We start from the raw sequence: 57,671 nt of genomic DNA, 5'->3' as shown, positions 1-57,671 counted from the left end.
AGGGCCCCATGAACCCCGCGTACGCGACCGTCGACCATACCTTCACCGTCCCCCTGGACCACTCCGCCCCCAACGGGCCGGACATCCAGATATTCGCCCGGGAGGTCGTCGACCCGGCCCGTGCGGGCGAGCGGCTGCCCTGGCTGCTCTATCTGCAAGGCGGCCCGGGCGGCAAATCGCCCCGACCGTCGGCCGGTTCACCCGGCTGGCTGGCCCAGGCGCTCAAGACCCACCGGGTGCTGCTGCTCGACCAGCGCGGTACCGGCCGTTCCACACCGGTCACCGCCCGAGTCGCCGCCGGCTTCGGTTCCGCCGCCCAACTCGCCACATATCTCGGCCACTTCCGCGCCGATTCGATCGTCGCCGACGCCGAACTGATCCGCCGTCAACTGTGCCAAGGGGAACCTTGGGAAACCCTCGGTCAGAGCTACGGTGGCTTCATCACCCTCACCTACCTCTCCCAGGCACCCGAAGGCCTCAAAGCCTGCTACGTGACGGGTGGCCTGCCCGGCCTCACCGCCACCGCCGACGACGTCTACGCCCGCACCTACCCGCGGGTGCGGGACCGGGGCCTCGACTTCTACGCCCGCTACCCGGACGACGCCGCCCGCCTCAACACGATCGCCGAACTCCTCGCGACCACAGAGGTCCGGCTGCCCGACGGGGACCGGCTCACCATCCGCCGTCTGCGCACCCTCGGCCTGGCCCTCGGCATGGGCGACGGCTTCGAGCGGCTCCACTGGCTGCTCGATGAATCCCTGGACGCCGACGGCGAGTTGACCGACACGTTCCTCTCTCAGGTGATGAACCTGACCGGCTTCACCGACAATCCCCTGTTCGCCGTGATGCAGGAGACGCTCTACGGGCAGGGCGCCGGCCCGACCGGCTGGGCGGCCTCCCGGGCACTCGCCGGCTTCTCCGAATTCACCGAGGAGGCGGACCCCCTCCTCCTCACCGGAGAGATGTTCTACCCCTGGATGTTCCGCGAGATCAAGGGCCTGCGACCCTTCGCGGACGCCGCTGAACTCCTGGCCGCACGCACCGACTGGCCGCCCCTGTACGACCCCCACCGCCTCGCCGCCAACCAGGTCCCCCTCGCCGCGATCGTCTACCACGACGACATGTATGTCGACGCCGGACTCTCCCTGGATACCGCGCGCGAAGTCGGCGCCACCAGGGTCTGGGTCACCAATGAATGGGAGCACGACGGGGTCAACGCCTCCGGCGGCCGTGTACTGGCCCGCCTGATGGACCTGGCCGCAGCCCGCGCCTAACCCAGCTCATCCGTCCTTTCCCTCCCTCCCTTCCCTCTTTCCGCTGCCTCCGATGGGAGAGCCATGTCCGCCCTGCCGACCCGACTGCGGCCCCTCGCCGCGGCATTCGCCCTCGTTTCCTGCCTCACCGCCCCGGCTACGGCGGGTGCGGAGACCAAGCCCAGTTCGCCTGCCCCAGCCCCAGCCCCAGCCGCTGAGTGCGCTCTCCCCGGCAAGACCGGCTGGACCGACGAAGGCCACCACACCGACGCGGCCCAATTCCAGCCCGCCGGCGGCAACCACCGCGTCCTGACCCTTTTCGTGGACTTCCCCGACGCACAGGCCACGGACTCCACGGACGCGTATGCCACCCAACTCGCCCCGGCCGCCGACTGGATGAACAGAGCCAGCTACGGCCGCTCCCGACTCGCCATCAGCTCGTTGCACCGCTGGATCCGGATGCCCGCGGACTCCACCTCGTACGGCTTCACTCGCGGCCTCACCTTCGAGGCCCACGAGAAGTACCTACGTGACGCGATCACCGCCGCCGACCCCTACGCGGACCTTTCCCGGTACGACATGGTCTACGTCGTCCCCACGAAGGCGGCGGCCGCGATCTCCTTCTCCCCGACCTACCTCTACGACCCGTCCACGCCCGGAGTCACCGCCGACGGCACCCGCATCAAATGGGCGGTCACCTTCGGGCAGGACATGTGGCGCTGGGGATACAAGGTGGCCGACCACGAGACCGGGCACACCTTCGGTCTCCCGGACCTGTACTCCTTCACCGGAGCCACCCACCAGTACGTCGGCGGCTGGGACGTCATGGGCAATATCGCCGGCCCCGCCCCGCAGTACCTGGGCTGGCACTCCTGGAAGCTCGGCTGGACCCGCGACGCCCAGGTCGCCTGCCTGCCGGGGCCCGGACGCCGCACCGCAAAGCTGACCCCGGTGGAGCGCCCCGGCGGGACCAAGATCGCCGTACTGCGCACCGGCGAGAGCACGGCGTACATCGCCGAATCCCGCCGCGCCGAGGGCAACGACAAGGGCGCCTGCTCCACCGGCGTCCTCATCTACAAGGTCGATTCCGCCACCCAGACCGGCGAGGGACCGGTCAGGATCATGAACGCCCACCCGACCGCCACCCCGCCCACCGGCTGCACCCAGCTGGACCTGGCCGCCTACAAGCCCGGCCAGACCTTCACCGATCCGGACACCGGAGCCCGGATCGATGTCCTCGCGGGCGGCGGCGCAGGGGATGTGGTGCGGCTCAGCAAGGGCTGACGGTCAGCCGCGCAGCCGGGCGTCTTCAGGCGCGCGCCGTCCGGCGGCGCTGTTGCTCGCGCCAGTTGGGGTGCACGTGGACCAACCTCTCCAACCACCTGCGGGTGCTGCGCGAGGCGGGCGTGGTCGAGACCGAGCCGTGCGGTAGGTACACCTACTACAAGCTGCGCCCGGACGCCATCGCCTCCCTCGCCGGTCAGTTCGCCGACCTCGCGGATACCGCGCGCCACCGCCGAAGCGAACCTCAAGCGGTCCTGCCCCTGATCCCCGCGCCGTACCGTCGTGACAGCACCAAGGAGGACGGCCCGCCGCGGCGGCGGCTCCTGGCGCGAAGCGGAGGCGGTCGGTGCGCGCGGGGTGGTTTCGGCGAGGCCGCGGGGTGAGTGGGGCGAGCGCGAACTGATCCGCGCGGGCTACCAGGCCATGACGGGAGAAGGCGATGGCCAGGACTTCCGGAGCCTGGAAGCTGCCGCCCGCGCCGCCGGGCTCCACGTCGACAAAGCCCGCCTCGCGCAGCACCTTGAGGTGGTCTGCCTAGCCGGCGTCGCCAAAACATTCTCGACCGGGTTGGTTGCTGGCCGGGTAATAGCAGGCGCGGAGGCTGGCGGGCCGAGGCGCGGCGATCATCGTCGTGGTGGTGATCGCCTCTTGATCTGCCGGCCGGGTTGTTCTCACGGCGGTCTGGGGGTGTGCGCCGGATCCGGTGATCTCGATACGGAAGCCGGGGTGGGTTGGCCAGGTGCGCAGCCATCCGGCGCGGCAGCTCGGGCTCAGGCGGATTTCGAGCCGAGTGCCGTCGGCTGCCGTGTGAGAGGCCAAGGTGGTGGGGTCCTCACACGCGGTCGTGCGCGGGTTTCGGCCTTCGCACGACCGCAGTTGGCAGATGGGCGCGCGGGTGGCCGATACGGGAGTGGTGGTCCGGGATGCGTGGATGATGGCGGCGCTGGTGACCATCGCCGCGCACAGCAGGAGGACACTGGCCGCGCTGGTCTTGGGGCGTGTGGTGATCAGGTCGGAGGTGGCCACCAGCACTCGGCGTGGAAGTCCGCCAGGCTGCGGGGACGGTGGGCCATCGGGTGTGACGGCTTCAGCGGCGACCGCCTTCGGGGAGGTCTGGCCAGGGTGAGGAGGGATCGTGTGCCCGCGTCCGCTCCAGGCTGCATCCGCCAGTTCCCACTGCGCGAGGATCTCGTCGTGGTTCTCTTGGGCGGCCCGGCACAGGGCCTGTACGGCATGACGGGGCGGGAACTGCTTGCCGTTGAGGTACCGGTCCCAGGATGACCTGCTGATGGCCGTGTCCTCCGCCAGCTCGGCCAGACTCAGGTGGCTGCGGTCTTTCAACTGGCGTAGTTCGGCGACCAGATGAGCGCACTCCTCCGGCAACCTCTCGGGCAGCCGGCGCCAGTCATCCGTCCCCCGTGAAGACCCCACTGTCCGTGCTCCTCCTGCGTCGTCATCGGTCGTTGCACGTGGTTCAGCAACGTTCATTGCACGTGGCGCAGCAACGCCCACGTCTGCTCGCCGACGGTCCCGTCGGCAGGCACGTGGTCTTCGTGCTGCAACTGCTTGACCCTTGCTTCCGTGTGTTCGCCGAAGTACCCGTCCACATCGCCGGCAGAGAGCTTGTGGCGCCGCAGCAGGCACTGCACTTCCGCAGCGTCGGGGCCGGTGGAGTTGCGCATGACCAGATGGGATGTCGTGGTGCTGTTGCCGGCGAACAGCAGATCACCGTGCCGGGTGTAGGCGCAGGTGTACTTGCCCACCCCGGCCATGGCGCCTTGCGGGCTCGCAGGGTTGTGCTGCCCCCAGGGATCGACGATCAGCAGGATCGAGACAACCACGGACAGCAGCAGCGCACCCGCAGCGAGGGACAGTGCCGCGACCCGGATCTCCGGCCGGTCAGGGGCCGCCTCCCGGTCAGTCGCGCTGCTCCCGGCCGAAGCTTCCGTAGCGGTGTTCCACGTCCCTTCGGCAGCCGCCCGCAAGGCCAGTAGCGATACGGCATCCGCTCCGGCCAACTTGGCCAGGTTCTCCACAGCCATTTCGGGCGGCAGCACCTTCCCGTTGAGATACCGCTCCCACGACGAGGCGCTGAAAGGCGTCTTAGCTTGGAGTGATTTCAAGCTCAGGCCGGTGTGGTCCTTCAGTCGTCGCAGCTCGGCCACGAGCTGCCGCCCGTGCGGATCCAGCGACCCGGGCAACGCCTTCCACGTCACGAGACCCCCGACAGCGCAAGTGCCACGAGGTCACGGCCCGACCACAGTCCTGCGCTCCCACCAGTCTGCTCTCATCCCGCTGCGGCCGGGGCGCATTCTCCTGCCTGGCCGCAGCCATGCTCTTGATCCGGCCACCGGTACGGCGTCCCATAACGCCCAACGCTGCCGTGGGTTACGTCTCCCCCCAGCACGTATCCGCAGGGCCGGGGCCAGATGCGTCCCGAGACTATTCGGCGGTAGTGATTGGCGCGATCGCAGCGCCGACGAGATGGTCAAACAGTCACGAGACAGGGCGAGTTGGTCGCGTCGAGCGAGTGCCGACGCCCATGTGAACTGACGCCATGGGCCGGGAGCGAATGCTATGGATGCTCCTTGGACCTGAGGTCATGGGCGGAGTTCTTGAGGTTGTGGGCGGTCCGCTCGAAACCGCCGGGCAGTCGCTCGAGTTGGGCCCTGATCTGGCGAAGCTCCTCGGTGAACCGTTCGGCGGCCGGGCCCGACCACACCTGGTTGCCGGCTGCCCTGGCCCCGGTTCCGCTCCGGCCGGCCGAACCCATCGGCAGGCCACTCAGCAGTTGTTCGACCATCCCCTTCCAGCCGGCGAACTCCCGGGCCAGCTGCTCCTTGTCTTCCGCGGCACCGCTCATGCCCGCACGCCCCCTTCTCTGGGCAGTTCACCCGCGCCGCCGCTACTTCTTCGCCTTGTCATTCTCGAGCGCCCCCAGTGACAGTGCGGTATAGCAATTGACCAGGTTGTCATAGTCACCCCCTATATAGCCGAGGTGTGCGGCAGTCAGCTCCTTGCGCACCCTCGCCGCGTATGCGTCCGTCAGAATCGACCTTGAGTCGCCGGGGCGCTGGTCTGAAAGCATCCATTCGGCGAGCTTGTGCTGCGGGTCGCCCAAGCCGTACTTGACACCGAAACCGACGAAAGGATCGCTGATGCCAGGCGTCTTACCCACTCCGATACCGATCACATCACTGACGAAATCCACCTGCTTGTCGTGATCGATTTGCGAGACCTTGCCCGCGCGCAGGAGCAGTCCAACGAAACCCGTCTCCGCCGCCTGCGCTGAGTGAGCGTCCTCCCAGAATTGGCTTTGGACATTATGGCTGTTCAGGTTGCGCAGGCGTGCGACCATGGCCGTCGACAACACTGGGTACTGCTGCATGTTCTCGCGCGCGGCGTCCTCAAGCGCATGGCGTCCCGCTGGATTGCTGACCAGGCCGGCGAGGAAGTCCCGGACGTCCGGAAAGTAGTCCTGGGGGTTTTTGGTCGCCAAGCCTGGGATGATCGGCGCGTTCGGCATGTACTTGTTGTTGATCGGCGTGTGATTCAGTTCCGCCGCATTGAGTCCCTGCATGAAACTCAGCCACGGAATATACGGCTTGAGTCGCTCGGTCAGTGCTGTCGCCAGGTCCGGCGACTGGGACATCAGCTCTCGAATCCGCGGGTCGGCGCCAACCTTGATCAGGTTCGTCCATGCCTGCTGTCGGCTCGGCAGGTCGCCCGCTGAGGAGTCGAGCGCCCGACGCAGGACGGCCGCGAGATCCCGTTGATACTGACGGAGGTGTCCGGAGGAGAGGACGTCCGGGTAGTACAGCTCCTTTGTGTACTTCGGGTCGTGCAGCAGGACCTGGACGACACCCGGCCGGCGCAAGAGCTCGCCGAGCAGGATCTGGCGGGCCGCGACCCCGTCGTCAGTGCCGATGCCCAGGCCAGGCACCGCCCGCAGGTCCAGGATGTGTTGGGCGGCCTCCAGCGCGAACTGATCCGTGTGGCCGTCGCTGAGCCGCAGAAAGATGGCGAGGACGTGGGGGTCGTACTGCAGGACATCCTTACGGACAGCCAGCGGCAGAGTGCCGCCCCGGTCGGCGGCGGCGAACAGGTCGGCCAGCGGCCCGTACTCCTGGCGGAGGTTCTGGAGTCCGTTGCCCATGCCCTGTGCCCGCGCCACGCCGGCCTCAGGGCTGATGCGCGCCGTGAGGATCTTGGCGAAGGTCTCCTTGCCGAGCGCCTTCAGCAGCGCCCCGGCGTAGTAGGGCTCGTACCGGTACGGACCGAGCTTCGCCAACTCTGCCGCCAGCCGTGGCAAGAGACGTGGATCATTCTGGCCCTGCTTCCAGAGTTCCTTGAGCCGCTCGCCTTCCGCTTTGCCGGCCGCCGCGCCCTGTTGCTGCGCCTGCTGGAAGTTCTGGTACGGCATCTCGGCGTTGTGCGGGACGTGATCGAATTCGGAACCGCCGGTCATCGCCTCGATGTACTGGATCCGCCATCGCAGATCACGGGTCCAGAAGTCCAGAGAGGACTGGTATCGCTGAATGGTGGCACTCGCCCCGCTGGCGTCCTGGTCCAGATCGGTGCCGGCCTCGTTCACCCCAGTGGGGATCTTCCGCGCGAGATAGCACACCGGCCCGGCGGCGTCGGTCAACGCATTGAGCAGGGCATGGGCGCCGGCCGGCTCGATGCCGCAGAACTCCGGCACCTGGTTCTCCTCACAGTGATTCGGTCAAGGTGGGCAACGATTCAAGGCGTGGGCAGCTGCCGGTGCGGTGCGACGGGCCGTTCATGAGCCCGCTGCACCGCACCGGTGTTGCCGTATCAGCGAGTGGCCGTCTCGATGTTCTGCGCGCTCTTGGTGACGGCTGTGCTGGCTTCCTCAAGAGCCTGCCGCATCTTCTCGAACGATGCCCTGGCCTCGCTCCAGGCGGACCGGAAACGGTCGGCGGCAGGCCCGGTCCAGATGCGGTCACTGTCGACGGTACGGCTGTTCAGGTCGCTGATGACGCCGTTCAGCTTGCCGGCGTTCGCGGAGAAAATCTTCGCCAATTGCTGCATTTCTTCGATGTTGCCGCCGCGGAGCGGAGTCGACATGATGGGGATATCCCTTCTATTGCATCGCGTTCTGCCCATAGGCGGGCGCTGAAAAGTATTTTTCTGGCTGTGGCTCGGAGTGTCATTGACGGTACGTGCAGGGTCGGTTGACGTACGGTGCACCGGAAAAGGGTGGGTGCGGGCCGGACGGCCAAAAGGAGTTCAGGCCCGCAGCGCCGCCCACGTGTGCACCCCCACCTGGCCATCGACCCTGAGGCCGTGCCTCTGCTGGAACTTCTTCACCGAGGCCAGAGTGTCGGGGCCGAAATTGCCGTCGACCCCGCTCGAACCGATGTCGTAGCCACGGGCCTTGAGAATGCACTGAACCTCGACGACCCGACTTCCGTGGTCGCCGTACTGCGTGAGCGTGGTGCCGGAGTAGGCGTTACAGGCCTTCCACGGCTGCGCGGCGGGTGCTTTCGTCGGTGGCCTGGGGGCGGCGGTGACCGTTCTGGTCCGCTGTTCCGGCGCTGTGGTGGGCACCGTCCTGCCCCCGCCGCGGTTGTCGGCCGGGTTCCCGGGCCGGGAGGTGATGATCACCGTGGGGCGGGCGGCCGGGGGGCGCTGCTTCGGAGGCTCGGCCTTCGTCGGCGCGCCGTGTGTGGGCGGCGAAACAGCAGCCGAAGAAGAATGTTTCACGATCGAGTTGACGGGTCGTCCACCGTGGGGGGACGCCGATCCTGCTCCGTTGAAGATGATCGCCACGGCACCCACCGCGACGACTGCGGCCCCGGCGCCCAGTGCCAGGGGCCAGCGCCGTTTCGAGTTCGCCGGCCGTTCCGTGCGTTCCGGTGCCGGGCGCCGCAGGACGGTCAGCTGGTCCATGGGCGACACGGCCGGCGCCCGGCCGCTCCAGCCGCCCCGGGCGTCGATCACGTCGGCGACCGGCTCCGGCCACCCCACCGCGAACGTGTGCTCCTGTGCGGCGTCGACGACCTCCTGCGGACCGGGCCGCTGCTCCGGGTTCTTGTCCAGGCACCGGCCGATGAGCTCCGCGAGGGACGAGTCGTGTTCGGCCGCCTCGTCGAGCACCTGCGCACTCGGCGGCGAGTAGATCACCCGGTGGATGACGTCACCGGTCGATCCTTCGCCGAAGGGCGCTCTCCCGGTCACGGCCAGCGCGAGGACCGAGCCGAGGGAGAAGACATCGGAGGCCGTGCCGACCTCACCCCCGTCGGCCTGCTCGGGTGACATATAGGCGGGCGTTCCCACATGCTGACCCGTCATGGTCAGTGCGCTGGCCTCGGCGGTGTGTGCGACCCCGAAGTCGATGACTCGCGCTCCGTCCGCGCCCAGCAGCACATTGGACGGTTTCAGATCCCGGTGGACGATCCCGGCGGCGGTGATCGCCGTCAGCGCCTGCCCGATCTCGTGGGCAAGTCGCCACACCACGGGCGCGGGCAGTGGCCCGAACCGGCCCACCGCGTCGGCGAGGCTGAGCCCGGGGACGTACACGGTGGCCATCCACAGGCGTTCCTCGTCGTCGAACCCCGAACCGAGCAGCCCGGCCGTGTACGTCCCGTGAACCCGTCGTACGGCCTCGACCTCGCGCTCGAAGCGGCGGCGGAACCGCTCGTCCTCGGAGTACTCCGGCCGGATCACCTTGACTGCGACCAGCGACCCGGCCTCGTACGCCCCCTCCAGGGAGGCGTCCCGCCCGAGGTAGAGCCGGCCCATCCCCCCGCCGCCCAGCCGGGCGAGCACTCGGTACGAACCGATCTCCCGCGGGTCCGACCCGCGCAACGGCTCCGCGCCGAGCCGCTGGAGGTCGGCCGCGCTCAGCTCGTCGGTACCGGGCCGGCTCGTATCCGCCTCAGCCATTGACAATCCCCCGAGAATTTCCGGTGCGGCCCTCTGGCGCGACCTGCCTGGCAATTGTTTCGACGACGCGATCGGGGGTCATTGACGCCGAGCGCAGACTTGTTGGCCCCCAGCGCACCGCGTCACCGCGCCACCTGCAGGCCCCCCGCGACCCCGTCCGTGACCAGATACCCGCGGCCGGGCATGGCCGCCATACGGTCATGACGGGGGAGAGCGGTGCCCAGGAGGTCGCCGTCGAGATCGTGGTCAGGGGTGAAGAGGATGCCGCAGCGGCTGTCGCGGACGCGCTGGGTCCAGTGGCCGTACGAGCGCCGCAGGGCTTCGGCGCGGCCGGCGGCGATGAGGTGGCTGCCGGGTGCGGGGGTGGAGAGCCAGCCGTCCAGGACTCCGTCCTCGTCCTCCACCGTGTCGGCGTCGTCGACCAGGAGAAGGGTCGGCCCCGGGCGCAGGCGGAGGGCCGCTTCGAGGTCGGCGTACGCGGTGACCAGGCCGGTGAGACCGGCTACGTCACGCAGCGGTGAGCGGCGGGGGGCGAAGGCGACGACTGCGGGCGGAGAGTCGGCCATCATGACCAGGCGGGCGATGGTGCACAGGGCGGTGCTTCGGCCCGAGCGCTGCGGTCCGGCGATCAGGGCATGTTCGTGCTCGTACAACCGCAGGGCGGCACAGCCCAGGGTCTCGGAGTCCAGGCCCACGGGGATCCACCACGGTTCGGTGCCCACCGCCGTCGGTGACGCCAGGTCGGCCGGCCGGACGTCGGCGGGCAGCAGGCCGATGCGGGGAGCGGTGCCGACCGCGCCGGGCCAGCGGGCGGCGGTCGCGGCGACGGCGGCCGGAAGGTCCGCGCCGGGCCAGGCGATCTGGATCACCTGCCGGTTCGCCGCTACCACCGCGCGGCCCGGCACGTACGTGGGAACCGAGCGGCGCGGCACGTCGAAGTACCCGTACTCGGTGGGGTCGGCCATGCGCAGCAGCAGTTTCTGCTGGGTGAGCGCCGCCCAGGCCGAGGGGACGGCGCCGGAGCGGTCGGCGGTGACCGCGAACCGGATGCCGACCGCCGGGCCGTCGGCGTAGACCCGTGCCAGCTCGTCGATGAGGTTCATCCCGGCGACGTCCTTGTCGAAGTCCGAGATCAGCGCGCTGATGTTGTCGAGGAGTACCAGCCAGTCGGGCACGCCCACAGCGCCGCGCGACTTGCGCTCGTCCAGTTCCCGGCGCAGGAGTCTGATGAGGCGGACCTGCCGCTCGCGTTCGGCGGATCCGATGTGGGCGCCGGTGTGCGGGAGCCCCGTCAGCGGAGCGAGGTCACCCGCGCCGAGGTCGAGGGCGAAGAGGTGGCACCGGTCGGGGGGCGTGGAACCGGCGACGGACAGGGCGAGTGAGGCCAGGGCGGTGGACGTTCCCGAGCCGCCGGCTCCGTAGACCAGGAGGTTGCCCGCCGCGGCGTCCCAGCCGACCGGGTACTGCCGCTGGCGGTCCGGGTCGTCGCCGAGGGCGTAGGCAGGCAGGCCGGTGACCTCGGTCTGGAATCCGCGTTCGGCAACCGGCGGGAGGTCCGCCCCACGCACGATCGCGGGCAGCGGATCCGGCCACGGGCGGCGCGGCTCGGCGAAACCGGCCAGGTCAGCCGCCTGCCGGGCCGCCTGGACCAGGCGTTGCAGGTCGGTGGCACCGTCGGGGGCCGCCGCGTCGGCCGGGCCTGGGGCGGGCATGCCCAGGAGGAACGGCAGGGCGCTCACCGCAGCGGTCACCGCCGTTTCCGGGGTGACATCGGTGGACAGAGCGGTCTGCACCGGCAGGACTTCGCGCGCGCTGATCCGGTAGTAGGCGCGTCCCCACTGGCGGTTGCCGATCCCCGCGGCAGCAGGGTTGTCGATCACGTCCTGGGAGTCCCCGGTGCTCTCCAGCCGGAGTGCGAGGCGCAGTTTGACGTTGTTCTTGATGGCGTCGCTGACTGATCCGGCGGGCCGCTGGGTGGCCATGATCAGATGCACGCCGAGGCTGCGCCCGCGCTGCGCAATGCTCACGAGCGAGTCGACGAAGTCCGGCAGGGCCTTCACCAGGGTCGCGAACTCGTCGATCACCACGACCAGCCGGGGCATCGGTTCGAGTTCGGCCCGAGCGGAGTCCCGCTGCCGCTGGTAGTCGCGCAGATGGCTCAGCCCCGTCTCCCGCAACAGGCGTTCACGGTGGTGGAGTTCGGCCTCCAAACAGCGCAGGGCGCGTTCGCTGAGCTGCTCGTCCAGGTCGGTGACCAGGCCGACGGTGTGCGGCAGGGCGGCGCACTCGTCGAGTGCCCCGCCGCCCTTGTAGTCCACCAGGGCGAAGGTCAGATGCTCCGGGTCCGCGTCGACGGACATGCTCGCGATGAGCGTGCGCAGCAACTCGCTCTTGCCGGAACCGGTGGTCCCCGCGATGAGGGCGTGCGGCCCGTCGTCATCGAGGTCGACGGTGAACACATCGCGTTCGGTGACCCCGAGCACGGCCCGGACCCTGAGGGAAGGCGCCCGTTTCCGCCAGTGCTCACCGACCGCGGCTCCGCTGACGCTCTCCAGGTCCAGCAGCGGCAGCAGCGAGATCCGGTCGGGCAACCCCGCGCCCTCGACCCGCATTTCGGGGTCCTCGAACCGGGCCAGCGCACTGGCCGTTCCGCATGCCTCGGACAACGGCATGCCGGTCAGCAGCACGTTCTCGGTGACCTCGCCGGAGACCACATCACGTACCCTCCCGGTGCCCTCCACCGATGCGGTGACCACCGACGTACACAGGGCGGGCAGCCGTGTGGTCAGCACCAGTCCACCGCAGGGTACGGAGTTGCTCGCGAGCAGATCCCGCAGCCGGCAAGGACGGCCCTCCAGCAGCGTGGCACCGTCCACGACCACCAGGAGTACGGGGCCTTCCTTGTCCTCGGTGCCGGCCGAAGCGGCGAGCAACTGCCCAGCCAGCGCGCCCGCCTGCTCCGCGCCGACGGCCACCAGCCTCGTCGTCCCGGAGCGCAGGTCCGCGCCGTGCGGCAGCCACTTCGTCCAGTCCCAGTCGGCGAGCCGGTCGGGATCGGTGAACACCGCCACGGTCACGTCCGCAGGTCCGCTGCCCACCACGGCCTGGCACAGAAGGGACCTGGCGACGGCCAGACACGCCTTCCGGTCACCCTCGAATCCCACCGCCTCGCCCGCCGACAGGCCGACTTCGACCGGCACCTGCGGCAGTACCGTATGGGCGCGCAGAATCTCCGCCGCCTCCGGTGCCGTACCGGAGGACGCGCCGTCCAGCGGCGGGGACCAGGGCAGGTCGGCCGAGCCGACCACGCCGCGGAGGAAGTCCGGCGCGCCGGGACGCCGCTCCCACAGCCCGATTTCCGGCGCCGTCGCCCGGTGTACCACCTCGGCAGGATCGGGATGGGCGGCCCGTCGCGCTCGGATCTCCGCCGCGTGGCGAGCGGCCACCGTCGTCTCGAACTCCGTGAGTTGGGCTGCGTAGTCGCGCCTCCCGCGCCGAAGGGTGAACCTTCCCCGTAGGCGCTCTTCTGCGAAGTTCCCGAGGAACATCAGCGGAGTGAGCGCCGCGATGGCGGCGTAGCGGATGTCTCCGGTGAAGGCAATCACCGCACCGGCCACGACCAGCGGGCCGAGCATGCTGGAGACGCTGAAGGGCGCCCGGTGCGCGCGGGACGGCGGTGCGGGGACCGTGATCGGCGGCCGGTCGCCGGGGCGTCCGCCGCGCGGCGCACGGTTGAAAGGCAGCGTCCCGCCGGGACCCGCCTCGCGGACGGCGTTGACGCGTTGCACGGGGCCGAGACCGCCCAGAGGCAGGACGCGGACCAGGACCTCGCCGCCGAGAGAGACCAGGTCGTCCGGCCCGATCCGGACCGGTTCGTGGATTCTGACGCCACGCACGTCCGTACCGTTGACGGAGTCGAGGTCGGTGACGGTCACCTGGCCGTCCGGGAGAACGACGAAGCAGGCGTGGCGTCGTGACACCCCCGTTGCCACAACTCGCACATCCGCTTCGGCGCCCCGTCCCAGGACCGTTCTGCCTGCCGCCAGCAGCACGGTCCGGCCTGCCTGCAGCCCACCCACGAACCGCAGGACGACGGCCGGCTTGCTCAACCGGTGCGTGACGGGCCTGTCGGCGCGGGCCACCCGCGATCCGTGGACCAGGCCGGACTCGCTCAGTACCGTCTGCGCGGGCAGTACCCGCCCGTCGATACTCAGCTGGCTTCCGGCCATGCCGAGAGCCGCGGCCAGGTCGGCAAGCATCGCGTCCGGCCGGCCGAGCCGCAGTTCCACATCCCGTTCGCTACCGCCGTCGACACAGACGATTCGCACCGCGCGCTGCCTCCACCATGGTCCAGGTACGACGGATCGCCGAGTCTGCCGGAGGCTGCGCCGGGAGGGCATTGGCAGCGCGCGCACAGAGGTTGACTGCCAGCGCAACACCCCCTGGCGGGGCGCCTCGTGCGACGTCTCCGCCGTTCCCTGCCCCAGGGCGCCCCCTGTGCGCCATGTGCCAGCGGGCAGCCGGAGCGCGGGACGTCTCAGGATGTCCCGTGGGACGCCTGATTCCTTCCTGGGACGCCCTCGGCCGGGCAAAGGTGTAGGTGCCGCCGCCCAGTACGGGGTGGCACGCGGCCGGCGGATGTCCGGTGTCAGCGCGCCCGCGACCTGGCTCATCGCCGTGGCACCGCCCGTCGGACAGCCACGCGCCGCAGGCAAACGTCGAACCCCCTCATCGCAGGCAGAGAAGACAGAGACATCTGTCGACCAGAGAAAGGCACCACCGCTCGTGAACGGCATCCAGCCGCAATGTCGGAACCTCCCAGCGTCCGATGGGTTTGACCACCCCCCGGAGTCGGCCCGGGGCCCTGCTCCCCGGCGGACCCATGGTCAGACCGAGGACATACGGCTGTGGGAATTCGGTCAGGTACGGGTGTCCGTACTGACACTGCCCGCACGGCCAAGGACACGCACGCGCCACACACTCCCGTACTCGGACCCGAGGACATGGCATCTCTCGTTGGTGTCCCACGCCGCGACGCCGCCAGGCCCAGACCATGACGGTACCCAGCGGGACACCGGCACGCTGATGCTCTGGGAAGGCTCGCCTCCGCTCGACGCTCCTGCGCTCACTGGCACCAGCACCAGCACGGAACCGACGGAGCGGGCCATCGTTTTGCATCTCCCGCTCGCCATCTTGCCGGTGCCGGAGCCCACACTGCGGCACCTGGCGGCACAACCGATACCGCCCACAACCGGGCCCGGGTTACTTCTGGCACGTTTCATGGAAGGGCTCGCGGATCAGTGCGCGACGCTCGAAACGAAACTGGCCTTGCGACTCGGGTCGGCGGCAGTGGACCTCTCAGCCGTGTTCCTCATGAATCTCGCCGATGCACGGGGTCTCCTGCTCCCTCAACCTCGCAAAGCAGAGCTCCTTGGAGAGATCAAGTCCTTCGTGATGCAAAACCTCGGCGAGCCGCGGCTGTCCCCAGCGCTGATCGCTTCCGCACATCACATCTCGGTGCGGTACCTGCACTGTCTCTTCCAGGCGGACAAGCACACGGTGAGCGGATTTCTCCGCGAACAGCGCCTGGAACGCTGCCGCGCCGAGCTGGCCGACCCCGCCCACGCCGCACGGAGCGTCGGCGCGATCCGAGCGCGCTGGGGCTTCCCGGACGCCGCGGTGTTCGGGCGCGCGTTCAAGAGGACCTACGGGGTCTCGCCGGGCGAGTACCGCAAGCGGCGGCTTGAGGCACCTTGCCCCAGCTGCAGGAGCGCCGAACACCGCTAAGACCGGCTCGGCCGCTGTCGCACCTGCTGGGCCAGCCCAGGAAGCTCAGCCGCTACGGGGTCGGTGAGACCTGTGTGAGAGCTGGTGACACGTCGAAGCCCGCCGCCCCGGCGAGGAACCCCATGAGGAGGCAACTGGCTGCCGTTCTGGGCCCAACTGGCTGCCACCGGGTCTTGCCCAATCCCGCCTCTCCCTCGACGAGCACCAACACCGGCGCGCCCCGCTGCGGCCCACGCGAGCGGCTCCCGTATGGCCGTATCCCACTCGTGCTCGCGCGTCCGGTCCCCCCTTCGCCGGCAGGCCGTTGCGAACACCATCGCCGCATCGTGGAGCGGCACCTCCCCGGTGCCGGCGAGGACCGGGGAGGTGCCTCGTGCATCAGCTCTTGACGAGCTTCCCCATGGCAGAGACCTCATCGACGTCACCGGTGTCGAAGAAGCTCCACGGCACGGTGAAGAAGCCGCCGTCTCCCCAGTTGCCGCCCCAGCTGTTCTCGATCTTCACGCCCTTGTCGTTGTAGCCGACGATGGTCACCTCGTGTCCGCCTTCGACCGGGTCGCTGTTGGAGTTCCCGGGGAGGTAGCTGAAGCTCGACGCGGTCTCGGCGTCCATGTCCATGAAGCTCTGGTGCACGGTGAACCCGATCGGCACCGGCATGCCCTGCGATATCGCGTCCTGTATGGCGGCCTTGGCCTTCGAACCTCTGGTGGGCAGCTGTTGCCACCCCGACAACTCGTAATGTGCCGCGTTCGCACGCTCGTTGTCGTCGGGCTGGGTCGTGTAGTCGAAGTCGCCCTGCCAGTAGTCGTCCTTGGTATCGATGCCCTGCTTCTGTTCCATGGGCAATGCGACGCTGGCCCAGGTGCCCTGGTCGTTGCCCTGAGCGATCTGCGAGTAGATGAACATCGGCGCCATCGGAGAGCCGCTGATGCCCTGCTCCTTCATCAATATGCCGTAGCCGGAGTAACCGGTGGCCCAAGTGACGCAGGAACCAACCCTTCCTTGGTTGCCGGGCGAGAGCGCGTACGTGCTCAGGTCGAAGCTCGACGGTACGTCACCGGACCGCGGGCGCGGTGCCTGCAGCGCCCCGTGCTTCACCGGTGACTTGGGGGCCTTGTGCGCTCTGAGCGCGGCGAGATCGAGGCCCATTCCGTGCTCGTGCTGCTGGGAATGGACGGGCGCGGTGTTGGCCGCGGTCGCGTTGGTGGCGACCACAGTCGCCAAGCAGGACACCGCGAGCGCGGTGCCGACGCTGAGGGTTCGCTTGATACGCACGTTTCGACTCCTTGATGTGAACTGCTGAGAGCAGCAGGGGTGGTGGATCGGGTCGTGAGGGCGCCAAGCCATCGCGAGTGCAGCCCGCCGCTCGAATTGCCGTTGCGCTCGCGATTTCACGAGCGGCGGATCGAGGCATGGCTGCATCGCCGCAAGGCGGCTGACTGTTGTCGGATCTGTGATCCGGTGGGCGCGAAAGCACGACGCCAATGGGTGGTCCGCGCGCGTGTGGGGGAGGTGGCACGGTGGGGGGCTCCTGTGTCAGGAACATGCCAATACGAAGCTCACGGTCATGCCTGGGAACTGGTCGCAGTCATGCCGAGTGAAGGGGGGTGGGAGACGCCAGGATCGCTTAACGGCGCTGTGGGGGATTCGGTTGATGGTCCGGCCGTCGACCCGCGCAGAAGTAAAGCAAGGCTCTGTATTCCCAGTCAATGCTCAGTACCAAGCAATTTATTCATCGCGTCATCCAGGCGTCACTGCTGGATGGCCTTTCAGGCTTACCTGCAAGCACCTGCCGCTCCACGCATTCCCGCAGGTAAGCCCGGTCAAGGACGTCGCGAATCGGGTTGTCTGGTTACTGGTAACTACCCTACGACCGCGTTGAGTTATGGAGCCACGCGGCTTCCCGCGTTGTGGCCCCACCGACACGAGAGCACCAAATGGATTTGTCCAGCCGGATCCAATACCGGCTCACCGAGTTAGTTTGCGGCAGGCTTTAGTGAACTTCCGTGAGGTGTACCAGGTGTACTTCGCATGCTCGCTATCGCAACGTTGCGATGCGATGGCTGGCCCGGGCCTGCCGTCCGTCTTGTACGCGCGCTGACCAGGACGCGGGTGTCGAGCGCTTCGGCCTTCCTGGTCCTGCGGTTTTCTCAGCGCTGCGGGTCGATCGCCACGGAGTAGAGCACCTTTCCGTCGATGTCGCGCAGCCGTACGGTCATGACCTCGGACGAGCCGTCGATGTCGACCTCGCCGAAGAACTGGTAGCCGTACGCCGGATTGTTGTGCACCGTGTCCGGGGCGAGGGACTGGAAGCGCACCTGGGGGCCGAACGTGCCGTCGAGCTTGTTGGGCTGGTTCGCGACGAGGGCGTTGAGCGGTCCGGAGACGAACTCCCAGAACGGCGTGAAGTCCTGGAAAGCCGCCTTGTCCGGGTCGTAGTAGTGGGCGGCGGTGTAGTGCACGTCCGCGGTGAGCCAGACCGTGTTGGGGATGTGCCGCCGGTGGATGAAGGACAGGACCCGGGCGATCTCCCCTTCGCGGCCCAGCGGAGCGCCGCCGTCGCCCTGCGCTACCGCCTCCTGGGCGGCGGCGCCGTCCGGCACCACGAGCGCCAGCGGCATGTCCGCGGCGATCACCTTCCAGGTGGCCCGCGAGGCCGCCAGCTCGCGTTCGAGCCATGCGACCTGCTTCGCGCCCATGATCCCGCTGTCCGTGGCGGGTCCGGTGTTCGCGCTGTTGGCGTCCCGGTAGGTGCGCATGTCGAGTACGAAGACGTCGAGGAGCGGCCCGTGCCGGATGACCCGGTGGACGCGGCCGTCGGCGCTGGGACCCGTCTCGATCGGCAGGTACTCGAAGAGCGCCTGGCGGGCGCGGGCGGCGAGGACGTCCACCCGCCGCTCGGTGTAGCGGGTGTCGGTGAGCACTTCGCCCGGATACCAGTTGTTGAGGACCTCGTGGTCGTCCCACTGGTTGATCTGCGGGACGGCCGCGGCGAAGGCGCGGAGGTTCTCGTCCATGAGGTTGTACTTGTGCTGGCCGCGGAACTCGGCCAGGGTCTCGGCGACCTTGGACTTCTCCGGGGTCACCAGGTTGCGCCAGACGCGGCCGTCCGGGAGGGGCCGGGTCTCGGATATCACGCCGTCGGCATACCAGAAGTCGCCGCTGCACAGGAAGAAGTCCGGGTCGCGCTCCGCCATGGCCCGGAAGATGCGGTAGCCGCCGGCGTCCGGGTTGATTCCCCAGCCCTGGCCCGCCAGATCGGCGGACCAGACGAAGCGCACGTCGTCGCGGACCGCGGGCGCCGTGCGCAGCCGGCCGGTCGCGGGCTCGCCCACGAGCGAGGCGTCGCCCGCATCCGACATCCCCTCGCCTGCCGACGGATACGTCGGAGACCCCGCGCTGCGGGCGGAGTGGGACAACCGGTACGCCGACCGACAACAGTTGTGGAGCGGCCAGCCCAACGGTGCGCTCGTGGCTGAGGCCGGCGGGCTCACACCCGGACGGGTGCTCGACGTCGGCTGTGGTGAGGGCGCGGACGCCGTCTGGCTCGCGTGCGGTGGCTGGGATGCGACCGCACTCGAAGTCTCGGGCGTGGCGCTTAAGCGGGCGGCCGGGCACGCGCGGGACACGGCTGTCGCCGTGCGCTGGGTACACGCCGCACTCACCGAGGCCGCACTTCCGCCGGCCTCCTTCGACCTGGTCTCCGCGCAGTACCCGGCCTTGCTGCGCACCCCAGACGCCGCGGCCGAACGAGCGCTGCTCGCGGCCGTCGCGCCCGGCGGCGTACTGCTGCTCGTCCACCATGCGGGGATGGACACCCAACAGGCGGAAGAAAGCGGCTTCGACCCGGCTGACTACGTCTGGCCCTCGATGGTCGCCGATCTACTCGACGACGACTGGGAGGTAGAGGTGGACGAGCAGCGCCCGCGCGTGACACCCGACGGTGGCGCCGGCGCGCACCATACCGACGACCTGGTGCTGCGCGTGCGCCGGCTGCGCTGAGACCCCTTCGCACGCAGCAGACCCGGCAACTGCACAGACTTGATGACCACGGCACTGACAACGGATTGCCGGGGACGCATTTCTCGGGGAGCCCGAGGGACGCATGTCTGGTCCGTGCAGGACTCTGTGCACATGCTGTCGGAACCGAGAAAAGCGTTAATCATGAGCGTCTTTCACGCGAACGAGGCACCCACGATGGGTCGATTCACCCGATCGCACGCCGGTACTCTCGAACCGCTTCGGGGGAACCGTCGGCTGCCCGCCGGGCCAACCGATACCGGCTCGGCCAGCAAGAGTCTCTTCCTGGAGCGGAGGTGGCCGACTTCACCACACAAGCTCCGATCCCCTCAGTCCCTGCCGGGAGAGGCGTCTGCGGCGCTGAGTTGGGCTGGCGGGTACGCAGCAGGATGATGTCCACCAGCGCGGCCCGGTCCCGGACTGCTGCTGTGATCCCACAGGTCGTCAAGGGCTTGACCGATGCGCTTGTAGTTGATGGCGGCGAGGTGCCGGGTTCCTGGGTCGGCAGTGGCGCTTTGCTGGCTCTTCCAGAGGGCGTCGAGGACGGCGAGGAGGGTGCGGCCGGAAATGTCGGCGGTGATGAGGCCGTCGTCCTTTTCGTCTACGGCGCCGGGGAGTCGGAAGTGCTGGCCGCTACTGGATTGAGCAACGAGGAAGTCCCAGTGGTCACGGTGGCACGTGATCTCGGCGTAGGCGATGCCGGCGGCGAGGGTGAGGAGCTGCTCGAAGTCGGCGTTGTCCGGTTCTGCCTGCTGGGCCGGGTGCGTGCTGGTCGGCTCGGGCTCTGCCGTCGTGGTTGCGGCGGTGGTGCGGGTGGCCGCGACTTCCGCACGCCAGCCTTCGACGGCGGCTCTGAGGCTGGCCAATTCGGCGAGGAGCTGTGTGTTGTCGCGTTCGGCCCTGTCGGGTTGTTGTCGCTGGACGTCATTTCGAAGGGCCTGGAGTTCGGTGTGGATGGCGTCGACGCGGGCGTGGGTTGCGGCTGTGGAGTCGCGGGCGTTCTGTGCTGCGGTGAGGGTGGTTTCGACGGCGACGCGGATTCCGGAGACTGCGTTTTCCAGCTTGCCGGGGAGCTCGTTGAGGATCTGGCGTGGGATGTCGCTGATGGCGGCGACGATGCGTTCGGTCTTGAAGGCCACGTGATTCCCCCTGGGTGTTGGTGCCGCGCTGATGCTCCCCTGCGGTGATCGGGTTGACGCGGCGGGTTTCGGCCGCTGTCGACTCGGGGGTGCGTTGGCGTGCAAGGCGTCGTGTTGGAGGTGGGGCCGCCCTGCCTTTTCTATGCGCGCCCGCACGGGTGTTCGTCTCTACGCGCCCCTGCTGAATGCCGGGTGTCCCGTCCAGCAGGGGATGATGCGATCTCCGTTCAGGTCATGCCTCTTGACCTGTGGCGCGTCGAATAGAATTGGACGGTTTCCAGGGGTAGATGACCTGCATTTGCTCGCTGGATGTTGGGTTGAGCTGCGACGCAGCAAATAGTTCCGGACGTCGACTCAGGTTCTCCCGGACGTGTTACTGCACGGCTGGGCCGGTGCGAACGCCTCAGTCACATGCTCCTGCGCGAGGGCGAACGCCGTCCCCCATCATCCGCGTCGGCGGCCGACGCAGCCGCTCCAGCTCCGACGTCTTCAACGCCGCCACCAGCTCACAGGGCAGCGCCGGGCCACGCCCGCGACCTTCGGGCTTCCGGACGGTAAAAGCTCGGCTCCACAGCCGGGAGCATCTCCGAGCAGTCGCGCGAGCACGTCTACCTGGGCGCCGGGTGTGCAAGCGACAGCTGGATGGGCGTGCCCAACGGCGAGTACCGCTTCAAGGGTCGTGCCATGGGTATTGCTGTCCGCGGGCAGTGTCACCACCGACAAAGAAGGTCACAGTGACGAGCCCTCCTTCTGAGCACACGCTCCCGCGCGTTCTCGGTGGCCGAAGAGAACTCTCGGGAGACCAGCCATGACGTTCCCGGGGCCAGCCACAAGGGGCCATCGATCCAACGCGCCCCGCCGTCCGAGCGTCGCATACGAGCCGTGGCCTGCCGAGAATTCCGGGGCGATCATAGGGGGCGCCTCGATACGCTTCGCAGATGTCGGGAAAGCAGCGCCCTGAGGGGACGTTGGGGCTGGACCCGTGGAGCAAGGGGTCCCGCATATGCGGTCTGTGCGGCGAGTACCGCACGATGACCAGGGCCCATGTGCCGCCCCGAGCCGCCGGGAACACCGGCGACGTGACCTGTGCGACGGTCCGCGTGCACAACAAGCAGCGCACCACCGGCCGTCCGAGGACCGGGGGGATGTGGCTGCGGGGCCTGTGCCAGGACTGCAACAACCTCGCCGGCAAGAACTACGACGCGGCCTACGGCGACTTCGCCGCGCGCCTTGCGGTCTACTTCGGTGCACGCAGGCATCTGTTCCTGCCGGCACCCAAGCCCGCTCCGCCTGTCTCTGTGGCACCGGGACGGGTCGCACGGTCGGTCTTGATCGGAATGTTCGCCACCACGCCACACCTGCGCAAGATGTTCCCCGGCCTGGCACGCGACCTTCAGTACCAGCACCCACACATCTCCATGCCCGACGGTGCAACCTTGCGGATGGCGCTGTACCCCTCACACAGCACGCGGCTTGCGAGCATGTCCTACGGGATGAGAGTCATCTCCCGCCGTCAGCACTACAACGTCTTCTCCGAGATCTACTTCCGTCCGCTGGCCTGGACGCTGAGTCCCAGCGACGACCGTCTCGACGATGCCGGGCTGGGGGACTCGGTCCTTGGTACGTGGCCCGTCGTGGACCAATGGCTGCAGTACGGCGACGATGTCACCGCACTCGACCTGCGCGACCTGTGCTGCCGCGGGATCCCCACGGTCGGCCATCCCCTGCGCGATGGACGGGGCGAGTGGGTGGAGGCCTTCCAGAACGACACCGCGGCTTTCCTCGAAGGAAAGATCCCGGCCTGACGCCGAGACAGGCCACGCACGTACGGTTCCGCTGCCTGTGCGTGCAGGGCGTGGCATCGCTCGAAAGGAACGCAAAGCGTTCCGGCCCACACTGTAGTTCGGCCTGAGAGACCGCATGAAGGATCACCTCCTGCAGGGATGTCCGCACCTAACCCGCGCTCACGGGCGGTGTGTTGGGTGGATCCGCTCCGCCCGAGGCTGGTGGTGCGGCATGGTGAGGCAGACGGCCGCGAGCCCCGATGGACGGAGCACCTGGATCCCCTCGGGCACGAACACGGTGGTAAAGACCGGATCCGGGTACCTCGGAGTCGAGCAGATTGCCGAGCTTGCCAGGCGAGCGCGGGCGCGGGGAAGCCTAGTGTTTCGCCGGCGCCGACCGACGCCCGGAGGCGGCGCACCGCCTGGCAGGCCTACCCGGCCGCATCAAGGGCCGGGAGGTGTCTGGAGGCGGAGCGTGGGGCCTTCGTCTCCTCCCCGGGTGTAGATGCCGATACCCATGACGATCTGCGACGGGTCCGCCTCGACGTCCTTGGCGGCACTGTCCTCCCCTTCGTAAATGGGGTACAGGAGCACCGCCCCCAGGAGCGACGACGCTTCCTCGGCCTGGTCCACCTCAGCGGCGACCACGGCCTCGTGTGACGGGTTAGTGATCCTGCCGAAGGGGTTCTTCTTATTACCGCGGCGCGTTCGGCAGAACAGGGGCAGCGATTCAAATCCGAGGACCGATGCCGTGGTCCCGTCACCGGCGGGCTGTGGCAAGACCAGCAGCCACTGGTCCTCCTTTCGTCCCAGCTGCTGCAGGTAGGGCAGGTGCGGGCGTAGCCGCGGACCAGTGCCCTCCAGCCCGCACAGGACCTGCATCAGGCGTCCGTGTCGGAGCAGACCGGTGCGGGCGCGCACGGCGGTGGACTGGCCGCTGAGCACGCGTGGCTCCGCCAGGATGTCCAACAGCGGTCGCCACAGCTGGACGTTGCGGGCTTTCGCTGCCGCGTCCTCGGGATGGGCGAGCGGCTCGATCCACCGGCCGGGCGAGCGGATCTCGACCAGTTCGGTGTGGAAGAGGGCGTTTCGTCGCTGCTCCGAGTCCATCGCGCCCAGGTACCCAGCCAGCAGCGGGGGCACTTGGGCAGGGGTGAGTTGCGGCCTGCCGTCGACTTCGACGGCGTAGCGCGCCAGATCCTCCTGGAACGAGAGCTGGTCGCGGAAGACTGCTGCGAAGGCGTTGAAGAGGCCCCCATCGGTGTCACCCGGGACCCGGCCGAAGTAGAGCCGCATCAGATCCCGGTAGCCCTCACGGAAGCCGGCCCAGCGTCCTATTCCTGCCAGGCCTACCACGTTGTCGGTGCGCGGACCCTGGTAAATGACGGTCAGACCCTCGACGGTGCCGAGGCGGGACAACCGTGAGCCGCAGACGAGGATCTTCCAGATGTGCCGCCGTGCGAAGTCCAGCTCGTGCTCGCCGCGTTCGCCATGTCCCGATTCATTCTCGATCACGACGGCGTGGCCGTCGGCGTCGATCCGCGACCACGCGGCAACGACGTAGGGCGCGAGCTCGTCGAAGGTGGAAGGGACGGCCAGGCCGTCGGCCCGTTCGCAGGAAACGGGCTCGACGTCCCTCTCGTACAGCTCGCGGAGCCGCCCCAGACCGTCGACCCCGTCGTACGACCCCTCATACCAAAGACGACGCAAGCGTGCTGCCTGGTCCTGCCTGCAGGTGATGCGATCCGAAGAGTGAACAATCATGGTGTGGTGGCGATAGGCGGATGGCGCGCCGCCCCCGCCCCGTGCCGCCCGGTACAGCTTTACCGCACCGGTCAGCACGAACATGTCCATCGCCTGTCGTTCGCCCTGGTCGTCCGGAGCACGAGGTTGCGAACGTGGGCCTTCTCCGAGGAGTTGGCGAAGGTCCGCTGCTCCTCCGGGATGTCCGAGTCGATGTCGTGGAAGTCCTCCACCCCCACGTACCCGGCAGGCCGCGGCAGGGACACGATGAAGTCCCTCGGGAACAGATCCTGCGAGACAGCCGGGTCCATGAGCGCGTCCACGAAGGGCGACGAGGCGTAGGTGACGTGCTGCGCCCTGGGCAGGAGGCCCAGTAGTTGGGACGTCGCGGCCTGGAGGGACGTCAGGCCCGCCTTTCCCGTGCCCGTCGCCTTCCTGCGCCCGTTCACGGTGGACGAATCCCACTCCGTGCCATCATCGATGATCAGCGTGGGGATCTCCGCCAGCGGCGACTGGATGCGCTGCAGGTCCTTGGCCAGCTTGGACAGGATGCTCCTGCTCTTCTTCACGACCATGAGCCGTACGGATGTGGCGTGCAGGTTCGCGGGGTCGTCCAGCGGCAGCTGCGGCACCTGCTTCTCGAACTCGAGCGCGCTCAGACCCTGGCGCAGGCCGGTGTAGTCGTTGTCGCGCGTCGTCAGACGGACGATGTCGAACCCGCCCTTGGCGGAGGGACGCCGGCCGTGGCGCAGGAACCCGTCGTCCTTGAACCAGTCGGGATCGTCCGCATATTCGGAGTTGTCGGGCTCGTCCGTGCCGGGCAGGATGTTCTCCCGGCCCACCAGATCGCGGTCGAGGGTCCGCTGGAGCTGATAGCGCAGCATGTTGGTCGGTGCCGTCAGCACGATGACGAAGCGATAGCCCGCGTCGACCGCCTTGGCCACGGTGCCGGTGATGTGGGTGCTTACGCCGGACCCCACGGGAGTGATCACAAGACCCCTGGACTGGTAGGCCTCCGCCGCACTCGGGTCGGCCAGCTTCTCCACTACCCGGCTTGTCGCCTCGTCCAGATCGGCCACCCTGGAAGCTGGCCAGCCGCGCCGAGCCAGCAGGTCCGCGTACGCGGGCCAGTACCACTCCCGCTCGGGCCGCACCTGCGGCTCGTACCATCGGGAGGACGGCGACTGGATCACCACGGGCCCGTGGCCCTCCCGGGATCCGGTCTCGGCGAGGAGCTTGCCGAGACGCCGCGCCATCTGATCGCGCTCCTGCTCGACCCGGGCCAGCTCCTGTTCGAGCTCGTGCAGTCGCCTGCGCAGAGAGTCCAGCTCGGCCGCGGTGCCGTCCGTGTCGACGATGGCCAGGCTGTCCTCCAGCTCGCGTACACGCGCCGCCGCTGCGCGCCAGCCGCGCTCGAGGAGTTGGATGCGGCTCGCCGGATCCATGCGGCTCTCTTCGTCCTTGCGAAACAGTGCCCACACCCGGGCCGTCTCCTGTCCGGGCAGCGGCTGCCGAGGGGGCTCGCCCGCGTCGTGCAGGAGGTTCTTCACGAAATCTTCCTGCGCTGGCCGCTCGCCACTGAGCATGCGGCTTACGGAGCTGGCAGCACGCATTTCCTTGGCCGCGTACGCTCGCAAAGGCATCTTTAGCCTGGAGAACAACTCGCGTAGCGCAAGGGCGAGTTCGCGGCGCTCCGGGCCTGCATCTGGATGAAGGGGCTCGAGGGCGCTGGCCCCGCTGCGGCGTCTACTGGTCGTCACCGGCCCAGTGTCGGTCAGTAAGCGAGCCCGCCGGATTGTTGCGCGCGAATTGGCAACGCGTTGCGGGCCATTGGCAACTGTTGCGCACTGCGCATCACCTGGCGCGCACTCCAAGCTCGCCACATGGATCAGACGCCTTTCGAAGCTTCCCGGCGCAAGACCTCCCGCCTCCGTCGCGCCTCCGCGGTCGTGACCCTCGGCTTCCTCGGTGGAATCGCGACAGGCCTGGGTCGTACCGCTGGAGCGGAGCTCTTGGGCTGGCTTCAGTCGCTGCTCTGAGGCAGCGACGAGGTGACGGCCGGCTCCGCGGCCGCAGTCATGGGCATCGTCATGCCGACCCGCCCGCCCTGGCCGTCAGGGCGAAGCGGTGCACGAACACCGTCACCGCAACGGTCACTGGCAAAAGTGTGGCTCGGCAGCGGCGAGGCCGAGGACGATGCCGATCGAGAAGAACGACAGCGGCGGCAGCGGGACTTTGCCAACTCCCACGGCGGGAAGCCGAAGATGACCGTCTTCCTCAGTGCGGCAAGCAACGTCGTTGTGGCGGTCGACAACGGCTCAACTGCTGCGGAGGGCTCGCCGAAGCGCGCCGCGGGCATAGAGGAGCAGTGCACGACTCGGCACCCCCGACCTTCCCGAAGTTCGGCCACTCTCGTCGGGCTCACTGGCCGTCAGAGGGCAAGTGAGCATTCGTGAGTGGGCGCAGATGCGGTCGGGCAGGCAGCCGATCGGTCAGAGCCTGTTTGCGAGGTGATCTGGAAGTCTTGAGCGCCGTGGGCATGACCGACTTCAGTTTCAACGACCTCTTGCCGGAGGGGCCAGCTCGGCGGCCGCAGCGGTTTCCCTCTGAGGGCCGTGGTGCGGTCGGCCGATGCTGCTGCTCTTTGATTACATGACGTCGAAGTCGGGTTCCCAGTCGGGATCCGGATCCGGTTCCTCGGCCAGTGACTGGGCTTTAGTGACTGGGCTTTAATGCTGGCGAGGTCCAGTTCCTGCCCGGTCAGTGTCAGTTGGCACACCCGGCATCCGAAGTCACGCGGGAAGAACCAGGTGTCGCCGTAGTCGCCGCTCTTGTCCCGACCGCCGACGAAGGCCGGGCTCCCGCAGGCCGGACACGGGGTGGGGAGGACGATGCCCCACACACCGGGTGGCGCCACTGCCGACAGGCTGGCGATCACGGTCGCCTTCTCGGTGTCGGACAGGCGCTTCGTGGTGTGCGCGAAGTTCGCTCGCGCCCGCCGGATCTTTGCTTCGTAGCGAAGCTTCAGCTCTGAAGTGGCCTGCGCTACAAGGCTTTTGGATGCTTCAGACCGGTCGCCCCAGAACCAGTCCGATTCCTTGGACAGTTCGGGCAGCAGGGACTCGACGTACGTCACGCCGGCAGCCAGCAGCTCTCTGCATTTACTGGTTGCAGGACCCCACCCCATATGAGTGACCCCGTTGCGGGCCTCCCGCAGCTCATCGAGGGCTGTCGGTGTTTTTCCCCTGTTCAGGAGATCCTTGACTCGCTTCACGGCTACCTCGCCGCTAATCGTCTTGAGGCCGGAACGCCCCTTCTCCGCTCTGTCTTCCTGGCCGCCGAGCACCAGAAGGTCGTTCACGGAAGGGCTAGAGCCGCTCAGCAAGGTAAGCGTGATGGAGGCGAGATACGCCTTGGCTATGTGTTCGACAGCGACAGCCATGTGGTGCACCGCGAAGTCTTGATCGACGGGTTCCTCAAGGTAGGCATCAACAGACGTCTGTGCCCACCGTTGAGCAGAAGTCACTAGCTCATCACGGATTTCATCCTGATTCATCAAGTAACCGTAATGCGACGGCACAGCCATGACGACAGTGCACCGCCCAGCAAATGGAAACTGGGATCGAGGCTTTGCTTGGTGCGCCCCCGCGCACCACCGTCACGGCAGCGGGGATGATGCGCTCTTGATGCAGGCTGCGCCTCTTGACCTGCGATGCTTCAAATGGAACTGGACAGTCTGCGGTAACCGGTGAAGTCCGAAACGAGGACTGTCGCTGCAAGCGAACGCCGGTCAGAGAAGGCGCCCAGTCTCCTGGCTGAGGCTGGAACCCCCGGGCGGCCCAGGGCAGTCGGTCATGGCGGAGTTGACCGCTGCGTCGAAGTCCTCGCGGAGTTCGGGCAACGACCGATCGCGTAGGGCGACGGTTTCGGTCCAGCCGCCCTGCGGCATGTCGAGGCGGGAGACGCCCTGGGGGAGGTCGAGCGCGAGCCAGCGCTTCAAGACGTGTTGTTCCGCCTGGACAGCTTGGTAGCCGGACAGCGGTGTAACGAGCACCTGACTCCACCCGTTGTGCTCGTGGACTCGGATCCGTCCGCTGCCGTCGTTGCAGATGCCGATCTTTGCAGCCCCCAAATCGGTGTGCACCAGCAGATACAGAGAGGAGGGCAGGGCCTGCTTGAAGCCGCGCCGAACGCAGTGAATACAGGAAGCCCTGCGACGCTGGATGACTTTGTCGAGCACAGCCTTTACCTGCTTGCCGCAGTCGACGTGCTCCGCCCTCCAGACGGCTTTGACACTCCCAGGGAAGGCAGTCAGCGGTCTCAGCCCTGCCTCCTTCATGATCTCAACGGCGACATCGGGATGCGTGGCGCGCTGGGCGCAGAAGCGACAGGAGAACTTCGTCTTGCGGGCGTTGCACAAAGTCGGGTCGACGATCTTCTTGCATGTAGTGCAGCGGCTGCGCCACTTCTCGTTCGAGCCCGGATAGGGGATGAGGGCCTCGAGGCCGAGGGCGAGGAGTTCACCGCGCGCGTCGGCGTCCGGGATCTGCGCGGATCCTGAGCAGTAGTCGCAGGCTCCGTTGCCGGCGTAGACGACGCTGGAGTACCACACGTCGATCTCGCGTAAGCAGGTAAGACACAGACAGCGCCAAGTCCCTTGCGTGCCGGGGAACGTCTCCAGCGGCTTGACGTTCGCCTCGCGGATCTTGGTCTCCGCAACTTCGGCCGGCACAGCCCGCTTGCGGGCCGCTGCGGCGGAGCTCTTGCGCTGCCCGCAGGTGAAGCAGGGGCCCTGTCCTTTGGTGATGACGCTGGTGTAGCTGGATCTGGTGGGCTGCCGGCACGCCTTGCAGATGGCTGGCCAGGGCTTGTCCGCGCCAGGGTAGGGGCCTTTGAGGATCAGCCCGCGCGCAGACATCGCCGCCGCGCGTGCGATGGGGTCGATCTTTGCCATGTTTCCTCCCTTGAGTCGAACGAAACGACGTCCCACACCGGGTGGGCAGGAGGGCAGCGTAGAGAGCCCCACTGACACCGATGGCGCTGCTCCCGGCGGAGCCGAGACTTCCGTTCCCGTGATGAAGACAGCCGATTGACCTTGTCCACGTCTCTGCGACGCTGCCGGGGAGTGGTCTACTGAGGGAATCGTGGTCCGCTGCGCGGTGGCCGATCCCGAAGGAGACCAAGTCCGGTGCCTGACCTGCCTGCTCCTAGCTCGACGGGTGTCCGTATCGCGGGTGACCGTTACCAGTGGTTGATCGCCTGGCAGGGCTGCGTCACAGCGGTATGGGACGCGGCCCTTCACGTGGCGAATCCGGTCGAGGCGGTCGGCGTCGAGGTGGACGGCGTGGGCAACGTCGACGACGTCGTCTTGTACCGCAAGCAGCCTCCGCACACCTACACGCAGGTCAAGTACGCGGCGGACAGCAGCACGCCGGTCAACGAGGACTATCTACTCAAGCCCAGTGACCAGGGCGGGCCGTCGATCCTGCGGAAACTGGCGTGGTCGTGGGAGCAGTTGGCCCAGGATGGGATCCCGGTCGATCTCGCGCTGCTCAGCAACCGGTCTCCGGACGCGGGAGACCCCTTGGTCTCTCTCCGGGATTCCCGCACCCAGCTTCTCCTGCCGAAGGCTGCCCGGCAGGGCCCGCGCTCGAAGACGGGCCAGGCGCGGGCCCGTTGGGCCGAGGGATCCGGCCTGAGCCAGGAGCGGCTGCTGGAGCTGCTGAAGGTGCTGCGCTTCGACCTGGCGCGGGACGTGCGACACCTGCACGAACACCTGCAGATGATGATGTTCGCCGCGGGGCTGCGGTTCGACGAGGAGTCCATGCACGCGGGAGCGGACTGGGTCGCCCGGCAGGTCGCCAACGGCCGGCGCCGGTTGTCCCTGGCGGACATCCGTGAGGCGATCGGGGCGATGCGGCTCGCTATGGGCTCGTCACGGGCGGTGCTGTCCGTGGCCACCTTGAAGCCCGACCCGATGGCGCAGGACGCCGATTACGCGGTGGACTGGGTGGACCGCTTCGAGAGCGCCTCGGAGTACACCAAGCGGCGCCCGCACGCCCCGGCGACCTGGAAGCAGCTGCAGGCGGACCTGGAAGCGGCACCGTCCCGGATGGGACCGGTCTCTACCGCCGTGGCCCTCACCGGCAGTCTCCGCCTGGCCCCCACATTCCTGGTCGGCACCGCCTTCCGGATGGTGACAGGCGCCGATATCGCTGTGGCCCAGGGTCCCCAGCTGTGGTCGTCCGGTGAGGAGTACGACGGCCCGCTGGAGCCGGCCGTCGACGAGCACCGCCTCGATCTCGGCCCCGACCTCGCGGTGGCCGTCGCGGTCGCCACCGACCCGACACGGGACGTGCTGGAATTCCTGCGCGCGCAGCAACTGCCCGTCTCCCGGCTGCTGGTGCTGCGTCCGCCCGGCGGTCCGAAGGACAATGCGATCCCGGACGCGGCAGCGGCCAACGCGCTGGCCGTCGGCATCAGGGACTGCGTCCGCCGCGCCTGCCGCACGCACCCCGAGATTCATCTGTTCCAGGCCGGCCCCAAGGGGCTGGCCCTGCTGCTGGGCCACCGGTGGAACCGGCTGCGCCCCACCACCGTGTACGAGGACGTCAACGCGGAGCAGGTGTACGAGAAGGCCTTCGTCGTCCACGCGTGAGCAGGATCGGAAGCCGCCGTGGGGCACGGCGGAGCGGCTGGCCCGGCTTTTCCCAGGACGTCGTCAGGGACCTGCCGTTGCAGGGGGCGGCGCGCCCTGGGGCAGACGCAGGTCATGGTGGACCAGCGTGAGGCGGTCGCGGGCCGCCAGCCAGCCCAGCGCGAGGGCGACCGGCAGCGGGCCGTGGAAGACCAGCAGTCCCTCCACCCCGGTCGCGCCGTCCAGATGCTGCGCCCACTGCCGCCGTGCGGCCTGCCAGCGCTCCCAGATGTAGGTGGTCACCGCGGCGTTGAGGCCCGGGTCGTCGGGCAGGTAGGCGCTGCTGGTGTCGATGACGAGGTAGGCGCCGCACGGGCTTTGCCCGCCGGAGGGGCCGGCATCGGGCAGACGGTAGCCGGTGTGGTGTCCCGCCCTGTAGGAGACCTGTCCGGTCGCGGCCACGTGGCGGGCGTCGTCGACCATGGAGGCGGCCGATGCCAGCCGCACGATCACCGCGATCCGGTGACGCTGCTGCCCGGGCGTCTCTGGGATTGCCACGAGCGCGGGTTCCTCCGCGCGGTCGACCGGCAGCAACTGGCAGACCCGGGCGCGCTGCTGCGCGCCGAGCGGGGCGCGCAGCGCGCTGCCGAGCACAACCCCGGGAACCACCGACCGCCCGGCCTGCTGCGACAGATGCATCACGACCAGCGATGTCTGGACGTCGTCGGCCAGGCGCCGCCCGAGAAGAAAGGCGTCCTGCAGGGGTGCGAGGACGTAGAGCGCGACCTCCGGCTCCGCGGCCCCGGCCGCCCGCAGTTCCTCGATCTGCGCGTCGACGAGCCCGGCGATGAAGTCGGCGGTCTCCGGGCGGCCCTGCACCGAGATCTCCCCGGGCCACAGGAGCGCGCGGTCGACGACCAGCGTCGCGCCGTGCGTCCGGCGCGAGGCGTTCTTCAGCGCCAGGACGCGGGACGCCTGCGTCCGGTCCGCCGGATACAGGCTGACCACCACGCCGAGCCCGCGCGGACGCTGCAGCACCCACCCCGTCAGGACCAGAAGCAGGGCCGCAGCGAAGACCCCGGCGAATACCCACGGCCGATGCGTCCACTGCTCCAGCATGTTCGGCACCACTCCGAGCGCGACGGCCGTACAGGCCGCCATCAGCAGCGTGCCGCCGCCCTCCCGCGAGAACACCAGCCGTCTCAACTGCCTCAACCACCGCATGCGCCCCACCCCTTCGCCCCGGCCCCCCGATCGCGACGATCCTGCGCCAGGGACCGGCGGTACGCCACTCCCGACACCGCTGCAGGCCGCGCGCCGGCGCCCCGGCCTGCGTCCGCCATGCCGAACCGGTGCGTCACCTGCATGTACGTGCTGCTCTGCCGCCCGCGGACCGCGTCGAGATGATCAACTGCCCTGGTAGGGAGGGGAATTGTCAGTGGTGCGTCCTACCGTTGTGGTTGAGCAGCCAGAGATGCCGCCAGCCGCCCCTTCTCCTCCAGGGGCCCAAGGCGCAGCGTGCACCCAGGGCTGAACGGCAAGCCCCAGGAGGCACACCGCATGGGCATCGATGATGCATTCGACGACTACCAGAAGACCGTCAACGAGTACCCCGACAAAACCAAGCTGGCCCGCGAGCGCCGTGACCTGTTCAAGGCCGCGCTGCTGAGCGAACCCGACGTGCTGGAGACCTTCGGCTCCGGCTCCCTCAGCCGCAGCACCCAGCTCCGGCCCATCCACGACGTCGACATCGTGATGGTCTACGACGGTGACGCCCACCCCGGGTGGGGCGTGAGCGGCCCGAGCGCCGAAGAGGCGCTCGAACACATCCGCACCCAGGTCAACCGGCTCCTGAGCCAGTCCAACGGCACCCGCGACAACGTGGTGCGGCACACCCTGCTGCGCAACCACGCCGTCAAGTGCTTCCTCGACGACCCCGACGACCCGCAGGCCTTCACCGTCGACGTCATGGCCGCGCTGCGTCAGGCGGACGGCACGCTGCTCATCCCGGAACAGCTCAACACCCGCTGGGTGCCGGCCAACCCCGAGTACCTCATCGCCCAGGTGGCCGAACGCCAGCGCGACTGGCCGCACTTCCGGCCGCTGGTCAGGGTCCTCAAGCAGTGGCGGAACACGGTGCGCATTGAGGGCCGCATCAAGTCCCTCGTCATGGAGGTCCTCGCCGTGCACTGCATGCCGGACTCCGGCAACCGCGCCACGGCTCTGAAGACGTTCTTCACCGCCGCTGCGGACCGGGTCCACGAAGGTGTCTGGGACCCGGCCGGCCTGTGTGGTGAGATCCAGCCGGACCTGGACCGCGAAGCGCTGGCCGCAGCCTTCACCGAGGCCGCCGACCTCGCTGACCAGGCCTGCGCGGCGGCGGCCGCAGGCGACACCGGTGGCGCCCTGCGCCTGTGGCAGAAGATCTTCGGCGACGACTTCCCCGCGCCCGCCGCACCGGGCAAGACCGCCGGGGCGATCACCGCACCGGCGCTCATCACCCCGCGCCCCATCAAGGACGCTCCGCAGGGATGACCACCGACCGCCAGCGCAGCGCCCGCACTCCCATCGCTTGGTGGGAGTGCGAGCCACGTCGACTGCACCGAGACCAAGAAGAGATCACCGCCCGCTTCCCCGGCTTGGCCTGGCAGCAGGACGGGGCCGGCACCTGGGAAGGCCGACTGCCCCGCTGGCCCTTCGCACGGCCCGAACCCACGCACCTGGCGGACTGGACCGGCCACGAGGGGCTCCTGCTGCGCATGGAGTATCAGCAGGCCTATCCCATGGTGGCGCCCCGCATCATCCCGCTGGACCCTCTGCCCGAGCCGCTGGAGTGGACCCAGCACCGCTGGCACGTCAGCGGCGACGCCAGCCTGTGCCTGCTGCGCGAGGACGCGGCCTGGACGGGCCGGGAGTCCGCCGTCGGTCTGCTCCTCAAGGCGGCTGGCTGGCGGATCGAATACGCGCTGATGAAGCACCACGCGATCGACGGGATGACCGCCAATGGCATCGTCAGCGACGACTGCCTCGACCACTTCCTGGCCCGGCCCCCGTCACCTGACGAGGACCAGCACCACACTGCGCGGCCCACCGAGCCGGGGGAGCCCGCATGCTGATTCTCATTCCGCACCGCGCCGCGGAAACCCTCCGCGGCGCGGGCCCCTGGGGCCGGCTGACCCTGCGCATCGACCGCCCCGAAGGCCGGGCCGTCGTGGCCGGCATCTCCCACCGAGAGAACAGCATCATCCCGGTGGACCCGGATCTGCGCTCCCGGCTGCTGGGCAGTTACGACTCCACGCCCACCGGCTACTGGTACCGGGCCTCCGCCGAACTGCACGCGATATGGATTGAACTGCGCAAGCGCCGCAACGCTGCAACAGCGCTCGACATCTTCAAGACCGCAGTGGCCGGCGGCTTCAGGACACCCGGGCCAGGGGGCTACCTGGCCCTCACCCACGCCCCCGGCATGCAGTACGCCTTCCCCGAACACCACCTGCCCGACCTCCTGGCCTGGCACATCACGCCCGCGCAGGCCGCCCCGCTTGCCGTGTCCGTCGAGCCCGTCACCACTGGCATCCACCAGCTCGACGGTCACTGGCCCACCCAACACCTGCAGCAGACACGAGTCATGCTGATCGGCACCGGCAGCATCGGCTCCGCCACCGCGCACGCACTCGCTGGCTACGGCATCGGGCACCTCACCCTCGTCGACCCCGACCGCCTCGACTGGCACAACCTCGTCCGCCACACCAGCGCCCGCCAACACATCGGCCGCTTCAAGGTCGACGCCCTGGCCGAGGAACTCGCCGCGCTGCGCCCCGACACCGCCACCACACCGCTGGCGCTGAACGTCATCACCGACGCCGACCGCGTCCGAGCGCACCTGACCGACGCTGATCTCGCCGTGTGCACGGCCGACGGCGTCGCCGCCCGCCGCGTCACCGGCCACCTGGCCCGCCGCGCGGGCCTGACCGCCGTGCTCGCCTGCGTCCTCAACGACGGGGCACTCGGCGAGATCATGCGACTGCGCCCCCGGCCCGGCCACGGCTGCCTCACCTGCCGCCGCCAGCACCTCATCGAAGCCGGCGGCATCGATCCCGAACCCGCGCTGGACGCCGGCTACGGCACCGGAACCACGCACCGCCCGATGACCGCCGTCGGCCCAGACCTCCACCTGGTCGCCCACCTGGCGGCCAAGACCGCCGTGGCGAGCATCCTCGAACGCGCCGGGCACCCCGACCAGCGCCTGCCCGGCGAGCACGCCCTCATCGCCCTGCGCCGCCAACCCGACTGGGCCCCGCCCTTCGACCTCGCCCGCACCACCGAACTGCGCTGGCTGCCAGCCGATCCGCCCCGAAACGGCTGCCCCACCTGCGAAACACCATGAACCCACAACCCGTCACCACCGTCCGCCTCACCCCAGCGGCCGCTCGCACCGTCGCCACCGAACTGCGCACGGCCGATCACGCCACCGAGACCGGAGGCATTCTGCTCGGGCACCACAGCGCGGATGTCGTCACCATCCACCACGCCGGCACCCCCGGCCCCGCAGCAGTGCGCACTCCGACCTACTTCCTGCGCGACCGGGCACACGCCCAGATGCTCGCCGACCAGGCCTTCGCTGCCGACGGCAGCGTCTGGATCGGCGAATGGCACACGCACCCCACCGGTCGTCCGATCCCGAGCGCCCGGGACACCGCCACCTACCAGCAGCTCCTCGGCGACCCCGAGCTGGGATTCACCAGCGTCGTCGCACTGATCCTCGCCCCGCGCGACGGGCAGTGGACCGGCACCGCCTGGGTAGCCCACGACCGCGGCGTTGCTACCGCAGCACTGGAGCTCCTCAAGCCCCACCCGCGCAATGAGGCAACCGGCCGCCTCCACTGAAGCGCTACGCCGGCGCGCGGGCCTCCGTGAACCTGCCGCCTGCCAGCGCGGCACCGGCAGGCCGTCGGCGCTACGCCCAGTCGTCGTCGCTGTCCTGGCGGCCCACGACCATGTCGTTGAGGCCTTCCTCGGTGATGGCCTCGGTGCCGTCCTCGATGGACTGCTGCGCCGTCTGGCAGAGCAGCTGGTCGAGGGTGTCCATGTAGCCGCCGGTGCGTTCATGGAGCAACCGCTCGAAGGCCAGCAGGGCATCGGGTTCGTGGTTGTACAGCACGAGGTTGCTGTCGTAGGCCTTGAGCACGCTGCGCCAGCCGTCTTCTGCTCCTTCCCGGAAGGGGATCGGTTTGATCTCCATGACGGGCAGGCTGCTGCGGAACTGCTGCGAGGTGCGCTGGTGTTCGCCGCGACGCCGGTTGTGCAGGCCCTCGCGGACGATGCCGGTGGCGCCGCGCCCGCAGTAGATGATCGACAGGCGCAGCCGGGCCTGGAGGGAGTCGAAGTAGTCAAATGCGGTGCCCAGTTCGCTGTCGTGGATGCGGTCGACACCGTCGATCAGGATGAGCGAGGTCCGGCTTTCCTTCATGTGGTGCACGACGGGTTCGGTCATGTCGGTGCTGCGGTAGTTCCGCTTCTCGATGTTGAGGGTGTGGTCCATGCCGAAGTAGTCCGCGAACGGCAGGGACCAGTCCGTGTTGCTCTCGCAGCGGGGCGGGACGTTGATGTGGACGACCGGGGTCCACACGCTGTCCGGGCGCCGCTCGTTCTCCAGGAGTCCCTGATAAGCGCGGCCGATCTGCAGAAGCAGGGTGGTCTTTCCGGCGCATCCGTCGATGATCATGCTCATCCGCTTGCCGGTGGGCCGGAACCGGTTGGTCCGCAGCGTGCGCCGTGCGTCCTTGATCCCTTGCGCCACGTCGGGAGTCATCACGGGGATCATCTCCCCGTGGTAGATCATGCGGGGATCGGTGTCGGTGACCTCTGTGCCCAGCGGAGCGCAGTCCGCCAGCTTCAACGGTCTGCGCTCGCGGCGCACGAAGGCATTGAATCCCGCCCGTTCGGTGAGGAGTTCCGGCTCATAACGCAGGAACTGGCGGGTGGAGTCCGCGGCGGGCGTCCGATGCGCGGTGTCTGGCTGGTCCATCACGTCTCCTGTCGGTCGCGCTGTGGCGGCACGTCGCCGCCCTCACAGGGCCCGGACGGCTGCCGGGCCGTCCCGGCCGGCGTGCCGCGGAAGATGTCGCCGGCCGTCCCGGCCAGGCCGTTGGGCCGCTCGGCGGGGGAGCGGCGCCTGCGGCCCGGTGATGAGGCGGGCTCCTGTCGCGGGCCCGCCTCATCGGCCGTGCAGTCCTCGGCGGTCAGGGGTGCACGCTGGCCGGGAAAGAGGTCCTTGGCCGCGACGTTGAGCAGCGGCGCGGGCGTCACGCTGCCCGGGACAGCGGGTGTGATCCCGGCGTAGGGGTTGACGGCCGCCTCGGTGATCTCCAGCGTCTGTGGGACGAAGGCGGCTGCCGGAGCGGGGGCGGGGGAGGAGTCGGATCCGGAGCCACGGCGCGCGCGGTCCAGCATTTTGTCCACCGCGCGGGCGATGGCCTCCTCGGTGCCCTCCCGGCCGTCCTGCTCGCTGACGAGGAGCGCGGCTTGCTCCCACAGGTATTGGGTCCAGGCGTCGTGGATCAGGTGCTGGTACTTGAAGTCGAACGGCACCCAGGGGTCACGTGCAGGATGCCCTTCCACGGTGTGGTCGTAGAGCCACACCCGTTGCGGGACATAGGGGTTGTAGTAGATCGGCCACCGCTGCCCCTGTCCCTTGATGCCGGTGTGGCGGTGCCTGAAGTCCCTGATGCGGGAGCTGACATAGGTCCGGTTGTCGATCTTGATGCCGTCGCGGGTGACGATCCGCTGCGTGCGTAGCAGCAGTTTGCGGTTCTCCTTGGGTGAGGCCGGCCGGGGCACTCCCTCGGTCGCCACGGCCGCCGCGTACATCTGATTCGGCGTCACCACCATGGCTGGGTAGATGGGGGACCGCAGCCCCTCGTGCGGCGTGGTCTGCCATTTGGTGACGACCCACTCGTGCCACAGATCCTGCAACTTGTTCAAGGACAGCAGGGGTTCGTGCTCGACGTTCTTGCCGCGTCGGTCCAGCCGGTTGCCGGTGTAACCGGCGACGAACTGGGAGAAGCCGCTCTTGATCGAGGCGTTGGTCCGCTCGATGATTTGCTTGTCGACGGCGGTGCGTTCCCGGGCCGGTTCCACCTCGATGCCCAGCGTCTCGCAGGCGTCCTTGAACTGCCCGGCCTTGAAGATCTTGGCGTTGTCGACGACCACGGTCTTCGGGCGGATCACCGGCCGGGCCGCAGCACCGGCCATCCGCGGGTCCTGCGCGAGCATCTCGGTGAAGGGCAGGTCGGAGTTCTCCGCCAGCGCCAGCGGAGCCCAGCCGGGACGTGCCGGCAACGGCGCCATCATCTGGGCCAGCAGCAAGGAGGCGTCCAGCGACTTGGTCCCGCGCCCGCCCCGGCGCCGGCTCCTCGGCCCCTTCTTGCGCCCCGAATGTTTCGGCACGATCATCCCGGCGGGCAGGCAGCGGGTGAGGTTGTCGACTCCGTAGGTCAACTCCACCTGCACCGGCCGTCCGTCGTCGCCGCGGGCGATCACGTCCAGCCCGGTGGAGTCGATCTGCACGCGCTCGCCCAGCAGCGACACCACGGGCGGGTGGAAGGGCCCGTCGGCAGGCTCCTCGTCCGGCCCGTCCCGCCGGGCTGCCCTCTCTTCCGACGCCACGGAGATCCCCAGCCGCTGCAGCAGCTCGTAGAAGGTCGACCGGGCCGGCCACAGCTCGTCGAACTCGTCCGGGTGGGCGCGGCGCAGGGCGATCCGCACGCGCCTGCGCAGCCGGGAGAGCGTTCCCGCCGACTCGCCATCCGGTGTCCGCTCCTGCAAAACCAGCTTCACGAGCCGCTCATCGCAGCGACCGTGGGGCGAGCTGGTGCGCAGCCAGCGTTGGTCGACCAGGCCGAGGATGCCCTCCTTCTCGTAGGCCAGGCACTTGCGCTGCACGGTGGCGACCGAGCCCGTCAGCCCGGCCGCCGCCAGCTCGCTGGCCTTGAGCGCGTAGCGGGCGCTGCGGGTGGTCGTCGCCGGGTCGTAGCCGGGCCGCGGGGTGAACCGGCCGTCCCGCACGCGCAGGGGGCGTCCGGTCAGCACCTCCAGAACGTGCCTCTGCCAGTGCCGAACCGTCTCCCGCTGGGGCTCGTCCAGACGGTCCAGCACCGACAGGTCCGGCAGCGTCTCCGGCTCCCTGGGGATTCCGTCCGCATCCAGCACGGCGAAGTCGCCTGCGGCGACCAGTACCCGCGCGTCCAGGCCGTGCTCGTCCAGGGCCACCAGGTGCACCGTGGAGCCCTGCACGGCGCCGATCAGATAGCGCCCGGCCTCCCACCGCACCGTCATCCCCGGCCGCAGCACGTCTGCCGGCCCGTCCGGTTCCTCCGCGTCCGACGCCGTCGGGGCACTCATGTGCTCTCCCGGGCCGCCCACACAAGGCTGGTGGGGATCAAAGGAAGGTCCCAGTTGGTGGCCAACTCGCCCGTCCACAGCAGATACCAGCACAGGGACCGGGGGAGTGCGAGACAGTCGGCACCCTCGCACAGGGGGCGCGGCCGGGCGAAGGCCTGCAGCAGCAAGGCCCTGGCCTCCTCGTCCGCATTCTCGTCGTGGCGGAAGTGCGAGACCAGATACAGGTTGCGGCGCAGCTGCCCGTCCGGAACCCGGGCCGTTCGGACCTGCCAGCCGGCCTCCTGCCCCGCTGCTCGCGCCACGGCCGCCTCCTGCTCATTGGGCTCCCGCCCGCCCCAGGCATACAGGTACAGGCGCCGTTGCCCGCCCACGGTGCGGGCCATAAAGGCCGGATCCACCACCCCGGTGTGTTCCCCGTCGCTCCACTCCAACTGCAGTGACGACGCGGACAGATAAGCGATGTCGGGATCCCGGTCGAGGACCAGGGCCGCGTCCCGGTGCTCCAGCGACCGGCACACAAAGCTCTTCTTCGTGGTCGACGACCAGTACTGCCGCACCTTCGACCTGCGCCCCTTGTACGGGCGCTGCTCGTGCAGCACCGGCCACTCCTCGACCGACGCCCCGTGCAGGGCACGCGGCGACACCAAGCGCTCCCGCCCCAGATCGTCGCGGTGACGGACCTGAACCTCCATCACATGCCTCCCGGTGCCCCGGAACGCGGCGGGCCCGCGGCCGTTTCAGCGTCACGGCAGCGGCGCCGCCGCGGAGCAGCACCACCGCCGTTCACCCGAAAGGGTGCAGCGGGCCTTGCGCCGGATACGACAAGCGCCTCGCCGCGCCGGACGGCCCGCCGCGCGGTCGCTACAGAAACAGCCGGTCCATCTCGTTCGGCATCCGCACCCACGGCAGGCAAGTGAGGTCCTGCAGCGAGGCCAGAGCGGCAGCCCCCTGCCCGCCGACTTCCGTCACCCTCGGGCCCCCTGTGCCGGAGCCCCCGGCCTGCCGGGCGTGCCGGAGTGGACGATGGCCGCTGATCCAGTGCTTCAGCGGCTCGCGGAACGCGAAGCCGCGCTGGCGCACCACACGTCGCAGCCAGTCCCGGCTGTCCGCCGCGCTGAGCCTGCCTGCGCGGCGGCGCTCTTCGCGCCAGGCTGTCGTGGCTCGTTCCATCTGATCAGTGTTCGGGGTGTTGAGCTGGGATGATCAGTTGGCTGGTTGGGGCTGGCGGTGTGGTCTGTGGTGGCGAGGGGCTTGACGTTGCTTGCGGGCTGGGGGTGGGCGGGGTCTGTGAGCTGTGGGTTTCCTGCTTCGGGGTGGCCGTAGGTCCGTTGGTCAGTTCTATTGGTTGGCCGGTCAGTTTCGTTGGGCGGCTGTTGTAGCTGATCAGGGGTGTGGATTCGTGGATGCCGAGGGTGCTCAGGAGGTGTTGTTGGTGGGGGTGGAGCTGGTTCCAGGCGCGCTGCTGGGTGCGGATCCATTTAGTGGTCGTGCCGGGGAAGGCGTGGTCGGCGGTGTGGTGGGCGTGGGCTTGGTGATAGCTGTGGTTCCAGGAGACCCGCCAGGGTGGGTTCCACCACGGGTCGAGTGCGGTGAGCTGTGTGTCGTGGGGCCAGGGCAGGCCGGTGCGGCGCAGGTGGGCGACGGCGCGTTTGCGCTGCTCGTACAGCCACCAGCCCAGGGGGAATCCGTCGTGTTCGGTGGTGTAGTGGGCGGTGCCGAGTCCGCCGTGAGTGTGTGCGTAGGAGCGGGCGTAGGGCAGGCCGCCGTCGATGGATGACGAGACGGTTGTGGGGCGCGACCGGCTGGCGCCGGTTCTGCGGCGCGTGCGTGTTTCCTGCTGGGGGCGGGCGGCGTGTGCGTCCTGGGGTGTTATGCCAAGGCCGGTCAGGAGTCCCTGTTGGCCCGGATAGAGGTCGTCATAGTTGATGCACTGGGTGAGCAGCCATCTGGTGGCGGCTGGAGGAAGTCTGGGGAAACCTGCGGCCGCGTTCAGAGCGTGGCCGTGGATCTCGTTTCTGACGGCATGGTAGGTGAATTGCCATGGTAGGCCCCAGGATGGGTTCCACCATGAGTCAAGGACGTCGAGGGCCTCGGCGCGACGGTGGGGGAGTCGGCCGTTGGCGGCCCGTTTGCGTTGGTGGGCGAGCCATGTCCCCAGCCGGTAGCCGTGGTGGTTCGCGCTTCTGGGCACGGCGAGGTGTCCGTGTCGGGCAGCGTAGGAGCGGGCGTGGCCCAGGCCGGTGTCGAATGAGGATTGCTGGGTGACGCGACGGGGCCGTGCGGTGGGGGCATTGGTGGCGGTGATGCCGAGTTGCGTGAGCCTGTGTTGCTGCCCCGGGTGGAGGTTCTGATAGGCGACGCACTGGGTGTACAGCCACTGCCCAGTCCAGTCGGGGGTGCCGGGGAATCCTTGGTCGGGGAGGAGCCTGAGACCGTCTTCGACGAGTTTGCGGGCGGCGCGGTGGTTGATCTGCCAGTCCCCGTTCCACGGGGGGTTCCACCACGGGTCGACGGCTGCCAAGAGCGAGTCGGCTGGGTAGGGCGCGGCGAACTTGCCGGTGTAGAGGTTGGCTTGGTGCCGCTGGCGGGCCAGCCAGCCTCCGACGGGGAAGCCCTCGTGCCGGTCGGAGGGTGATGCGTTGAGGTCGCCGTGCAGTGCCGCGTAGGAGCGGGCGTAGTGGAGCCCGGTCTCCAGGGACGGCCTGTGGGTGGCGGGGTTGGGGCGGGCGGTTGCGGCAGTCTGCTCAGTCAGTCCGACGGCCGCGAGCTGTCGGCGCTGTTCCACTGCCAAGCCGGGGTAGGACACACATTGGGTGTATAGCCATTGACCGAGCTCGTCATCGAAGGCTGCAAAGGCGCTTCCGGGGTCGAGGGGGTGGCCGGAGCGGACAAGATTGCGCACCGTGTAGCAGGCTCGCTGCCAGTCGGAGGGCCAGGGTGGCGCCCACCACGGATCCATTGTGTCCAACTGCTGCGTGAGGGCGGGATCGAGAATGCCGCGTCGGGCGCGTACGCGGTGGTTGGTCAGCCATTGGCCGATGGGGAAGTCGGCGTACGTATCAGTAGCGCTCGCACAAAGGTGCCCGTGCTGCTTCCAGTAGGCGCGTGCGTTGGTCAGGCCCCGGTCGCGGGCCTCGGCGAGGTTGCGACGCCGCGGCAGTGCGTGGCGGGCGGCCTCGGCACTGATGCCGATCTGTGCCAGTAGTCTGCGCTGCTGGGGGTGGAGGCTGCTGTAGACCTGGCACTGCCGGTACAGCCAGGTGCCGAGATTCTCGCTGGTGCCCGGGAAGCCCTGCTCGGGTCTGATGTCGGTGCCTGAGTCCAGCAGCCGTCGTGCGCGCAGATAGATGCGCTGCCACAGTGTGCTCCACGCAGGATTCCACCACGGGTCAAGAGCGGCCAAGGCCTGGCTGCGCTCGGGGGAGAGCTGGGGGCCTGCTGCGCGCTGGTTGGACAGCCACAGGCCGAGTTGGAACCCGTCCTTTTCGTACCGGTAAGGAATGCAGAGGTGGCCGTGTTCGGTGGCGTAGGCACGGGCGTGGCGCAGGCCGCGCGCGAACCCCTTGGCGGTCTCAGCCACGTCTGGGGCTGGCGCCCCCGCCGACTCCGTTTTTCCGGGCGCTTCGTCGACGGGCCGGGTTTCGGCCAGGAGCCGGGTGATCGGTGCGGGCCGGTGGGGCGGGGAGACGTGCCACATGCTGCGTGTCTTCGGCTTGTGCCCGGCTCTGGTGCGTACGCAGGCGCGTACCCAGGCGTTCAGCGGGCCTGTCGTGAGGGCGCTGAGGCGACCGGCGATCCATGGCCGCTCAAGACGCCGAGCCAGTTCGTCCACGAGGCCGGGGACATCGGCGAGCGCGTGCGGCTGATGCCGCCCCGCGTCATCGAGTAGCCGCTGCTGCAGGCTCGGGTCGGCGAGGGCCGCGGCCAGCGTGACGGCTTCGGGATAGGTCACCGCATCCCGCGCTGCGGCACGCCAAGCGAGGTCGTTGCCGGGTGCCATCAGCCGCAGCCGATCGGGCCAGAGGATCTCTTCCGGCCAGGGCTCGTCCCACCACGAAGCCATGATTGCCTGCGCCACGGTGAACGCTTCGCCAGCGTGCGCAGAGCGCCGCAGCAGCCGTACATGACGGCGCTGGGCCGCCCTGATCTGCGGCACATACCGCAGGTCCAGCTGCCCGGGGACGGCCGCTGCCCCGTCGACGACGGGTGCTTCCAGCATCCAGCACTGGTGCTTGACGCATACCCGGCCGTGCGGCAGCAGGTAGCGGCGTGCTTCTTCCTGGCCTCGTGTGGCGGTCGCGGTGCAGGCCCGGCATCCGGGGCCGGTCGGCGGGAAAGTGGCTGCGGTGCGGACCCATGCGGCCGGCCCGCTGCCGAGCCTGCTCGAAGGAACGTCCCTGCCCCAGGCCGGCAGGGCACGGTGCAGGTGTTCTTCGGGCATGCGGCAGAAAGCGGCGACCACCGCCCGGGCCTCGGCGTTGAAGACCACTTCTCCGTCGGGCCGCACCGTGAACAGATTGGGCCGCCGTCCCACGTCCACGAGCGCGCCGATGAGCTCTTTGGCCGTGAGCCTGTACCGGGAGGCGACTCTGCTCATGAACGACAGCGTCGTCTCGCCGTTCAGCGGAGCGACACGCACCGCGCCCAAAGGCGGTCTGTGCAGGGGTAGTTCGTTCTGCTCGCGCTGTGGTGGCTGCGAATGATCCCTGACGACAGGTTCCATCAAAGGGCTGGTGGTCTTCACCGCTGGTCCGCCTCGTCAGGATCCAGTGCCGTTGTTGCGGGGGCGCGGGAGGCGTTTTCGGGGCGGGCGGGCTTGCTGCTCCGCGCGGATGTCGAGCTGGATGCCGGCCAGGAGCCGTTTGGTGATCTTTTCGCTGCCGTCGAGGAGGGCGGTGAGGGCGGCTTCACGGATGAGGTGGGAGAGGCTTCCCATGACTCCGCCGGTGCGCTGGTGGAGGTAGTCGGCGTGCCGGGCCAGAGTGCCTTGGGTGTGGTGGCGCAGGTGCAGGGCGTTCTCCATGTCGGTGACCAGGTCCAGCCAGGTCGCGCGCTGTTCGGCGCTGCCGCAGGACAGCGCGGTGTTGCGGACCAGGGTGAAGCGGCCTGCCAACTGTGCGCCGCGCGGCCCGTTCAGCAGGGGGGATGCCTCGACGTCGACGCCTGCGTAGACGAACGTCGCCGGGATCCTCTCGCCGAGGTGCTTCATCTGGTCGGAGGTCTCCGCGCCGGCCCGGGTGCGGGTGTCGAGCAGGTGGACGTCGTCGACGAGGACCAGTGCGGTGCCCAGCTGGCACAGCAGGTGGCAGACGGCGTCGGTGATCTGCGCCTGGTTCATCCGGGCCGCGATGGGGATGCCGAGGAACCGGGCGAACTCCGATACCAGCATCTTGGGAGTGGAGGCGGGCGGCACCGCCAGGAACACCACGGGCAGGCGGTCGGTGCGGCCGGGGTGGCGGCGCTGCTCGGCGAGTTCGAAGGTACGGCCCATTTCGAGCAGGGTGGTGGTCTTGCCGGTGGTGGGCGGCCCGGACACGATCAGCCCGCGGCGCGCGGTGCCCTGTTGGCGGCGGTTAAGGAGCATAAGCCGCCGCACCGACAGCGAGATGCGCTCCATCGCCGGGGTGGTCAGGACGACGAACCGGGAGTGGTAGTCCAGGCGTTCCTCAAGCGACCAGTCCTCGTCCCCGGTGGGCGGGGGCTTCAGCGGGGGAGTGCCGACGAACTGCTGCCAGCCCTCCCGCGTGGTCGGCGGTGCATAGGCCGCCATCTGCTGCTCCTCGTCCGGGACGGGACCGGCTTCGGGGACTGCTACCACTGGGTTGCCTCCTGGCGGGCATCGTAGATCCGCGACGGGCGGGGGACTGCGGCCCGCCCGGATGGCTGTCCGTCCCCGTCGGGGCCGTCGCCGGCATCGTCTGATGTGCCGAGCGGGTCTTCGTTCTCGTCCCAGCCGTCCTCGAACTCTTCGTCGTCGGGCTCATCCAGGCTTGCTGGGGTGAAGGCGCCGACCAGGCCGTAGGAGAGGGTCGGGGCGGTGAGGGGGTCGGGCGGCTCCTGCTGGTTTGGGGCGGGCCCGGCGAGGGAGGCTGCGGTGCTGGCGCGTGCCGCGACGGTCCGCTCGCGGCGGGTGCCTTCCCCGTTGCCGGCCCGCCGCAGGAGGCGGTCCAGGGCCTGGGCGAGCTGTTGCTCGTGCTCGTCGCGGTCGCCGCGGCGCTCGACGGTCGCGCGGATGTGCCGCCAGGTGAAGTCGGTGAAGGGCAGGCTTACCCGCTCCTTGTGGATCCAGGGCACCTCTTCCCAGCCGGCAGGCAGCCGCACCCAGATCTGCTGGGGGTCATAAGGGTTGTGGTGCACCTCCCACATCCCGTGCGGGGCCGTCGACCTGCGCCCGCGGTGCGGGTTGAGGACCTCGTGGTCGTAGGTGCGGTAGTCGAAGCGGATGCCGTAGTCGTTGATGCCCAGCCGCTTGACCGGCATGAGCTCGACGTAGTCTTCTTCGCTGAGCAGCACCGGGACATAGCCGGTCACGCCGACCAGCGCGGCCCACATCTCGTTCGGCGACACCGCGAGCTTGGGGGCCAGCGGATGGCGCAGGGATGCGTGCGGGCGGTGCTGCCAGTCCGCGATCAGCCACTCGTCCAGCAGGTCCTGGATCTGGGGAAGCGTCCAGCACGCCTCGTCCTCGACGTGAGAGCCGCGCTGAGTGACGTCGGATCCGGTGTAGCCGGCCACGTACTGGGAGAACCGGTCGCCGATGGTGAGGAACATCCTCTCGACATGTCCCTTGGCCGGGCCGTTGGCCGGCGGCGCCGGCTGCACCGACACGCCCAGGCTGTCGCACGCCGCGACGAACGAGGCGGAGACGAACACCCGGCCCTGGTCGACGACCACCGTCTCTGGGCTGATTACTGGACGGGCTGCCGCCCCCTCCAGCCGCGCGTCCAGGGACAGCAGCCGCTCGTAGGGGATGATTGACCGGGACATCGCCAGCGCCTCTTCCCATCCCGGGCGCATCCGCATGGGCGTCACCATCTGCGCCAGCAGAATCGCCGCGTCCACCGACCCTGTGCCCATCGGCCGCAGAACGGTCGCGCAGATACTGCGCGTCGCCACGTCCAGCGCGATCGTCAGCTCGGCCTTACCCACCACCCCGTCGGCCAGGACCACCATCACGTCCAAAGGGGTGCTGTCCAGCATCACCAGCTCACCGGGCCGCAATGCCACCGTCGGGGTGAACGGCGGAGCCGGCCGTGAGGAATGACGGCGCCGCTGCGCCGCGGTTCCCAGCAGCCCCTGACGGTCTGCGAGGGCGTGCACCAGCCGGTTGAACGTCGAGGCAGGCGGCACCTTCACCGCCCCCGCGCCATGCGTATCCTCCAGAATCCAGCCGACCGCACGCCGCAGCCGGCTCAGCGTCCCGGTCGACCGCTCCCGCTGCGCATCAAGTGCCTGCTCGATCGCGGCGACCACTCGCTCGTCCGCGCGCCCCACCGGCGAGCGCCGCCGGGCGGCCCGGCCGTCCACCAGCCCCCACAGGCCCTGCTCCCGGTAGCGGGCCCGCATCCGCCGCACCGTCACCGCACTGGCCGGCTGCCCGGCCGCCGTCAGCTCGGCGGCCTTGGCCTCCTCCCGCTCCGCCATGGTGCGCCGGGCCGGATCGAACTCGGCCCTCGGCACCCGGTCCTGACCCGGAACGGGGCACCCGGTCTCCACCTCACGCACATGCCGCTCCCAGGCATACGCCCGCATCCGCACCTGCTCCGGCAGTTCCTCCAGGAGCCCGAACGGCGGTACTTGGCGCTGCGGGGCGTCCACCACTTCGAAGTCGGGGTCGGCGAACAGGAAGTTCGCTAGGACCGTGGCCACGGAGTTCTCCGTGTCGATCAGCTTTGCGCACGGCCCTTCCAGCATGACGACCGTCCAGGTCCGCTTCGCGAAGCGGACCTGCGTTCCGGGCTCCAGCACAGTGCCGCTCACACCTGCCCCCGCCGCTGGGCAACCGCCGTCACGGTCACCCGCTCGTGCAGGGGCACGTCGAGCGGAGCCGACAACTTGCCGTGCCACAGCGCGTGGAAGACCACCGGGAAGACCTGAACCGGGTCGCCGAGTTCACGTACCCCCTCGATCAGCGGGCGCGGCCGCCGGAAGACCTCGGCTGCGCCTACGGCAAGTTCGCCGTTCCTGTAGCGGGGGTGCCGGTACCCGGCCAGCCAGCGCAGATTGGCTGCCAGAACCGGATCCGGGGGCCGCAGGACCTGGTAGTGCCATCCGACCGCCGCGGCCGCGGCCTCCATCACCGCCGCCCGACAGGCCAGGCGCGGCGAGATGTTGCCGTGCCCGGCGCAGTCCGCCAGCAGACCCCTGCCGTCCGCGAGCCGAGCCATCAGGTGCGGTGCATGCCGCACCCAGGTTCGGTCACGCTCACGCCAGGTGAGTTCCACCGGGCGGCACGCAATGGCCACGACCGAAGGATCCCAGTCCAGCAGCATCACCTGGGTCCGCATGACACCGGACGCGTAGTGCACCAGCCGGCCATTGGCCGCCGACCACCACCACCCCGGCGCCATCCGCTTGCCGTGCCGCACCGGGAACCGTCGCACCGGACCGCACTCCTCCAAGCAGACACCACGTGCGGCGTCCGGCCACAACGTCCGCTGCTCGTCTCCTGCGTGGTCGACGAATCGAGCCTCCAGCCCGTCACCGATCCCGACCGGCAACTCCCTGTTCGTCTCTGCATCTTCCGGCATCTCTTCAGACAGCCCGGCGGGGCGAACGGAAGTGCGAACCGACTCGCGGACCGCCGCGAGCGGCGGCTGGTCGCATTCTCCGCTTGCCGGACCAGATGCCCGGGGACTGGCCTTCACCGCCGCCTCCTGCGCCGCTGCAGCGGACAAGAGCGCGGTGGGGGTAAGGCGGGGCGTCGGGCGCCGACGGGTGGTGCGTGTCGATCATGTGCTCCAGTCAAGCGTGCCCGCGCGTGCGAACCACCGGAATCGGCCAACTTCCGCCGCACAGAAACCAGTTCGCCCGGACTGCCGATGACCCTGCCCTGCCCTACACCGCTCACCCCCGCCGCCGGCCGCGCCCGCCCCGGTCACCAGGCGGTGTATGCGGCGGCGGCGCGGCCGTGCCGGTCGCGGAACAGGCGCCGGACCATGGGCGCGGTGCCGGTGCCCGCCCCGGCACCGCCGGTACCGGGGCGGCCGCGTGCGGCTGCCGCCTGCTCGGCCAGGGCCCGCAACTGGACCCGGGCCGAGGCGGGGCGGTGATCGGCGCGCAGCCACCATGGGTCCAGCCCGAACCCGCGGGGATCCTGCCGGCCGCGCCGAATGCGGGTGAACACGCCCATGCACTCCAGCAGCGGCCCGGCATGCAGCGGCCCGCCCAGCACCAACCCCACCTGCGGGGCCTGGCCGCTGCCGGCCAGCCAGGGCCGGCCGAGACCTGCTGCGAGTTCGCCGAAGAACGCCCCGTCCGGCCGGAACGGGCGCACCGGCCCGCCTGCCCCGTGGTCGTCCCAGATCCGTTCCTGGATCGCGGGGTCGAGCAGCACGCGAGCGAGCGTCACCGTCTCGGGGAAGACGACCGCGTCGCGGGCCACCACCCGCCACCACCAGAACCCCGGCCCGGTGTTCCCACCGGCGACCGTATGGAGCCGGCCCGGCCAGATCCGCTCCCGCTCCCATTCCAGGGCCTGCTCCCACCACGCGCAGACCACCGCGTGAGCCAGGGCGAAGACCCGTCCCGGATCGGCTCCGGCCGCAGCCGCGGTCCGGGCGACCTTGGGCCAGGCCAGCTGCGCCGCAGCAATGTCCGGGGCCGCCCTCAGGTCGAGGTTGTGGTGGCGGTGGCCGTCCCCGGCGGTGAGCATCCACCGCTGGTGCCGGGTACAGACCCGCTGCCACGGCGCGACGTACCGCACCACCACGGTGCCCTGCCCGGTACGTGCCGCGGTACACAGCGCGCACCCGTACCCCACTGGTCCGTGCTCCGCGGCCGAGGCGACCTTCCACCGGCCTGCCGGACTTTTCGAGACACCGCCGGCCCCGGCGGCCGCTCCGGGCCGAGCTGCTGAGCCCGGTGGAGCTGGATACGGCTCGTCGGCGAACGCGGGCAGCGCGCGGGCCAGGTCCTGTTTGCAGACCCCACCCAGCCGGGCCAGTAGCCGTCGCCCGGCTGGGTTCAGAAGTACTTCGGCGTCGTCGCGCGGGCCGGATTCGTCCCGTGGCCGGGAGCCGGTCCAGGTCCACCACGGCAGCAGTGCCGCGGGGTTCATGCCGTAGTGCCCGGCGAGCCGTGACATGTACGACCACGTCGTCTCCGCGCTCACCGGAGCGACTCGGAACGCCGTCGGTAGAAGTGTTCGTACGTCCGTGATGGACACTGGCTAGACCGGCGGTAGGGCCAGGGCGCAGGCGACCTCAGCGGACAACTGCTGCGCGCTGACGAGGGCGGCGTTGAAGGTCTCGGTCCAGCCACCGGCGGGCATCTGCGCGGGATTCAGGAACGGGGTGTGACCCTGGGCGCGCAGGCGTTTCAGGACGGTCTGCTCGATGAGCCGGGCGGCGGTGCCGGTCTCGAAGGGCCATTTATGGACCTCGGTCCAGGCTGATCCCGCGAGCCGGGCGATACGGTCCTCGCGGGTGTGCTGTCCGGTGATGCCGATTTTCACCGCTCCGAGGATTACGTGTGCCATGAGGTACAGCCATGCCGGTGCGGCCGGGTCCAGGCCGTACTTGGCGCAGTGCGCACAGCATGCCCCGCGCATGCGGACGTTGTTCAGGTTGGGGGAGACGACGTTCCCGCAGCCCTCGCACAGCGACATCCAGGGCGAACCGACGTTCCGGAACGGCTCCAGCGGGGTGAAGCCGGCCGCCTTCATGTCGGCCACGGCCTGCTTGGGGTCGCCGGGGCCGTGCCGGTTGCACAGCCCGCAGGCTCCGCCCCGGCCGATGACGTTGGAGTACCGAGGGGCGACCAGGTGGCCCGCTGTGCACTGCGACAGCCACGGCCTGCCGGTACCGGGGTAGGGGACCAAGGGCGTGAAGCCGTGGGCGAGCATCGCGGCCGCGGCCGCCACGGGATCGATCGGTGCGTTGGGCGCGCAGTACTTGCAGGCACCCTGGCCGCTCATTACGTTGTTCCGGTTGGGATAGATGACCTTCCCGCATCCAGGGTTGAGGCACCGGCACTTCCACGGTTTGCGTGCGCCGCCGGGGTACGGCTCCAGGGGCTCGGCATTGCCCAGTCGCCTCATGTCCGCTAATGCCACATCGTTCGCTACGGCGGGCACGGCCGCCTCCTCGTCGTCGTCGCAGAACCGGGGGAGCGACACTCTGCCATGGGCCACTGACACTGAGCCACCAAGCGCCGCTGAGGGGAGAAGCGGCCGCGTCGCCCGGGCTCGTGCACCTACTCAGCGCGCCGCTCGCACACCATGGGCGGTGGGCGGGCGCGGTGTCGCGGGGGTCGTGTCACTGCTCGGTGCCTCGGACGCGTGTGGTCGTGGGCTTACAGGGAGCTGGGGTCGCGTTGCGCCCCGCCGGGAAACCCCAACCCCAAGTGCGCACGAGCCGCCTGGCGCGGCCAGCCTGCTGCACCGCGACATGGAGCAGGCTGCCCACCGGACGTCTTCTGTATGGACCTGGCCAGATCCGCCGTCGACGAGCCCCGCCTGGCGCGCACCGTACTTGCCCCCGCCGACTACCGATGACCGCCGAAAGCACCTGGCGGGAAGGGTGCCAGCCCAACGGACGAGGTTGCGTCATGCTGCACCGATGAACCCTGAACTGCATTGGTACAGCACGACGTTGAACGTCTGGACGCTCGCGGGAACTCTCGTGGCCACCCTGGCTCTTGCGAAGGCAGCTGCCCAGGGCTGGCGGACGACGCTCGGGCGGCGACGATATCTCCGCTCCCGACTGCAGGTGATCGCTCCCGGAGTCCGGGCCGCCTACGTCGACGCGCTGCTGGGTGAGCCGACCTGGCAAAGGCACAAGACCTGTACCCGCATAGCCTCGGTCGAGGTGCAGTCGGCAAGCTCTGAGGACCGCAGGGTCGACATCACTGAGAGTACGTGGCCACTGGGCCGGCTGGGGTACCTGGTCACATGGTCTCAAGACGAGGTCGTCGTCGCGTATGCCCTCACGACGACCACCTGGTGGTTCCGGCCACATGTGAGGGTCGGCCAGAGCTCGATTCGGCTTGGCCACACGCCCCTGGCCACTTTGAAACAGCCTGGACAGCACCGTGCATGGCTGGGCGCCCGCCGGTTCGCCTACGAGGAGACCCACTACGTGGGCAATCCCGGTGGATACCTGGAATGGCGTGTGGGCGTGAACGATCTCGGCTATCGCGCCCGCCCTTACATCGGCGACCTAGATGGCACCGGCTGCCTTCCTGCAGGGCCTCTAGCCGCATACCGTAAGGAAGCGCTGATCAACACCATCTTCGTGAGCCAAGCCTCCTACGAGGAGCTTCTCGATGGCGCGTTCTTCGAAGTCGCTTTCGGCGTCGACCGCGACCTGGTACGACTTACGCAGCCCGAGTTTCGCGTGATCGACAGCCGCCTCAACCGCATGTGGGTTCATATTCGAACCTGGCGGTCGAGGCGCCGCTGCGCACGGGCCGAGAAGGAGAGCCAGGCGACCCGTTGACCCTCGAAACATGATGCCGGGCTGGTACTGCATCAGCGCCGCAGCGAATTGGCGGTCGCTGCAATTCAAGGAACGAGAGCGAAAGGCGAGCAAGAGGGGCGCGCTGATATTGATACTGCACGTAAGTTCTGTGGGTCAACCATGCAATACCACCCCGAGACAAGTGGCATTCCGGACTACTACGAGTGCGCGAATTGCCGCATCGGTGTTGGTGTAGAGCTCATCCGCGACGATTTGGCGCCCCTGAAAATGAGCTTGGGTTGGCCCGGGCTGGTCCACCGGTTTGAACACTGGCTTCGCGCCCGTTCGGTGAATCCGGTAGTGGGGCCCGTCGGTGCTGCGGCATTGTCGTCTCCGGGCCCGGTCGGGGCGCCAAGTGAGGGACTGGAGGGGTGGCATGGGTGAGCGGGAGGCGTGGACGACGGAGGAGTTCGGCTCTTCCCACGAGGGTGCGGTCGGGGTGCTCCTAGCCGACGGCACCGTCCCGGCCCCCGTCTTCTTCGATGCGGGCTCTGGTGTGGGCGGCCAGTCGGTGTCGCAGTGGAGCGTCTATGACGGACGGATCACGCACGGGCCACAGGCGGCCGCACTGCGCGCGGTGTGCTCCTGCGGCTGGAACGGCCGCGAGCACAAGCTGGACTGGGACGCGATCGGCGAGCAGAAGCTGATCGAGGCAGCTCACGGCACGGCGGACACCTGCATGGAGGACTGGGACACGCACACCACCGAGGTCGAACAGTCAGCCATTCCCTTGCCGGAGACGGTCACCGCTCTGCTGGTCCAGCTGCAGGAGGAGGTCGAGAAGCTGGCGAAGAGCTCACCGCTGGCGGCCGTACGGGCAGCCCGCCGGCTGGAGGTGACCGCAGGACGGGTCGGGTACTGGCCGGCCCACGACGCCCGACGCGACACGACAGCCGCTAAGGCCGCCGCGGCCCTCGGGCTGAACGAGGATGCTGCCCGCAAGCTGATGGCCCGCTTCGGCGGCTGGAGCTCCTACCGCTGATCACCGACATCGCAGACCTGGACCGCAGCGGGCACTGCCCCTGACCTGGAAGCAGCGAACCGGTCAGCCGCGCCAGAGCTGGCGGTGAGGTGAGGACGCGGTCGTAGGCCGCCGCCTGGACGTGCACGAGATGTTGCCGGGGCTCTGACAGGGCCCCGGCAACATCGCTGTTCGCCCCAAAATCAAAAACTCACTTGCGGTGGTGATACGGGGGTGATGCGCGTACCGCTACCCCGCGCGGCGGATTCGAGAAGCTGAGCCCAATCGGTTGCCGGCAACCACCCCTTCGCCATGAGGTGGGCTGTCCAGGCTGTGAGGTCTGCCCAGGTGCGCAGTTGCTGGACAGGCACGTGATAGCCGCTGTCGAAGCCGGCAGGGGAGCACGCGTTGTGGTGGACCGCCCACCGCACCGCATCGGGGCAGTCCATGAGTTCCTGGTAGTTGTGCACAGGAACCTGTCCCGGAGGGGCCTTGGCCTCGTTGCGCGCCTGCCAGCTGCGGACGGCAGCTTCCCGTTCTCTGACTGCCTGATGGCTGATCCAAAGGGCCCCCTCGTCGGATCCGACAATGGTCTTACAGCCGTCGCAGACGGCCTTGAGTTCGCTGATGGTCATGGGGGTGATCCTGCCGTCCGCATTGGCGTCTGGGGCCGGAGTTAAGCAAGTCGTACGTCGTCCGAGGGCCCCCTTCCCGCCACCGGGCCTGCCGTCGTTCTCGCTCTGGGACACTGAGGGTGGTCGGGCAGATTGGGAAGAGGTGCCGCCAAGTCCGGTCATGCCTTCGCTTCCGTGCCGACTGCCGAACGGAGCTGTACATGACCGAGTCCCCCGAAGACGGCCGCATAGAAGCCGTGCTCACCGAGTACGGTGGCACCACCTTCCGCTCCCGCCTCGAAGCCGACTGGGCCCAGACCCTGAACGGTGCCCGTATCAAGTGGTGGTACGAGCCGGAGACGATCACCCTGCCCTCCGGGGTCGTCTATATCCCCGACTTCTGGCTTCCGGAGATCGGCGTGTGGCTGGAGGTCAAGGGACCGAACGTGCCGCGGATCGAGAAAGCCGCCGCACTCGCCCGGGTACGCGCCTGCTGCTGTGAGCGCGAGTGCACGTGTCGCTGGCCCGGCGGGGAACTCGTGATCGCAGGACGGCAGTCCTTTCCCAGCGATGGCAAGGAGCCCGGCCGGCGCCCGCCTGCCGGGTACGTCGCCTGGGACACTCCAGTCGGCCCGTCCGCCTACTACATGACGTGCCCCAGCTGCGACCGTGCCCAGTGGATCACCATGAGACGCCCCTGGCGCTGCCGAGCCTGCCGTGCCGTGGTGGAGGGGCGGACCGTCCTCTACCGCAGCGCGGACCGGCCGCTGCGGTTCGTCGAGGGGCTGTCTACCGGCTGGGAACCTCCGCATAGAAACGCCCCGCGCGATGTTGAGGAGGACCAGGAATGCGCCTCCTCAGGTCCGGACGACTGGGGCTGACCGTCCGGCGCGCGAGTCGGCCAGTCGGCCGGGCTCCTCAGAGGTGTGTGCCCCTGCGGCTTGGCCCTCCCACCGCAGCCTGTCGGTCAGGCACGGATCTGTACGTGGTAGCCCTGATCGTCGATCTCGCGCAGGACGCTGACAGCGAGCATGAGCGCGGTCGTGGCGTTGGCTGCGGTGTACTGGACGGTGCCGGTCGCGTGGGCAGTGGCGTGCCGGTTGAAGCTTCCCGGCACCGGCTGGGGGTGCTGGAACGCGTCCAGTGTCTTGGCGAAGGGCAGGAAGACTGCCGCTGTGCGCAACTCGCCGAACGTGGCGTCGTCATCGTCGACGGTGGGAATACTCTGCTTGATCTTCTTGTAGCTCCACCAGCCACTGTCGGTGAGCCAGTCCCGGTTGGCGAAGGCCAGACCGCGGACGAGCGTGTCCCAGACATTGGCGGCGAGTGCCTGCGTGCCGCTGAACATGCCGCGTTCGGCCATACGCACGCATTCCTCAAGCAGTGCGCGCTGCACGGTGAGCCGTGCGTCGGAGGCTGCCTCAAGGGTTTCCTTGCAGGCGGCGAGTATCTCCGGTCGGCAGTCGTCGATGACCTTCGAGCGAGAGGATGCGTCGCCGGCGACGAGCAGCTGCCGGATGACGTCGGCCGGGGGCACCCACGCGAGGGGAACGCCTTCCTGCATCAGCCGGACCATGTCCGCGTATGCGAGGCGTTCGCCTTTCCAGTTGCCCGGCATCATCGCGTCCAGGCGCTCCAGGGCCGACTGGAAAGGAACGAGGGCCTTGGCCAAGCCCTCCAGCGCCGGCATGGGAATCTGCACCCTCGGTGCCGGTGCGACAGCCGCAGCCACCCGCTGACGGATGGTGTCCGTGGCCGTGTTCACCATCTCCGCCAGCCGCGATTCGAAGTCGTTGATGTTGCTCATCCAGACTCCTTCCTGTGTGTTGAAGCATCTTCCGGCATGTGAGCCGTGACGACTCGCCTTTTTCCTCTCTGGCCATCACCGCAGCGGGGAGCAGCTGGCCTGGGCCGGCAGGCCGGCCGGCGAGCCGAGGCAGCGAGGTGCCGTGAGGCAGCGATCTGGAGCAACCTCCTGACTGTGGCTCATCATTGAGGGATGGCTGAGCAGATGGACCTGTCGCAGTTGCGGACCCTGGTCGAAGGGGTGCTGGTCACGCTGTACCAGCGATACCGTCACCAGGATTTGCCAGAGCTGTGTGAGCGGCTTGGTCTGCCGGCACCACCCTCGGCAGACGACGCTACGAAGCACGAGCGCTTGACGGCCAGCCTGCGTGCCTGCCCGGATGACCGTCTGCCGCCGGTTGCTGAGGCGGTACTCGAAAATGAGTACCTCTACGCCGGCGCGCGCATGGCGCTGGAGGACGTGCTGTGGCTCGGGCGCCACCACATCGAGGTGCCTGCCCGAACGCGGCGTGAGCTGGCCCGAGACCTCGATCTGACCGATCACCGCAACTACCCGGACCGTTTCCTCGCCCTGTTGGGCCGCCTGTGGGACCTGGGCGAGGACAGCTTCGAAGTATGGGGACCTCATAACGGCACCCTGCGTGCTGACATTCAGCGCCACGTGATCAGGTTTCCGGACTGGTCGCCCGAGGACCTCTTCGAGCATCTCGGCGCGTACGAGGCCACGCACCCTCGCTTCGGGCGCTTCCTTGAGGGGCTGGCGTCCTCTTCTGTCCTGCCCGATGAGGAAGCACAGCGTCGTTTCGTCGAGATGGCCAATCAACATCTGCAGCCCTTGGGCGCACAGCTGCGCCAGGAAGGGGAAGTGGACGGGTATCCCCTCTTCCACCTGGTCCAGCCGGGGCGCGGCAGTTCTCGCCGACCGCGCAACCTCATCTTCGCCACCTTGGGAAAGCCAGACATCCGGTTCACCAGCGCTCTCGACAACGACATCGAGATCGCAGAGCGCGCCGACCAGGTCCTGGTCTACGACCGCCCCGTCGGCAAGGACGGCCTGCTCTGGCGCGACCTGCTGTCCTGGTGGCAAGAGACCCAAGGGACCACCGACCCGGGGAAAGCGACCAGTACCCTATTCCGCCGCATGGAAAGGTCCCTGCCCCCTGAATCCAAGGGACAGATCAACCTGTTCTGGCTCTACCACAACATTCACAGGGACCACTTAGGCGACGTACCCGCTCTCCTGCCGGAGATATGGGTGCACTGGGACCCCAAGACCGTCCGCGAACGCGGCGTGCAAGCCATGCAGAACCTGCGCATGGACTTCCTCATGCTGCTGCCAGGAAGCAAACGTGTGGTGCTGGAAGTCGACGGCAGCCAGCACTACACACGCAACGGCGGAACCGAGCCCGACACCGCGAAGTACGCCGCGACCATGGCAGGCGACCGCGATCTGAAGTTCCAGGGATATGAAGTGTTCCGGTTCGGCCACGACGAACTGCGCGACCTTGACCACGCACGGCCGGTGGTCACCGATTTCTTCCGCAAGCTCCTGAACCGTCCCAGCGAAGCTCACTCCTGAGCCGATCAGCCCTCGGGACGGTCCGCCTGTCGATCCTCCCTCTAGTTGCGATATGCGGATGGCTATGACGTGCAGTGTTGAGAGTTCATGTAGGAAATCTTGGTCCTATTGTTGACCTGGGGTGGTATGCGCATGTGGGCTTGTCTGCTGTGCGATGTAGGCCAGTTGGCCTGCTGTGCTTGAGGTAGAGAGAGAATGTTGTAACTAGATCGATAATGCTCTTGGAGGCGTGTCGATTGAGGGCGGCACGAATACGCCTTTTGCTCCTAATGTGATGCATGTCAATGGGAGCTGTGGATGCGGCTTCTGTGCGGTGGGTAATGCTGGCTGAAGGCCGCGATTGTCGTTCCTCGTGATGGACTTGGCGCTGCTGGTCATCACCAGCAACAGGAGGCCTCCGGCACAGCCGGAGGCCCCGGCCGAGAATTGACGAAAGGGCCCCCGCCGAACATGGCGGGGGCCCTTAGGCGCAGGGAGTTGGCGCTCCAGCCAGCTGCCGGCGCCTGATGGATCAGTGCTGCTGGATCCAGAGAGCGAGCCAGCCGACTATCGCCGTTCCCAGGGCTGTCGACGCGCCGCGGACGAGACCGGTTGTTGCCTCCTTCGACAGGCGTAGCAGGGCCTTGCGCCGGGTGGAGACAACGGCGGCGCGGGGCTTTTGTAATCCGTGAGTGCTCGTAGGCTCAGCGGTGGACACGACGACTCCTTCACAGTGGTGATCGTGGTTCAGATGCAGAACGGCTCCCTGTTGCACCAGGGAGCCGTTCGTCAATTGTCCCGCAGGGCGGTCCGACTGACCGGAGCCGTGCCCGGCGGACGTTTTCTGCGCCCGCACCACCTACCCACTGACCTGCATGCATGACAGGGCGTCAGGGTGCGTTGCAGAAAGTATTTGTTCGTTCGGTGAGGCTGGGTCACTTTCCGCGTGACAACGTGAGTCATCGCGAGGTATCCCTGGACTTTCTGCGTCAACGAGGGGGAACCATGGGGCGGGTCTTGCGCATGCCAACCGAGGAACAGCTGCCGCCGGGCCCGCGGAGGGAGTTCGTAAAGGCCCTCTTCAGCTACT

The 57,671-nt window shown here is 68.8% G+C and carries 41 protein-coding genes and 2 pseudogenes (1 of these 43 only partly in view); 16 read left to right on the top strand and 27 right to left on the bottom strand.

Features of this window, described 5'->3' with window-relative positions; translation table 11 throughout:
• The first annotated feature begins 8 nt into the window (after positions 1-8).
• From BKA18_RS00470 to BKA18_RS00460, 3 genes and pseudogenes are all read left to right on the top strand, one after another.
• The gene (locus BKA18_RS00470; protein WP_366043566.1) at positions 9-1,274 is read left to right on the top strand and encodes an alpha/beta fold hydrolase; all 1,266 of its coding nucleotides are present in this window, start codon (positions 9-11) and stop codon (positions 1,272-1,274) included.
• A gap of 63 nt (positions 1,275-1,337) precedes the next feature.
• Complete coding sequence (locus BKA18_RS00465) at positions 1,338-2,537, top strand: M6 family metalloprotease domain-containing protein (RefSeq protein ID WP_366043565.1); 1,200 nt, start codon at positions 1,338-1,340, stop codon at positions 2,535-2,537.
• 74 nt (positions 2,538-2,611) lie between these two features.
• Positions 2,612-2,801: pseudogene (locus BKA18_RS00460) on the top strand (ArsR/SmtB family transcription factor); the annotation flags it as partial.
• A 270-nt stretch (positions 2,802-3,071) separates the two neighbouring features.
• On the opposite strand, the gene BKA18_RS00455 reads toward BKA18_RS00460, so the two are convergent.
• The 7 genes from BKA18_RS00455 to BKA18_RS00425 form a co-directional block, all read right to left on the bottom strand.
• The gene (locus tag BKA18_RS00455; RefSeq protein ID WP_366043564.1) at positions 3,072-4,025 is read right to left on the bottom strand and encodes a helix-turn-helix domain-containing protein; all 954 of its coding nucleotides are present in this window, start codon (positions 4,023-4,025) and stop codon (positions 3,072-3,074) included.
• Positions 4,022-4,753 (bottom strand): helix-turn-helix domain-containing protein, encoded by a 732-nt coding sequence (locus BKA18_RS00450; RefSeq protein WP_366043563.1) that lies wholly within the window; start codon positions 4,751-4,753, stop codon positions 4,022-4,024. The genes BKA18_RS00455 and BKA18_RS00450 overlap by 4 nt, the downstream gene beginning before the upstream one ends.
• A 359-nt stretch (positions 4,754-5,112) precedes the next feature.
• Positions 5,113-5,400, bottom strand: a complete 288-nt coding sequence (locus BKA18_RS00445; RefSeq protein WP_366043562.1) for a hypothetical protein — start codon at positions 5,398-5,400, stop codon at positions 5,113-5,115.
• 42 nt (positions 5,401-5,442) lie between these two features.
• Complete coding sequence (locus BKA18_RS00440; protein ID WP_366043561.1) at positions 5,443-7,239, bottom strand: hypothetical protein; 1,797 nt, start codon at positions 7,237-7,239, stop codon at positions 5,443-5,445.
• A 116-nt stretch (positions 7,240-7,355) separates the two neighbouring features.
• Positions 7,356-7,628 (bottom strand): WXG100 family type VII secretion target, encoded by a 273-nt coding sequence (locus tag BKA18_RS00435; RefSeq protein ID WP_366043560.1) that lies wholly within the window; start codon positions 7,626-7,628, stop codon positions 7,356-7,358.
• Between the two features lie 162 nt (positions 7,629-7,790).
• Complete coding sequence (locus BKA18_RS00430; RefSeq protein ID WP_366043559.1) at positions 7,791-9,449, bottom strand: protein kinase domain-containing protein; 1,659 nt, start codon at positions 9,447-9,449, stop codon at positions 7,791-7,793.
• Between the two features lie 122 nt (positions 9,450-9,571).
• The gene (locus tag BKA18_RS00425; protein WP_366043558.1) at positions 9,572-13,777 is read right to left on the bottom strand and encodes a type VII secretion EssC family protein; all 4,206 of its coding nucleotides are present in this window, start codon (positions 13,775-13,777) and stop codon (positions 9,572-9,574) included.
• Positions 13,778-14,468: 691 nt separating this feature from the next.
• Between BKA18_RS00425 and BKA18_RS00420 the strand changes: the two genes are divergently transcribed.
• A complete protein-coding gene (locus BKA18_RS00420; RefSeq protein WP_366043883.1) occupies positions 14,469-15,236 on the top strand; it encodes a helix-turn-helix domain-containing protein in 768 nt (255 codons plus the stop codon).
• Between the two features lie 378 nt (positions 15,237-15,614).
• Here BKA18_RS00420 and BKA18_RS00415 read toward each other — a convergent pair whose 3' ends face one another.
• Positions 15,615-16,511 carry a C1 family peptidase gene (locus tag BKA18_RS00415; protein WP_366043557.1) on the bottom strand — a complete coding sequence of 299 codons (897 nt, stop codon included), beginning with the start codon at positions 16,509-16,511 and terminating at the stop codon, positions 15,615-15,617.
• An 875-nt stretch (positions 16,512-17,386) separates the two neighbouring features.
• Positions 17,387-18,598: pseudogene (locus BKA18_RS00410) on the bottom strand (alkaline phosphatase D family protein); the annotation flags it as partial.
• On the opposite strand from BKA18_RS00410, the gene BKA18_RS00405 reads away from it, so the two are divergent.
• A complete protein-coding gene (locus tag BKA18_RS00405; RefSeq protein WP_366043881.1) occupies positions 18,597-19,238 on the top strand; it encodes a class I SAM-dependent methyltransferase in 642 nt (213 codons plus the stop codon). The pseudogene BKA18_RS00410 and the gene BKA18_RS00405 sit on opposite strands and share 2 nt — an antisense overlap.
• Positions 19,239-19,585: 347 nt before the next feature.
• Here BKA18_RS00405 and BKA18_RS00400 read toward each other — a convergent pair whose 3' ends face one another.
• Positions 19,586-20,395: a hypothetical protein gene (locus BKA18_RS00400; protein ID WP_366043556.1), complete on the bottom strand. Its 810-nt coding sequence runs from the start codon at positions 20,393-20,395 to the stop codon at positions 19,586-19,588.
• A gap of 938 nt (positions 20,396-21,333) precedes the next feature.
• Between BKA18_RS00400 and BKA18_RS00395 the strand changes: the two genes are divergently transcribed.
• Entirely contained in the window at positions 21,334-22,200 is an 867-nt protein-coding gene (locus tag BKA18_RS00395; protein ID WP_366043555.1) for a hypothetical protein, read from the top strand.
• Between the two features lie 423 nt (positions 22,201-22,623).
• Here the strand turns inward: BKA18_RS00395 and BKA18_RS00390 are convergent, their stop codons facing one another.
• The 4 genes from BKA18_RS00390 to BKA18_RS00375 form a co-directional block, all read right to left on the bottom strand.
• Complete coding sequence (locus BKA18_RS00390; RefSeq protein WP_366043554.1) at positions 22,624-24,027, bottom strand: Z1 domain-containing protein; 1,404 nt, start codon at positions 24,025-24,027, stop codon at positions 22,624-22,626.
• Positions 24,015-25,472 carry a hypothetical protein gene (locus tag BKA18_RS00385; protein ID WP_366043553.1) on the bottom strand — a complete coding sequence of 486 codons (1,458 nt, stop codon included), beginning with the start codon at positions 25,470-25,472 and terminating at the stop codon, positions 24,015-24,017. The genes BKA18_RS00390 and BKA18_RS00385 overlap by 13 nt, the downstream gene beginning before the upstream one ends.
• An 881-nt stretch (positions 25,473-26,353) precedes the next feature.
• Entirely contained in the window at positions 26,354-27,478 is a 1,125-nt protein-coding gene (locus tag BKA18_RS00380; protein ID WP_366043552.1) for a hypothetical protein, read from the bottom strand.
• A gap of 234 nt (positions 27,479-27,712) precedes the next feature.
• Positions 27,713-28,876 (bottom strand): hypothetical protein, encoded by a 1,164-nt coding sequence (locus tag BKA18_RS00375; protein WP_366043551.1) that lies wholly within the window; start codon positions 28,874-28,876, stop codon positions 27,713-27,715.
• Between the two features lie 234 nt (positions 28,877-29,110).
• On the opposite strand from BKA18_RS00375, the gene BKA18_RS00370 reads away from it, so the two are divergent.
• Complete coding sequence (locus BKA18_RS00370; protein ID WP_366043550.1) at positions 29,111-30,580, top strand: SAVED domain-containing protein; 1,470 nt, start codon at positions 29,111-29,113, stop codon at positions 30,578-30,580.
• Positions 30,581-30,643: 63 nt separating this feature from the next.
• Here the strand turns inward: BKA18_RS00370 and BKA18_RS00365 are convergent, their stop codons facing one another.
• Positions 30,644-31,783 carry a hypothetical protein gene (locus BKA18_RS00365; RefSeq protein ID WP_366043549.1) on the bottom strand — a complete coding sequence of 380 codons (1,140 nt, stop codon included), beginning with the start codon at positions 31,781-31,783 and terminating at the stop codon, positions 30,644-30,646.
• A 336-nt stretch (positions 31,784-32,119) separates the two neighbouring features.
• Between BKA18_RS00365 and BKA18_RS00360 the strand changes: the two genes are divergently transcribed.
• From BKA18_RS00360 to BKA18_RS00345, 4 genes are read left to right on the top strand one after another with little or no spacing between them, the layout of a single operon-like run.
• Positions 32,120-33,094 (top strand): nucleotidyltransferase family protein, encoded by a 975-nt coding sequence (locus BKA18_RS00360; RefSeq protein ID WP_366043548.1) that lies wholly within the window; start codon positions 32,120-32,122, stop codon positions 33,092-33,094.
• The gene (locus tag BKA18_RS00355) at positions 33,091-33,675 is read left to right on the top strand and encodes a hypothetical protein (RefSeq protein WP_366043547.1); all 585 of its coding nucleotides are present in this window, start codon (positions 33,091-33,093) and stop codon (positions 33,673-33,675) included. The genes BKA18_RS00360 and BKA18_RS00355 overlap by 4 nt, the downstream gene beginning before the upstream one ends.
• A complete protein-coding gene (locus tag BKA18_RS00350) occupies positions 33,669-34,946 on the top strand; it encodes a HesA/MoeB/ThiF family protein (RefSeq protein WP_366043546.1) in 1,278 nt (425 codons plus the stop codon). Before BKA18_RS00355 ends, BKA18_RS00350 begins: the two co-directional genes overlap by 7 nt.
• Positions 34,943-35,446 carry a Mov34/MPN/PAD-1 family protein gene (locus tag BKA18_RS00345; protein WP_366043545.1) on the top strand — a complete coding sequence of 168 codons (504 nt, stop codon included), beginning with the start codon at positions 34,943-34,945 and terminating at the stop codon, positions 35,444-35,446. Before BKA18_RS00350 ends, BKA18_RS00345 begins: the two co-directional genes overlap by 4 nt.
• 70 nt (positions 35,447-35,516) lie before the next feature.
• Here BKA18_RS00345 and BKA18_RS00340 read toward each other — a convergent pair whose 3' ends face one another.
• From BKA18_RS00340 to BKA18_RS00295, 10 genes are all read right to left on the bottom strand, one after another.
• Complete coding sequence (locus BKA18_RS00340; protein WP_366043544.1) at positions 35,517-36,587, bottom strand: ATP/GTP-binding protein; 1,071 nt, start codon at positions 36,585-36,587, stop codon at positions 35,517-35,519.
• On the bottom strand, positions 36,587-38,962 hold the full coding sequence (locus tag BKA18_RS00335; RefSeq protein ID WP_366043543.1) for an integrase: 2,376 nt from the start codon (positions 38,960-38,962) through the stop codon (positions 36,587-36,589). Before BKA18_RS00335 ends, BKA18_RS00340 begins: the two co-directional genes overlap by 1 nt.
• Entirely contained in the window at positions 38,959-39,654 is a 696-nt protein-coding gene (locus BKA18_RS00330; RefSeq protein ID WP_366043542.1) for a hypothetical protein, read from the bottom strand. Before BKA18_RS00330 ends, BKA18_RS00335 begins: the two co-directional genes overlap by 4 nt.
• A 169-nt stretch (positions 39,655-39,823) precedes the next feature.
• The gene (locus tag BKA18_RS00325) at positions 39,824-40,132 is read right to left on the bottom strand and encodes a hypothetical protein (protein WP_366043541.1); all 309 of its coding nucleotides are present in this window, start codon (positions 40,130-40,132) and stop codon (positions 39,824-39,826) included.
• Between the two features lie 4 nt (positions 40,133-40,136).
• Entirely contained in the window at positions 40,137-43,559 is a 3,423-nt protein-coding gene (locus BKA18_RS00320; RefSeq protein ID WP_366043540.1) for a helicase associated domain-containing protein, read from the bottom strand.
• A gap of 162 nt (positions 43,560-43,721) precedes the next feature.
• On the bottom strand, positions 43,722-44,732 hold the full coding sequence (locus BKA18_RS00315; RefSeq protein ID WP_366043880.1) for a TniB family NTP-binding protein: 1,011 nt from the start codon (positions 44,730-44,732) through the stop codon (positions 43,722-43,724).
• Positions 44,733-44,773: 41 nt separating this feature from the next.
• Positions 44,774-46,942, bottom strand: a complete 2,169-nt coding sequence (locus BKA18_RS00310) for a transposase (protein ID WP_366043539.1) — start codon at positions 46,940-46,942, stop codon at positions 44,774-44,776.
• Complete coding sequence (locus tag BKA18_RS00305; RefSeq protein ID WP_429638073.1) at positions 46,939-47,565, bottom strand: TnsA-like heteromeric transposase endonuclease subunit; 627 nt, start codon at positions 47,563-47,565, stop codon at positions 46,939-46,941. The genes BKA18_RS00310 and BKA18_RS00305 overlap by 4 nt, the downstream gene beginning before the upstream one ends.
• Positions 47,566-48,059: 494 nt before the next feature.
• Positions 48,060-49,295: a DNA-binding protein gene (locus BKA18_RS00300; protein WP_366043538.1), complete on the bottom strand. Its 1,236-nt coding sequence runs from the start codon at positions 49,293-49,295 to the stop codon at positions 48,060-48,062.
• A 57-nt stretch (positions 49,296-49,352) separates the two neighbouring features.
• Entirely contained in the window at positions 49,353-50,099 is a 747-nt protein-coding gene (locus BKA18_RS00295; protein WP_366043537.1) for a hypothetical protein, read from the bottom strand.
• A gap of 643 nt (positions 50,100-50,742) precedes the next feature.
• On the opposite strand from BKA18_RS00295, the gene BKA18_RS00290 reads away from it, so the two are divergent.
• A complete protein-coding gene (locus BKA18_RS00290; RefSeq protein WP_366043536.1) occupies positions 50,743-51,621 on the top strand; it encodes an ETEC_3214 domain-containing protein in 879 nt (292 codons plus the stop codon).
• Positions 51,622-52,018: 397 nt separating this feature from the next.
• Positions 52,019-52,624, top strand: coding sequence for a hypothetical protein (locus BKA18_RS00285; RefSeq protein WP_366043535.1), 606 nt, complete (start codon positions 52,019-52,021; stop codon positions 52,622-52,624).
• A gap of 182 nt (positions 52,625-52,806) precedes the next feature.
• Here BKA18_RS00285 and BKA18_RS00280 read toward each other — a convergent pair whose 3' ends face one another.
• Positions 52,807-53,238, bottom strand: coding sequence for a hypothetical protein (locus tag BKA18_RS00280; protein WP_366043534.1), 432 nt, complete (start codon positions 53,236-53,238; stop codon positions 52,807-52,809).
• A 200-nt stretch (positions 53,239-53,438) separates the two neighbouring features.
• On the opposite strand from BKA18_RS00280, the gene BKA18_RS00275 reads away from it, so the two are divergent.
• Complete coding sequence (locus BKA18_RS00275) at positions 53,439-54,098, top strand: PDDEXK family nuclease (RefSeq protein WP_366043533.1); 660 nt, start codon at positions 53,439-53,441, stop codon at positions 54,096-54,098.
• 86 nt (positions 54,099-54,184) lie between these two features.
• Here BKA18_RS00275 and BKA18_RS00270 read toward each other — a convergent pair whose 3' ends face one another.
• Positions 54,185-55,024 (bottom strand): hypothetical protein, encoded by an 840-nt coding sequence (locus BKA18_RS00270; RefSeq protein WP_366043532.1) that lies wholly within the window; start codon positions 55,022-55,024, stop codon positions 54,185-54,187.
• Positions 55,025-55,216: 192 nt separating this feature from the next.
• On the opposite strand from BKA18_RS00270, the gene BKA18_RS00265 reads away from it, so the two are divergent.
• Positions 55,217-56,602: an AbiJ-related protein gene (locus BKA18_RS00265; RefSeq protein ID WP_366043531.1), complete on the top strand. Its 1,386-nt coding sequence runs from the start codon at positions 55,217-55,219 to the stop codon at positions 56,600-56,602.
• An 858-nt stretch (positions 56,603-57,460) separates the two neighbouring features.
• A protein-coding gene (locus BKA18_RS00260) for a hypothetical protein (RefSeq protein ID WP_366043530.1) crosses the window boundary here: on the top strand, positions 57,461-57,671 show its beginning. 353 nt of this gene lie beyond the right edge of the window; 211 of the gene's 564 nt are visible here — the first part of the coding sequence; its start codon is at positions 57,461-57,463; the stop codon falls past the right edge of the window.

Source organism: Streptomyces auratus (assembly GCF_050433025.1).
Classification (GTDB): Bacteria; Actinomycetota; Actinomycetes; order Streptomycetales; family Streptomycetaceae; genus Streptomyces; species Streptomyces sioyaensis.
The sequence above is the reverse complement of the archived record's forward strand: the minus strand, read 5'-3'. Positions and strand labels throughout refer to the sequence as shown.

Bases quoted from the DNA above. Each gene is read 5' to 3' on its own strand.
- BKA18_RS00435 (WP_366043560.1), bottom strand. From the start codon at position 7,628: ATGTCGACTCCGCTCCGCGGCGGCAACATCGAAGAAATGCAGCAATTG.
- BKA18_RS00350 (WP_366043546.1), top strand. From the start codon at position 33,669: ATGCTGATTCTCATTCCGCACCGCGCCGCGGAAACCCTCCGCGGCGCG.
- BKA18_RS00380 (WP_366043552.1), bottom strand. From the start codon at position 27,478: ATGAATCAGGATGAAATCCGTGATGAGCTAGTGACTTCTGCTCAACGG.
- BKA18_RS00290 (WP_366043536.1), top strand. From the start codon at position 50,743: ATGAACCCTGAACTGCATTGGTACAGCACGACGTTGAACGTCTGGACG.
- BKA18_RS00265 (WP_366043531.1), top strand. From the start codon at position 55,217: ATGGCTGAGCAGATGGACCTGTCGCAGTTGCGGACCCTGGTCGAAGGG.
- BKA18_RS00340 (WP_366043544.1), bottom strand. From the start codon at position 36,587: ATGGACCAGCCAGACACCGCGCATCGGACGCCCGCCGCGGACTCCACC.
- BKA18_RS00355 (WP_366043547.1), top strand. From the start codon at position 33,091: ATGACCACCGACCGCCAGCGCAGCGCCCGCACTCCCATCGCTTGGTGG.
- BKA18_RS00275 (WP_366043533.1), top strand. From the start codon at position 53,439: ATGACCGAGTCCCCCGAAGACGGCCGCATAGAAGCCGTGCTCACCGAG.
- BKA18_RS00455 (WP_366043564.1), bottom strand. From the start codon at position 4,025: ATGAACGTTGCTGAACCACGTGCAACGACCGATGACGACGCAGGAGGA.
- BKA18_RS00345 (WP_366043545.1), top strand. From the start codon at position 34,943: ATGAACCCACAACCCGTCACCACCGTCCGCCTCACCCCAGCGGCCGCT.
- BKA18_RS00465 (WP_366043565.1), top strand. From the start codon at position 1,338: ATGTCCGCCCTGCCGACCCGACTGCGGCCCCTCGCCGCGGCATTCGCC.
- BKA18_RS00445 (WP_366043562.1), bottom strand. From the start codon at position 5,400: ATGAGCGGTGCCGCGGAAGACAAGGAGCAGCTGGCCCGGGAGTTCGCC.
- BKA18_RS00330 (WP_366043542.1), bottom strand. From the start codon at position 39,654: ATGGAGGTTCAGGTCCGTCACCGCGACGATCTGGGGCGGGAGCGCTTG.
- BKA18_RS00325 (WP_366043541.1), bottom strand. From the start codon at position 40,132: ATGGAACGAGCCACGACAGCCTGGCGCGAAGAGCGCCGCCGCGCAGGC.
- BKA18_RS00320 (WP_366043540.1), bottom strand. From the start codon at position 43,559: ATGAGCAGAGTCGCCTCCCGGTACAGGCTCACGGCCAAAGAGCTCATC.
- BKA18_RS00470 (WP_366043566.1), top strand. From the start codon at position 9: ATGAACCCCGCGTACGCGACCGTCGACCATACCTTCACCGTCCCCCTG.
- BKA18_RS00395 (WP_366043555.1), top strand. From the start codon at position 21,334: ATGTCGGGAAAGCAGCGCCCTGAGGGGACGTTGGGGCTGGACCCGTGG.
- BKA18_RS00280 (WP_366043534.1), bottom strand. From the start codon at position 53,238: ATGACCATCAGCGAACTCAAGGCCGTCTGCGACGGCTGTAAGACCATT.
- BKA18_RS00365 (WP_366043549.1), bottom strand. From the start codon at position 31,783: ATGCGGTGGTTGAGGCAGTTGAGACGGCTGGTGTTCTCGCGGGAGGGC.
- BKA18_RS00360 (WP_366043548.1), top strand. From the start codon at position 32,120: ATGGGCATCGATGATGCATTCGACGACTACCAGAAGACCGTCAACGAG.
- BKA18_RS00315 (WP_366043880.1), bottom strand. From the start codon at position 44,732: ATGGCGGCCTATGCACCGCCGACCACGCGGGAGGGCTGGCAGCAGTTC.
- BKA18_RS00270 (WP_366043532.1), bottom strand. From the start codon at position 55,024: ATGAGCAACATCAACGACTTCGAATCGCGGCTGGCGGAGATGGTGAAC.
- BKA18_RS00295 (WP_366043537.1), bottom strand. From the start codon at position 50,099: ATGAGCGGCCAGGGTGCCTGCAAGTACTGCGCGCCCAACGCACCGATC.
- BKA18_RS00390 (WP_366043554.1), bottom strand. From the start codon at position 24,027: ATGTTCGTGCTGACCGGTGCGGTAAAGCTGTACCGGGCGGCACGGGGC.
- BKA18_RS00335 (WP_366043543.1), bottom strand. From the start codon at position 38,962: ATGAGTGCCCCGACGGCGTCGGACGCGGAGGAACCGGACGGGCCGGCA.
- BKA18_RS00430 (WP_366043559.1), bottom strand. From the start codon at position 9,449: ATGGCTGAGGCGGATACGAGCCGGCCCGGTACCGACGAGCTGAGCGCG.
- BKA18_RS00285 (WP_366043535.1), top strand. From the start codon at position 52,019: ATGGGTGAGCGGGAGGCGTGGACGACGGAGGAGTTCGGCTCTTCCCAC.
- BKA18_RS00375 (WP_366043551.1), bottom strand. From the start codon at position 28,876: ATGGCAAAGATCGACCCCATCGCACGCGCGGCGGCGATGTCTGCGCGC.